Below are 57345 nucleotides of genomic sequence, written 5' to 3' on the forward strand. Positions count from 1 at the left end.
ACCATCGAGACCGGCGAGCTGACCCCGACGCTCAAGCTCAAGCGCAACGTCATCCACGAGGCGCACGGCACGGCGATCGAGGCCATCTACTCGTAGGGCCACGCCCATGGTGAGCGAATGTATCCTTCATCTCCTCTGATCGAGTGAGGGATACATTCGCTCACTGTTGTTGGGGGGCCGGCACTTCGGTCACGGTCCGGACGAACTCGGCGACGTCGCGCGTCACCGTGCGGTGCACCGGTTCGTGCAGCAGGTCGTGGCCCGCGTCGGGGTACTCGCGCAGGTCCAGGGCCGGGATCGTCCGGGCCCAGGCCCGCACGGGGTCGATCGGGGCCAGTCGGTCGTCGGCGCCGTGCACCGCGAGCAGCGGTATGCGCGCCGCCGCGAGGATCTCGGCCGTCGCGGGCACGGCCGCCGAGCGCGGCGTCCCGCACAGCACGGCGCCACGGAAGCGGCCGGCGTCGGTGCGCAGCAGCGTGAGGGTGGTCGCCGCGCCGAGCGAATGCCCCATCACCACCATCGGCATTCCCGGCTCGGCACGCTCCGCCACCTCGGCGACGCGCAGCAGGTCCGCAGCCAGGTCGTCGAGGACGCCCGGTTCACCGGGGCTGCCCTCGGACAGGCCGTGCCCGGCTAGATCGATGCCCCACAACGCGATGCCGTGCGTCGCCAGGCCCGCCGCGAAGCGGTGGTAGTGGCCGGTGTGCTGACGCATCCCGTGGGCGAAGACGACGGCGGCCGCCGCGCCGTCGACGGGCCAGTGTCGGTAGTGGATACGGCCGGTGCTGCCGTCGAAAAAGGGCATGCGGTCATTGTGCGCCGGTGCACAATCGCTGGATGACACCCACCACCGCCGCCGAGCGGGCGCGGGCCGAGGGACGCGCCGCCCGCGCCCGTGTGCCCCGCGGTGCGCACGGCGAATTCCGTTGCCCCGAACGCGACCCCGTGGCGATCTTCGAGCAGCAGAACCGCACCCGGCTGCCGGAACTGGTGCCGATCCGGTACGAGCGGATGACGGAGTCCCCGTTCGCCTACTACCGCGGCAGCGCCGCCGCGATGGCGGCGGACCTGTCCACCGAGCCGGTGACGGGACCGCACGTGGTGGCCTCGGGCGACGCCCATCTGGCGAATTTCGGCCTGTACGCCTCGCCGGAGCGCCAGGTCCTGTTCGATCTCAACGACTTCGACGAAGCGTATCCGGCGCCGTGGGAATGGGACGTCAAGCGGCTGGCCGCCTCGGTATGGCTGGCCGGCCGTCACACCGGCTGCACCGAGCAGCAGTGCCGGGACGCGACCCTCGCGACGGTGCGCTCGTACCGCGAGACCATCCGGTTCCTGTCCGGACTGACGGCCACCGAGCGGTTCTACTTCCAGGTCGACGCGGAAGAGATCGAGCAGGCGTCGCGGAATCCGGAGGGGATACGAGCCGTCGTGCAGAAGGCCCGCAGCCGCACATCGGAACAGGTCCTGAGGAAACTGACGGTCACCACGGCCGACGGCGTTCCGCGCATCGTCGACCAGCCCCCGATCGTCCGCCACCTCGACATCGGGTCACTCGACGCCATCGAGCGGATCGTCGCGTCCTACCGCGCGACGGTACGGGCGGATGCCCAGCTGCTGCTTTCCCAGTACCGCGTCGTGGATTTCGCGATGCGGATCGTGGGGGTGGGCAGCGTGGGCACCCGGTGCTTCCTCGCCCTGCTGCTCGGCCCGGCCGACGAGCCGCTGTTTCTCCAGGTCAAGGAGGCCGGACGGTCGGTGCTGGAGACGCACGGCGGGATCCGGGAGACCCCGCACCGGGTCGAGGCCGACCTCATCGCGCACGGCCAGGGCGCCCGCGTCGTGGGGGCGCAGCGGATCCTGCAGGCCCACTCGGATCCGCTCCTCGGCTGGATCACCGGCGTCCCCGGCCCCGACGGCGTGCGCCGGGACTTCTATGTGCGTCAGTTCCGGGACATGAAGGGATCGGTGCAGTGGGAACGGCTCAGTCCCGCACAGTCGGAGCGGTACGGCCGGCTGTGCGGAGCGCTGCTCGCCCGCGCCCACAGCCAGAGCCCGGACGGCGCGTTCGTCGCCGGGTACCTCGGCCGCGGGACGGTGTTCGACGAGGCGGTGGCGCGGTGGTCCGCCGCCTACGCCGATCGCACGGAGCAGGACTGGAAGGCGTTGTGCAACAGCGCGGCACCGGCGTAGTTCACCAGCAGTGCCCCTCGCCGCGATAGGTGGGGACGGTGGTGCGGGTGCCGCCGGCGTCGACGAGATGCAGTTGCGCGAACCGCTCGCACAGCTCCCCCGCCTTGGCATGCCGCAGCCACACGCGGCCGCCGACGGGCAGGTCTGCGGCGGCGCGGCCGGTGACCGGGGTCTGCACCTCGCCGGCACCCTCGGCGCGCAGCAGCCGCAGTCCGGCGGGCCGCACCGGCCGCGGTACCCGGGACGGACCCGTCGGGCCGGAGGCGATGTAACCGCCGCCGAAGAGCGTGGCGATGGTGGGGCTGGGCCTGCGCACCGTGGGCAGCGCGAAGTACAGCGCGGGCCGCGGCGTGAAGGCCCGGTATCGGTCGAACAACGTGGGCACGTACAGGCCGGAGCCGGCGGTGACCTCGGTGACGACCGGGTCCGCGGAACTGATCTCGAGCGAGCCCGTGCCGCCGCTGTTGACGATCTCGAGGTCGCCGACGACGGCACGGACGGCCCCGACGACGGCGCTGCGACGGGTGGCCAGCTCGGCGGCCGACCGGCGCTTGATCAGGCGGACCGCGAGCGAAGTGTCGGGCAGGCCGGCGATCTGCGCCTCGTAGAACATCACTCCGACGACGGCGAAGCCGGCGGTCGTGGCGCAGCGGGCGAGCTGCGCCACCTCGTCGGGCGTGCGCAGCGGCGAGCGCCGCACGCCGAGGTGCACCGGCCCGAGCCGCAGCGACGCATCCACGTCGAGGCACACGCGGGGCCGCACGCGGGCGGTGCCGAGGGCGTCGCGGACAATGCCGAGCTGGGCGGCGGAGTCGACCATGAGGGTGACGGCGTCGAGGGCGTGCGGCCGGCCGGCGAGTGCGGCGAGCGCGGCACGGTCGACGGTCGGGTATCCGAGAAGCACGTCGCGGGCGCCGCGCTCGACCAGCCAGAGCGCTTCGCGCAGCGAGTACGCCATGATCCCGCGGAAACCGCCCGTGGCGGTGAGGCCGGTGCCGAGCACCTCCTCGAGGACCGCGCGGCACCGGACGGACTTGCTCGCCACCCGCACGGGTGTGCCCCCGGCGCGACGGACGAGGTCGGCGGCGTTGCGTCGGAGTGTGGGGAGGTCGACGGCCGCGAGGGGCGGGTCCAGGTCGGCCGTCGCGTCGTGGAGCCGGTCGAGGGGGTGGGTCACGGCGGGGGTCCAATCCACGGCAGGTCGGGTCGTCGCGGCCAGTCAAGCACCGAGTTGGACCTGTGTCCAGGTTCAGGTCGTTTCCACGGCCCGGCCGGCGACGATCGCGGCGATGTCGTCGAGTTCGGTGACGATGGCGTCGCTGTCACGATCCACCAGCCACCGCAGGACCAGGCCGTCGAGCATGGCCAGCGCCAGGCGGGCGACGGTCGAGACCGGCTCGACCCATTCGGTGCCGGTGCGGGCGGCGCATTCCTCGAGGAAGGCCCGGGCCTCGACATCCATGATGCGGTACTGCTCGGTGGCGATGTTGCCGCCGAGCGGCTCGCCGGCAGCGCGGTGGCGCAGCGAATAGGTGGTGATCTCGTAGGTGAGCAGCTGACGGTCGGCGGTCGCCTCGATCGTCGGCCACATCCCGTTGATCCCGACGTAGAGCAGCTGCCGCAGCCCGCGCGGGCCCTGCGGGTCGGGCCCGTCCTGCGGGAGGGTGAAGGCGGTGCGCAACGCCTGGCTGAGCTGGAGCACCAGCGTCTCCCCCATCGCGGCGACGAGGGCTTCCTTGCTCTCGAAGCAGTAGTGCACCACCCCGAGCGATACGCCGGCGTGCTCGGCGACGGCCCGCACGGTGACGGCCCCGAGACCGCCGCCCTCGGCCAGCGCGAGGGCGGATTCGACGAGTTGGGCTCGACGTTGGTCCGCCGGCAACCGGTTCAGCATGCCTCCGATCGTAGAACCCGGTCCGGATCCGTCGGCGCCTATTGACCTGGACGGCCGTCCAAGTCGATGATTGCGCCATGGCCACCGACCGTCCCGCAGCCACCTGGCGCAACTGGGCACGCACCGAATCCGCGACGCCGCGCGCGTACGAGACTCCGGAATCCCTGGACGAGATCGCCGCCGTCGTCGCACGCGCATCCGAGCGGGGCCTGCGCGTCAAGGCGGTCGGGGCGGGACACTCGTTCAGCGGCGTCGCCGTCACCGACGGCGTGCTCGTCTCCCTCGACCGGTTCACCGGCATCGAGGACGTCCGGCCCACCTCCGCCGGTGCGCTCGTCACCGTGCGGGCCGGCACCCGGCTGCGGGACCTCAACCGGCTCCTGTGGGATCACGGTCTGGCCGTGCCCAACCTCGGGGACATCGACGTGCAGTCGCTCGCCGGCGCGATGTCCACCGGCACCCACGGCACCGGCGCGCGATTCGGGGGCCTCGCCACCGTCGCCCGCGCCGCCACCGTGGTGCTCGCGGACGGTTCCGTCGTGCACTGCTCCCCCGACGACCACGCGGAACTCTTCGAGGCCGCCCGGCTCGGCCTCGGCGCCGTCGGCGTCCTCGCCACGATCACCCTCGAGTGCGTGCCCGCCTTCGCGCTGCACGCCGCGGAGGCGCCCGGCACGCTGGACGACACCCTCGCCGTGCTCGAGCGCGACCGGCTCGCCGTCGACCACTTCGAGTTCTACTGGTTCCCGCACACCGACCGGGTGCTCACCAAGCGCAACACCCGGCTGCCCGCCGACGCGCCCGGCGCCCCGGTGGGCCGGGTGCGCGGTTTCGTCGACGACGAGGTGCTCGCCAACGGCATGTTCGAGGTCGTCCAGCGCGTCGCGACCCGTGCCCCCGCGATCATCCCGCGGCTCAACGAGTTCGCCGCCCGGACGCTGTCGCCGCGGGAGTTCGTCGACCGCAGCTATCGCGTCTTCGCCTCCCCGCGCCGGGTCCGGTTCCGGGAGATGGAGTACGCCGTACCCGCCGACTCGGTGACCGACGTGCTCACCGAGATCGATGCGTGGCTCTCCCGCAACGACTTCCGTGTCGCTTTTCCCGTCGAGGTACGCTTCGCCGCCGCCGACGACGTGTGGCTGTCGACGGCCCACGGCCGCGACAGCGCGTACCTCGCCGTGCACCAGTACCACCGGCGCGAGCACCGGGCGTACTTCGATGCGGTCGAGGCGATCGCCCGCGCCGTGGACGGACGGCCGCACTGGGGCAAGATGCACGGCCGCACCGCGGCCGACCTGCGCGCGACGTATCCGCGATTCGACGACTTCCTCGCCGTCCGCGACCGCGTCGACCCGCAGCGCACCTTCGCCAACCCGTACCTGGACCGCGTGCTCGGCCCGTAGACCGCGGGCTCGGCCCGTAGACCGCGGGCTAGCCGAAGGACGCCGCGATCGAATTGCGCGCCAACGTCTCCCGCTGATCGGACGTGAGCCCGAGCCGATCGCGCAGCGCCGCGAACGTGTCGTCGACGTACCCGCCGAAGTACGCCGGATCGTCGGAGTTGACGGTCACCAGCAGACCCGCCTCGAGCATGCGCGGCAGCGGATGCCGCTCGAGCGAATCCACCACGCGCAAACGGACGTTGGACAGCGGACAGACCGTGAGCGGAATCTGCTCGTCCACCAGGCGCGTGACGAGGAGGGGGTCCTCGAGGGAGCGGATGCCGTGGTCGATGCGTTCGGCCCCGAGCAGATCCAGTGCCTGCCACACATATTCGGGCGGGCCTTCCTCACCCGCGTGGGCGACCGTGTGCAGGCCCTCGGCGCGGGCGCGGGCGAACACGTCCTCGAACAGCGACGGCGGATAGCCCACCTCCGCAGAGTCCAGGCCCAGCCCGATGATCGGAGCCGACAGGCGCAGCAGTTCCCCGAACACCTCCTCGGCCTCGTGCACGGGCCGGTCCCGCACGACTGAGGCGATCATCGCCGCATCGACGCCGAATTCTCGCCGGCCCGCCGCGACGGCGTCCGCGAGGCCCTCGACCACCTCCGTCAGCGGCACGCCGCGGCTCGTGTGCGCCTGGGGGTCGAAGAAGAACTCGGCCCGCGTCACGCCGGCCTGCGCCGCCCGGCGCAGGTACGCCCGCGCGAGATCGGCGAAGTCCTCGGCCGTCCGCAGCACCTGCATGTTCGCGTAGTACAGGTCGAGGAAGGACTGCAGATCGGTGAACTCGTACCGGCTGCGCAGTTCGGCGAGGTCGGCGTGCGGGAGCGCGACGCGGTTGCGCTCGGCGAGAGCGAAGATCAGTTCCGGTTCGAGGGTGCCCTCGATGTGGACGTGCAGTTCGGCGAGCACGATCCTCCTTCGTCGACGCGTCCCTTCCGCGGCCGCGCGGAAGGGACGCGGGTCGTCAACGGCCCTTCCAGACCGGGGAACGCTTCTCCGCGAACGCCGTCGCGCCCTCGCGGGCGTCCTCGGACACGAACACCGGGCCGACGATCTCGCGCTGCCTGTCGAAGGCCTCGTCCGCCGGCCAGTCGGCGGCCTTGGCGATGACCTCCTTGGTGGCCGCCACGGCGAGCGGGCCGTTGGCCGTGATCCGTTCGGCGAGGGCCAGGGCGCCCTCCAGCGCGCCGCCCGGCTCGGTGAGAACGTTGACGAAGCCGTAGCCGTGGGCCTCCTCCGCGGTGAACGCGTCGCCGGTGAGCGCCAGTTCCATCGCCTTCTGGTACGGAATCCGGGTGGGCAGGCGCAGCAGGCCGCCGCCCGCGGCGACGAGTCCGCGCTTGACCTCCGGGATGCCGAACCTGGCGTCCGCGGCGGCGACCACGAGATCCGTGGCGAGGACGAGTTCGGTGCCGCCGGCCAGCGCGAAGCCCTCGACGGCGGCGATGATCGGTTTGCGCGGCGGCGCCTCGGTGAAGCCGAGGCCCTTGCCCGGCACCGCGACGTTCTCCCCGGCGACGAACGCCTTGAGATCCATGCCGGCACAGAAGTTGCCACCCGCACCGGTGAGCACGCCCACGGACAGGTCGGGATCGGCGTCGAGTTCGTCGACGGCGGCGGCGAGGGCGTGGCTGACGGCCGCGTTGACGGCATTGCGGGCCTCGGGCCGGTTGATGGTGATCACCAGGATTCGACCGCGACGCTCGAGCAGGACCTCGTCGGACATGCGCGCACACCTTTCACAGGATTCGGTTGCCGACCGCGCGGGCCGCGGTCCATTCGCTTATACCGCAACCGAACCCGACGGCGGCGGACCGGCCCCACCGCCGTGTCACGACACGCGGACGGCGACGGGCGTGACGAAGCCGTCCCCGTCGATGTGCACCTGGTCGCCGGTGTGGAACCAGCCGTCGTCGAAGGTCTCGGCGGTCGATTCCGGGTCGTTCCAGTAGCGGCGCGCGACGCTGGGACCGCGGCACAGCAGTTCGCCGACGCCTTGATCGGCGGCCGGGCCGAGGAGCGCGACCTCCATGCCGCCGAACGGAACTCCGACGCTGCGCGGGTGCGCGGCCCGCTGGTCGGTGGGCAGCAGCAGCCCGATGCCGCCGGTCTCGGCCACCCCCCAGCCGCGTACGCACCTCGCCGCGGGGAACGACGCGCGCAGGTGCCGCCACGGCACCCGCACCCCCCGGGCCCCGGCGGCGACGACGGTGCCGCCGGCCGCCAGGGTGGGCAACAGCTGCACGGCGCTGCCCGCCGCCGTGGACAGCGGTGCGGTGAGCACCGTGCGCGCCCCCTCCGCGGTCAGGTCCATCGCGTGCACCACGGCCTCGATCGTGGAGAGAATGTTCTCGTTGGTCAGCTCCACCCCGTGCAGTCCCCCGCCGCGTTTGCGCACGTAGTACAGCACCGCGAGCTCGTCCGGCGCGGCGCCCTCGTCCAGGAACGCCACTCCGTCGGGCAGCTCTCCGTCGAGGGTCAGGACGGCGCCGCTGTCCTCGGCGATCCACCCGAGTTCCGGATCGCTGCACGTCGGATCCGGCAGCACCGGCACCCCACCGGCGAGGACCACCCCGAGAAACGCGTACAGCCAGCGGAATCCGTTCGGGTAGTGGACGACCACCCGGTCGGCCGGGCCCACGCCCTGATCGAGCAGGCCGCCGGCCACGCGGGCCGCCGACGACCACATCTGCCCGTAGGTGAGGGCGTTGCCGGCCCGGTCGACGGCGGCGACGCGGGCGGAGTGCCGCAGCGCGCTGCGGTCGAGCAGCTCGGCCAGGCACGGCTCGAGGTCCTCGTACCGCAGGACACCGTCCAGTCGGCGACTGACACGCTCGTCGCGGAACCACCCCGCTGCGCACGAAACCCGGACCACCGCCACCGACATCGTCACCTCCGCCTCGTCGTGTGCCTGCACTATATGGCGCGGGTCACAGTTGGGGGCGGGATCGGCTCACCTTCCGGTGTACGACGCCTTCCCCGGGCCGACGGTGAGGAAACTGCGCACGGCACCCTTCAGGTCGTCGGTGCCGAACAGCGCGCCGGAGACGTCCGGGGTCTCCGAGTCGGCGTGCGCGACGCCACCGGACCGCCACGCGCCGATGATCTGCTTGGTGGCGTCGTGGGCGCGGGTGGGGCCGTCGGCGAGCCGGTCCGCCAGGGCGCGTGCGGCGGAGTCCACGTCCTCGTGAACCGCGTTGACCACGCCCCACGACCGCAGCGTCTCGGCGTCGTAGAGGTCGCCGGTCATCACCAGCTCGCGGGCGCGGCCGGAGCCGGCACGCTCGGCCAGCCGCTGCGGCCCGCCCATCGACGGGGTCAGACCGACGACGGTTTCCACCAGCCCGAACTTCGCGCCCGGCGCCGCGAGGACGATGTCGCAGGCGAGGGAGATCTCGAACGCCGCGGTGAGGGTGAGCCCGTGCGCGGCGAACACCACGGGACACGGCAGGGCCTCGAGCGGGTGGATGATCTGCGCGAACAGGTCCTGCCACAGCTGCGCGCCCTGCCCGGCGTCGAGGCCGTCGAACAGGTGGACGTCCACCCCGCCGGAGACGACCTTGCCTTCCGCGCGGATCAGTACCGCGCGCGGCGGCGCGGCCACGAGCGCGGTGATGTCGGCGATCACGGCGTCGAACAGGGCCCGGTCGAACAGGTTCAGCGTGCCGTGCGCGACGGTGAGCACGGCGACCTCGGCACCGGCCGCGGTGGTGTGGCGCTCGAGGCGGGTGGGATGTGTGGTCTGCGTCATGCGCGCCACACTAGGCGAGCGTGCGGCGCTCCTCGAGGGGTGGTCTCGGCGCCGGCTCGGTGCGCACGGGCCGCGCGAAGAACAGCGCCGCGGCGAAGCCGACGAGCAGGACCGCGGCAGGCAGCAGCGTCGACTCGGCCATGGCGGCGGCGAACGGCGCGCGCACCGGCTCGGGCAGGGCCGTCGTCCCGCCCTCGCCGGCACCGCCGCCGGCCAACCCGTGCACGGCGAGGCGGGACGTGATGAGCGCACCCACGGCGGCGCTGCCCAGGACGGCACCGACCTGCCGGGTGGTGTTGTAGACACCCGACCCGGCCCCCGCCTGATGCGGCGGCAGGTCGTGCGTCGCGGTGGCGGCCAGCGGCGACCAGATGCCGGCCATCGCGGCGCCCATTAGGGCGATCGGCAGCAGCAGCTGCCACACCGGGGAGTCGGGCGTCATCACCGCGGCCAGCCACGCCAGCGACACGGCGAGCAGCGCGAATCCGGTGCCGGCGATGTAGCGCGGATGGGTCCGGTCCACGAGCCGCCCGACCATCGGGGCGAGCACGCCGGTGAGGACCGCCATCGGGGCCATCAGCAACGCCGACTCCGTGGGTGTCCAGCCGCGCACGCCCTGGGCGTAGAACATCAGCGGCAGCACCATCGCGGTGACCGAGAAGCCCATCGTGGCGATGCCGATGTTGGCCAGCGAGAAGTTGCGGTCGCGGAACAGGCCGAGCGGAACGAGCGGCTCCCCGCGCCCCCGGGACTGGTACCACACGAACACCGCCAGCAGCGCCACCCCGGCGGCGATCAGCACCCACACGGGAGTGGACCAGTCGTAGGAGTTGCCCTCCTGGATACCGAACACGAGACAGAACATGCCCGCGCCGCTGAGCAGCACTCCGAGGAGGTCGAACCGGTGCGGATGGGTGGGCAGCGCCGGGACCAGCCGCGCCGCGAGGACGAAACCGACGATCCCGACCGGCACGTTCACGAAGAAGATCCATTCCCAGCCGAGGCTGTCGACGAGGACACCGCCGGCCAGCGGGCCCACGAGGGTCGCAACCCCCGCCACCGCGCCCCACAGGCCCATCGCGGTGCCTCGCCGGTCGGGCGGGAAGGTGCGGGTGATGATCGCCATCGTCTGCGGGGTCATCAGGGCCGCGCCGAGGCCCTGGAAGACCCGGGCGACGACGAGGGCGGCGACGGTGCCGGACAACCCGCACCACAGCGACGCGGCGGTGAACAGCACCAGGCCCGCGAGGTAGACGCGCTTCGGGCCGAACCGGTCGCCGAGGCGGCCGGTGACCAGCAGCGGCACCGCGTACGCCAGCAGGTAGGCGCTGGTGACCCACACGACGTTGTTGATGTCGGTGTCCAGCGCCCGCATGATCGCCGGGTTGGCGACCGCCACGATGGTGCTGTCCACCAGGATCATGAAGAACCCGAGGCACAGCGCCCACAGCGCCGGCCACGGATTTGTCTCGGTCTCCACCCGCACGTCCTCCGCTCGTAGGCGTCTACGGTAGCGCCGTGGACGGACATCTCCTGGACATCGTGCGGCTGGCCTGGTGCCGCGAACTCGGGCTCGACGACGGAGCACTCGCCGCCCCGGGACGGGTGACGCGGGTGGACGACGCGTCCGCGCTGGTCCGGGTGCTGCGCCTCGGTGAGGCCACCGCGGTGGTGGGTCCGGGCTGGGCGGTCGAGGCCGTCGCGGCGGTGCCCGATGCGGAGCTGGACGCGTCGGCGTTGCTCGACCTGACCCGCGGCCGCGCGGTGCGCAGCCACGCGCTGAGCTACTGCCCCGACTGGGTCGACGCGACGCGGGTCCGCGATCCGCTGATCTCCCACGAGGTCGACGATCTCGCGGAGCTGTTGCGGCGCTGCCCACCCGACGACGCGACCGAGGCGGGACTCGAGAATGTGAACGGGGAGGCCTCGTCGTTCGTGCTGCTCGACGACGACCACCGGCCGCTGTCGGGGGCGGTGTACCGGGAGGTGCAGTCGATCCTGGCGGACGTGACGGCACTGACCGTGCCGGAGCACCGCCGGATCGGTCTGGCGGCGACGGTCGCGACGCTCGCGACACACGACGCGCTCGACGCCGGGCTGATCCCGCAGTGGCGGGCCCGGCGCGACAACACCGCGGGCCGTGGCCTGGCCGCGGTGCTGGGATATACCGAACTGGGTACCCACACCTCGGTGGCCGTACCGGCTAGCGTCTGAACGGGCCGCACCGAGCGAAGGGAGCCCTGTGAACGAGCACTCCGGAGGCGACAGTGACGGGTATGTCACGCCCGGCGCCGAGTACAGCCGCGACACGCACTACATCACCACGCGCATCACCGCCGACGGGCGCGACGGGTATCCGGTGGAGGCGGGCCGGTACCGGCTGATCGCCGCTCGCGCCTGCCCGTGGGCGAATCGCACGCTCATCGTGCGCCGGCTGCTGGGGCTCGAGGACGCGCTGTCGCTGGGGTTGTGCGGGCCCACGCACGACGAGCGCAGCTGGACCTTCGATCTCGACCCGGGCGGGATGGATCCGGTGCTGCAGATCCCGCGGTTGCAGGACGCGTACTTCGCCCGGGACCCCGAGTACCCACGGGGCATCACGGTCCCGGCCGTCGTGGACGTGCCCACCGGCCGGGTGGTCACCAACGATTACGCGCAGATCACCCTGGACTTCTCCACGGAGTGGACGGCGCTGCACCGCGACGGCGCCCCCGACCTCTACCCGGAGCCGTTGCGCGACGAGATCGACGAGGTGGCCCAGCTCGTCTACCAGGACGTCAACAACGGCGTGTACCGGTGCGGGTTCGCCGGGTCGCAGCGCGCGTACGACCGCGCGTTCGACCGGCTGTTCGCGCGGCTGGACTGGCTCGAGGAACGGCTGAGCTCCCGCCGGTACCTGGTGGGCGAGACGATCACCGAGGCGGATGTGCGGCTGTTCACCACGCTGGCCCGCTTCGACGCCGTCTACCACGGGCACTTCAAGTGCAACCGGGGTCTGCTCTCGTCGATGCCCGCGCTGTGGGGGTACGCCCGGGACCTGTTCCAGACGCCGGGCTTCGGCGACACGATCGACTTCGTGCAGATCAAGGAGCACTACTACATCGTGCACGCCGACATCAATCCGACGCAGATCGTGCCGAAGGGCCCCGACCCGAGGGGATGGCTGACGCCGCACGGCCGGGAAGAGCTGGGCGGCAAGCCGTTCGGTGACGGCACACCACCGCCCCCGCCGCGGGCGCAGGAGGCGGTGCCGGCCGCTCACGGCGCGTGACTCACGCGCCCGGATAGGTTCCGAAGCTCCAGTACACCCCCTGCGGGTCCCGGCACGTGAAGTCGTGCGAGCCGTAGTCGGTGTCGTGCAGGGCGACGACGACCGTGGCGCCGGCGGCCACGGCGCGTTCGTGCAGCGCGTCGACGGCGGTGGCATCGGGGGCGACGAGGTAGATGCAGCCGGCGTCGGCGGGCGTCTCGATCGGGCCGCCCCGACCGGCCGAGCCGAGCATGACGCCGCCGCCGTGCGGCCATCTCAGCTCGGCGTGGTCGACGCGCTCGCCGTCGCCGTAGACGGCGTTCTCGGTGAAACCGAACGCGTCGACGAGGAAGCGGATCGCCGCCCGGGCATCGGTGTAGGAGAGGCAGGGCCACACGGTTGTGGTGAGTGCTGTCGTGGTCATGTCTGCCAGTGTTCGTCGACGGCCGGGTCGCCGTCTTGGACGATTGGGAACTGCTCGTCGCGCAGCCAGCGCGACGGCGGGACCCCGGCGATCTCGCGCCATTCCCGCGCGAGGTGGGCCTGGTCGTAGAACCCGCACCGGGCGGCCACGTCGGCGAGCACGTGCGGCCCGGGGCTGCGCAGCAGCCGACGGGACCGGTCGAACCGGATCACCCGTGCCGCCTCCTTGGGCCCGACCCCGAACTCGGCGGTGAATAGCGACGTCAGATGCCTTCGGCTCCAGCCGATCTCGTCGGCCAGATCGGTGATCCGCGGCCCGGGCGAACGCGGGTCCTGCAGCCTGCGCCACGCGTGGCGCAGGTGTGGGTCGATCTCGCCGCGCTCGGCGGCGAGCCGCCGGCCGAGCACCTCGTCGAGGACCCGGAACCGGCTCTCCCACCCCGCGGTGGCGGCGATCCGTTCGCCGAGCTCGCGGGCGGCGGCGCCGAGCACCTCCTCGAGGTCGACGACCCAGGCGCCGAGCGCACCGGCGGGCACGCCCAGCAGCTCCCGGGCTCCCGCCGGGGTGAGTGCGAGCTGGATGCCGTGCTGGTTGCCGTCGTGGGCGATGGTGACGGCGGTCGTGGCCAGCCCGCTCGCGAGCGCACCGAACCGGCCGGGCCCCTGGCCCGGTGCGGCGGCCCGCGCGAGTTCGAGCGGAGCGCCGATCGTGAGCACGACGGTCAGGTCCGGGGACGGCAGGCCGAGGTGGGTGCCGGGTGCGAATCCCGTCAGCCGGTACCCGTCGTAACCGCGCACGTAGGGACGCAGCGACGGGGCGGGCCGCCGCCGAGCACCGTCCGAGATGCCGGTCACGGTCCCAGGGTAAACAGGGATAGAGGACACGCCCATGGGGTACACGGGGTGAGCAGCCGTGGACTCACGGCGGCGCATGCAGGCCCGGGAGGGCCGGGAGGATCGAGGACGGAACGATGACCGACAGGGTGGGACGCGTGGAGAAGTATCTCGTCACGCTCCTGGACAACGGCAGCAGGCTGCAGGCGCCCGCGGTGGCGCGCTACGTCGAACTGACGCGGCGCGCCCATCCCGGCGAGACTCCGGAGCAGATCATCGGGCGGCTGGAGAAGATCTTCCTCAACGGAGTCACCGGCAGCGGCACGGCGGCGGGCGCCGCCGCGACCGTTCCCGGCCTCGGCACGCTCGCATCGATCGCCGCGGTCGGCGCCGAAACCGCGTTCTTCCTCGAGGCCGCCGCGCTGCTGACGCTTGCGGTGGCGTCGGTGCACGGGATCGAACCGCACGAGCACGAGCAGCGCCGCGCCCTCGTGCTCGCCGTGGCGCTGGGCGAGGCAGGCATGGAGATCGTCGAGCGGGCCACGGGCACGACCGCGAAGACGTGGACGTCGGCGATCACCGGCAAGATCCCCGGCGCCCAGCTGAGGTCCGTGAACAAGTCGCTCGCGCGGACGTTCGTCCGCAAGTACCTCGCCAAGCGCAGCGCCCTCGTGTTCGGCAAGCTGGTGCCGGCCGGGATCGGTGCCGCGATCGGCGGCGTGGGCAACCGCGCGCTGGGCAAGCGCGTCATCGCGAACGCGCGCGATGCGTTCGGCCCGCCGCCGGCGCAGTGGCCGGCGAAGCGTCCGCCGCTCGCCGGACCGGCCACCGGGCCGGACGGCGATCCGAACTGGCAGGCGCTGTCCTCTCCCCTGACCGGCTGGTGAGATGTCCGCGGGCAAGGTGTTCGTGCGCGAGAGCGGATCCGGCCCGCGCACCCTGGTCCTCCTGCACGGATACTCCGACCACGGGGGCACCTGGTGCAAGGTGGCCCCGGCCCTGGCCGAGCGCCACCGGGTCCTGACCGTCGACCTGCCGGGGTTCGGCCGGAGCGCCGGGCACTGGCGGGCGCCGGTACTGGACCACTACGTCGACACCGTCGCCGACGTGATCGCCGACTGCCGGGATCCGGTTGCGCTGATCGGCAATTCGCTGGGAGCGGTGACGTCGCTGGCGTTCGCGTCGACGTACCCGCGCCGGGTGGACGGCGTCGTACTCGCCGACATGCCGGGGATGGCCGGCATACCGCGTAGCTGGCTGGGCGGAGCGCGGCTGCCGTTGGACATGGTGTCGCGCGCGCTGTCCCGGCCCGTGCCGCCGGCGCTCGTGCAGTTCGCCGTCGCCGCCCTCTACACCCGCGCGGCGCTGCACCGCCCGGACCGCCTGGGCGTCGACACGCGCACCGCGTTCGCGGCGAACTACGCGACGCGGCGCAGCATCGAGACCATGCTGGCCGTCGGCCGGGCCGTGATCCCCGAACTGGGCCGGCTGCCGATTCCCGAGATGGTGAACTCCCTGACCGTGCCGGCGCTGCTCGTGTGGGGCGAGCGGGATCTGATCACCCCGGCGCGCGCCGCGGGCCGGGTGAACACCGGGGCCCGGCGACGGGTCGCGATCATTCCGGACGCCGGGCACTGCCCGCAGCTCGACGCCCCGAGCGAATTCCTCGAAGTGGTGCTTCCGTTCCTCGACCGGTCCTTCTCCCGGTCCGCCGCGCCGGGCACGTAGGCTCGCGGGGTCCGAGCAGGGGCCCACACCAGGGAGGGTATCGATGACAGCGCCGTTCCCGACGGGGCCGGTCGCCGGCGCCGGGTACGCGAACGCGGCCGCGCCGCCGCCGGGCATCGCCGTGCAGGGGCTGAGCAAGACCTTTCGCAACGTGCCGGCGGTGTCGGACCTGTCGTTCTCCGTCCCGCCGGGATCGATCACGGGATTCCTCGGACCGAACGGCTCCGGGAAGACGACGACCCTGCGGATGCTGCTCGGCCTGGTGCGCCCGACGGCCGGTGTCGCGCTCGTCGACGGGATGCCCTTCACCTCGCTGCCGCAGCCGGCGCGAGTGGTCGGTGCGGTGCTGGACGCGCAGAGCTTCCATCCCAAGCACACCGCCAGAACCCATCTCGAGGTGTACGCCGCCGCGATCGGCGTGCCGGCGACCCGGGTGCGGCGCGTTCTCGATCTGGTCGGGCTCGGCGCGGCCGCCCGACGGCGGATCGGCGAGTTCTCCCTCGGCATGCGGCAGCGGCTGGCCCTGGCCACCGCGCTGCTCGGCGAACCGCGCTACCTCGTGCTCGACGAACCGGCGAACGGCCTGGACCCCGAAGGCATGGCCTGGCTGCGCGACTTCCTGCTCGGCTACGCGCGTTCCGGGGGCACCGTGCTGATCTCGAGCCACATCCTGCGGGAGGTCGAGCAGACGGCCGACCATCTGGTGATCATCAGCCGCGGCATGCTCGTGCACCAGGGCACGACGGCGGACCTGCGGCACGCGCACCGCGCGCGGGTCCTCGTCGCCGCCTCCGACCCGGCCCGCCTGGCGACGGCGCTGGCCGCGGCGGGCCACACCGACGCGCAGGTGCAGCCGGACGGCCGGCTCGCGATCGTCGGGGTGGAGCCCGAGCGCGTCGCGGCGCTCGCCGCCGGGCACGGCGTGACCGTGTTCGGGACGAGCGTCGAGCACGCCGACCTCGAACAGGTGTTCCTGGCGATGACGGCCGGGCAGTACGTGGGGGCCGCGCCGGGGTGGGGCATGCAGGGGCCGACGCCCCCGCAGCAGCCGCCGTACCCGGGACAGTTCCCGCCGCCCGGGCCGTTCCCGCCCGGGCAACCGCATCCGCCGACCGGCTGGGAAGGACCCCGATGACCGCATTGCTGACGGCCGAGTTCCGCAAGGTCCTGGGCCTGCGCTACTGGTGGATCCTCGGCATCGCCCCGGTGGTGGTGGGCCTGTTCTCCGGTGCTCTGACCCTGCCGATCCTCGGCACGCTCGAGAGCCTCGTCGGCGAGAGCTTCGCCGAGACCGCCGCCGCCGCGATCGGGGTGACCGTCGCGCTCGCGCTGGTGTTCCTGTTCGCAGCGCTGTTCGGGGTGGTCAACACGGGCAGCGAGTTCCAGCACCGCACCATCGTCACCAGTTTCCTGACCACCCGCGGCCGCGACGGGGTGATCGCCGCCAAGCTGACGACGGCGGTCGCGTTCGGGCTGCTGTACTGCGTGGTGGTCGAGGCCGTGTCGATGCTGACCATCCTGATGTTCGGCGGCGGTCTCGCCGGCGACGGCTCGGGTGCGGGCAGTGTCGCCGCGGTCCTCGGCGCCGGTCTGTTCGCCGCGATGCTGTGGGCCCTCATGGGCGCCGGGCTCGGCCTGCTCACCGGGTCGACGGCCGGCAGCGTCCTGGCGATCACCGCCTGGATCCCGTTCGGGGAGCTGATCGTCTCGCTGATCCTCGACGGCCTCGGGGCGGGCGCACTCGCCCGGCTGCTGCCCGGGCAGCTCACCTGGTACACGGTCTTCACCGTCATCGACCTGCCCGAGGAGGTCGACCCGGCCGTGACGTGGCCGGCGGCGCCGCTGGGGCTGCTCGGCTGGACCGCGCTCATCTGCGGCCTCGGCTGGTGGCGCACCCGGACCCGCGACATCGTCTGAGTCCGACGGCGGTTCTCGCAGAATCCTCCCGTGTCCCCGGCCGGCGCTAATGTCGGAAGACGATGGCACACGACGCGCGTTCCCCCGGTTGGATCCGTCGGCTGGGCGCGGAGGCCTGGCAGCATCGCCGCGTCGCGCTCGGCGCGCTGACCGTCACCGTCGTCGCCGCACTGATCGACATCACGTTCCCGTTGCTGACCAAGCTGGCGCTTGACAGCGCCACCCACCCCGACGGCCATGACCTGCAGCTGATCGGGCTGGCGGCGGCGGCGATCGCGGTGGGCGCGCTGGTGCGGTTCGGGTGTCAGTACGGCCGGCGGATGCTCGCCGGCCGGCTCTCGCTGGACGTGCAGCACGACCTGCGGCTCGGGTTGCTCGCCTCGCTGCAACGGCTCGACGGGCGCGGCCAGGACCAGATCCGCACCGGGCAGGTGGTGTCGCGGTCGATCACCGACCTGCAACTCGTCCAGGGCCTGCTCGCGATGGTCCCCATGTCGGCCGGGGCGCTGTTGCAGTTCGCGCTGGCGCTGGTGATCATGGCGGTGCTCTCGCCGCTGCTGACGCTCGTCGCCCTCGTCACCGTCCCGGTGATCGCCGGGGTGGTCGCCGTCGTCCGGCCCAAGCTGTTCGCGGCGACGTGGTCGGCGCAGCAACGCGCGGCCGACCTGGCCCAGCACGTGGAGGAGACCGTCACCGGGGTGCGGGTGGTCAAGGGGTTCGGGCAGGAGGCCCGCGCCGTGGACCAGCTCGAACAGCACGGCCGTGCCCTCTATGCCGAGCGCATGCGCGCCGCCCGGATCAACGCCACGTTCGCCGCCCCGATGGGGGCCATCCCGCAACTCGGGCTCGTCGCCGTGATCGCGCTCGGCGGCTGGCTGGCCCTGCAGGGCACCGTCACCGTCGGCACGTTCCTCGCGTTCGCCGCCTACCTGGCGACGATGACCGCGACGACGCGCACGCTGTTCTCGGTGGTGATCATGGCGCAGCTCTCCCGCGCCGCGGTCGAGCGGGTGTACGAGGTGATCGACACCGAGCCCGACGTCGCCGACCCGCCGCATCCGGTGCCGCTGCCGGACGGGCCGCTGGGGCTGGTCCTCGACGCGGTGACGTTCGGTTTCGAGCCCGGCCGGCCCGTGCTCGACGGTCTCGACCTCGAACTGGCGCCGGGCGAGACCGTCGCAGTGGTCGGCTCCGCCGGCTCCGGCAAGACGGCGATGTCGCTGCTGCTGCCCCGGTTCTACGCCCCCGAATCCGGCGCCGTGTACGTCACCACCGCCGACGGCGACAGGATCGACGTCGCCGCCCTGCGCGCCGAGCACCTGCGCGAGGCGGTGAGCCTGGTGTTCGACGAACCGTTCCTGTTCTCGGACACGATCGCGGCGAACATCGCGCTGGGCCGGCCCGAGGCGAGCGCCGAGGAGATCCGCGCCGCCGCGCGGGCGGCGTGCGCCGACGAGTTCGTCGAGGCGCTCCCCGACGGGTACGACACCGTCGTCGGGGAGCGCGGTCTGACGCTGTCGGGTGGGCAGCGGCAGCGCGTCGCGCTCGCCCGGGCGCTGCTGCTCGACCCCCGGGTGCTGATCCTCGACGACGCGACCTCCGCGGTGGACGCGGAGACGGAAGCCGCGATCTTCGCGGCGCTGCGGGCGCGCCCGAAGCGCACCACGCTGATCCTCGCGCACCGGCGGTCCACGCTGTCGCTCGCCGACCGGGTCGCGGTGCTCGACGGCGGTCGCGTGGTCGACTCCGGAACCGTCCACGAGCTCGAGGCGCGCAACGCCCTGTTCCGGGCCCTGCTCAGTGGCGCCGAGGATGAGACGCCGGAGCCGGAGCGCACCGACGGGCACGGCGTCGAAGCGTTGTGGCCGGAGGCGGCGCCCGACTCCGATCCGGCCGTGGTCCGCGCGGCCGCGCCGCAGGCGGGGGCGGGCGGGGGCGGCCGCGGCGGCGGTCCGATGAGCGGCGCCCTCGGGTCGATCGCACCCACGCCGGCGCTGCGCCGGGCGGTCGAGGCGTTGCCTCCGGCCACCGAGCAACCGGGGCTGGACACTGCCCAGCTGCGGCGACCCGACCCTGAGTTCCGCCTCTCCCGGACGCTGCGGCCAGTGCGGTGGCTGCTTGCGGCGGTGGTGCTGTGCCTGGCGGTCGAGTCGCTGACGTCGATCGCGTTCCCGTCGATCGTGCGTTACGCCGTCGACCGCGGCGTCACTCCGGGCGAACCCGCGCGGCTGTGGGCGGCCACCGCCGTGGGCGCCGCGCTGGCGATCCTGGCCTTGCTGGTGGTCGCGGTGCTCACCGTGCTCACCGCCCGCGCCGGCGAGCGGGTGCTGTTCGGGTTGCGGGTGCGCAGCTACGCGCACCTGCAGCGGCTGGGTCTGGACTACTACGAGCGGGAGCTGTCCGGCCGCATCATGACCCGGATGACCACGGACGTCGACGCGCTCTCGTCGTTCATCCAGACCGGATTGTCCACCGCGGTGGTGAGCGTGCTGACGCTGGTCGGGATCTCGGTCGCCCTGCTCGCCACCGACCTCACCCTGGGGCTGGTGGCCCTGGCGGTGGTGCCGCCGCTGCTCGCGGCGACGCTGTGGTTCCGGCGGGTCTCGTCCACGGCGTACTCGGTCTCCCGCGAACGCATCTCCCTGGTCAACGCGGACTTCCAGGAGAACGTCACCGGGCTGCGGGCGGCCCAGGCGTACCGCCGGGAGGAGTTCGCGGCGCGCCGGTTCGCCGAGCGCGCCGATGCGTACCGGCGCAGCCGGATGCGCTCCCAGCGGGCCATCTCGCTGTACTTCCCGTTCATTGCGCTGCTGTCCGACCTCGCGCTGGCCGCGGTGGTGTTCGTCGGAGCCCGGGAGGTGGCCTCCGGGGCGACGACCGCGGGCGTGCTCGTCGCATTCGTGCTGTACCTCGGCCTGCTGTTCGGTCCCATCCAGCAGTTGTCACAGGTGTTCGACGGCTACCAGCAGGCCCGGGTGGGGCTGCGCCGGATCGGCGACCTGCTGCGCACCGAGAGTTCCCTCGAGACGGGCGGCACCGGCACGGTGCCCGTCCCGGGACACCTGCGCGGCGACGTGCGCCTCGACGACGTCGGGTTCCGCTACGCGGGGGCCGACACCGACGCGCTCACCGGCGTGGACCTGCACTTCCCCGCCGGCTCCACGGTGTCGCTCGTCGGCCGCACCGGCGCCGGCAAGTCCACGATCGTCAAGCTGCTGGCCCGGTTCTACGATCCGACGTCCGGCTCGGTGCGGGTCGACGACGTCGACCTGCGCGGGTATCGCCTGCCCGAGTACCGGGCCCGGCTCGGCGTCGTCCCGCAGGAGGCGCACCTGTTCACCGGCACCGTCGCGAGCAACATCGCCTACGGGCGGCCCGACGCGGACCGCGCGGACATCGAGGCTGCCGCACGCGCGGTGGGGGCCCTCGACATGATCGCCGGTCTGCCCGGCGGCATGCTGCATCCCGTCGGCGAGCGCGGGCAGGGCCTGTCCGCCGGGCAGCGTCAGCTCGTGGCGCTGGCCCGGGCCGAACTCGTCGATCCGGACCTGCTGCTGCTCGACGAGGCCACCGCGACGCTCGACCCGGGCACGGAACGCGCGGTGCTCGCGGCGGGTGAGTCGGTGACCCGCAGCCGCACCGCCGTGGTGGTCGCCCACCGGCTGGCCACCGCGGCACGCTCCGACCTGGTCGTCGTGGTCGACGGCGGGCGCATCGTGGAGACCGGATCGCACGACGCACTGCGGCACGCCGGAGGCGTGTACACGACCCTCTGTGATGCGGCCCAAATGCGGGCAGGGAATAATCGGCTGTCGAGAACCGTCGTCGATGGGGATCCCATCGAATCAGAGATTGTGAGGTAGGTCTCGACCGTGGCAGAGCTTTTTTGTTCGTCACAGCCGCGGGCTAGCCTCATATACATAGGCACTCCGATCGGGTACCGAAGAAAGAAACGAGGCGAACAACTGCCGTGAGCAGCAGCTCTACTTCCCAGTTCGGACAGAACCAGTGGTTGGTTGACGAGATGTACCAGCGGTTCCAGGACGATCCGTCGTCCGTGGACGCCAGCTGGCACGAATTCCTGACGGACTACTCCCCGGAGGCAGCGGTCGCGGGTGGCGCGAACGGTGCCACGCAGACCCAGCGTCCGGCGCAGAGTTCCGCCCCGACCTCCACCGAATCCGCCCCCGCCTCGAAGGCCGCCCCGGCCCAGGCTCCGCCGAAGGCCGCTACTGCCCCGGCGAAGCCCGCTCCGGCACCCAAGGCGGCTCCCGCTCCGGCACCGGCCAAGCCGGCCCCCGCCAAGCCGGCCCCCGCCAAGCCGGCCCCCGCGAAGCCCGCCGCGCCGGCCACCCAGGAAGAGTCCAAGGTTCTCCGTGGCGCTGCCGCTGCCGTCGCGAAGAACATGAATGCCTCGCTCTCGATCCCGACCGCCACCAGTGTGCGCGCCATCCCTGCGAAGCTGATGGTCGACAACCGGATCGTCATCAACAACCACCTCGCCCGTACCCGCGGCGGCAAGGTGTCGTTCACCCACCTGCTCGGCTACGCCCTCGTGCAGGCGGTGAAGGCGTTCCCGAACATGAACCGCCACTTCGCCGAGATCGACGGCAAGCCGAACGCGGTCACCCCCGCGCACACCAACCTCGGCCTGGCCATCGACCTGGCCGGCAAGGACGGCAACCGTTCGCTCGTCGTCGCCGCGATCAAGAACTGCGAGTCGATGAACTTCGCGCAGTTCTACTCCGCGTACGAGGACATCGTCCGTCGTGCGCGCGACGGCAAGCTCACCGCCGAGGACTTCTCCGGCGTCACCATCTCGCTGACCAACCCGGGCGGCATCGGCACCGTGCACTCGGTACCGCGGCTCATGCCGGGTCAGGGCACCATCATCGGTGCCGGTGCGATGGAGTACCCCGCCGAGTTCCAGGGCGCCTCGGACGAGCGCATCGCCGAGCTCGGCGTCGGCAAGCTGATGACGCTGACCTCGACGTACGATCACCGCATCATCCAGGGCGCGGAGTCCGGCGACTTCCTGCGGACCGTCCACAACCTGCTGATCAGCGACGATTTCTACGACGAGATCTTCCACACGCTGCACATCCCCTACGAGCCGGTCCGCTGGCGCAAGGACGTGCCGGAAGGCGCGGTCGACAAGAGCACCCGCGTCCTCGAGCTGATCGCCGCCTACCGCAGCCGCGGCCACCTGATGGCCGACACGGACCCGCTGCAGTTCGTCAAGGACAAGTTCCGATCGCACCCGGACCTCGACGTCACCACGCACGACCTGACCCTGTGGGACCTCGACCGCGAGTTCAACGTCGGCGGCTTCCACGGTCAGCAGCGCATGAAGCTGCGCGACGTGCTGTCGGTGCTGCGGGACGCCTACTGCCGCCACGTCGGCGTGGAGTACACCCACATCCTCGACCCCGAGCAGCACCAGTGGCTGCAGGAGCGCGTCGAGGCGCACCACGTCAAGCCGACCGTGGCGCAGCAGAAGTACATCCTCAGCCGCCTCAACGCCGCCGAGGCGTTCGAGACCTTCCTGCAGACCAAGTACGTCGGCCAGAAGCGGTTCTCCCTCGAGGGCGCCGAATCGGTCATCCCGATGATGGACGCGATCATCGACCAGGCCGCCGAGCACGAGCTCGACGAGGTCGCCATCGCGATGCCGCACCGCGGCCGCCTGAACGTGCTCGCCAACATCGTCGGCAAGCCGTACTCGAAGATCTTCACCGAGTTCGAGGGCAACCTGAACCCGGCCGCGGCCCACGGCTCCGGCGACGTCAAGTACCACCTCGGCGCCGAGGGCAACTACATCCAGATGTTCGGTGACAACGACATCAAGGTGTCGCTCACGGCGAACCCGTCGCACCTCGAGGCCGTCAACCCGGTCCTCGAAGGCCTCGTGCGCGCCAAGCAGGACATCCTCGACAAGGGCGAGGGCGGCTTCACCGTCATGCCGCTGCTGCTGCACGGCGACGCCGCGTTCGCCGGCCAGGGCGTCGTGGCCGAGACCCTCAACCTCGCGCTGCTGCGCGGCTACCGCACCGGCGGCACCGTGCACATCGTCGTCAACAACCAGGTCGGCTTCACCACGGCCCCCGAGCACTCGCGGTCGTCGGAGTACTGCACCGACGTCGCGAAGATGATCGGCGCGCCGATCTTCCACGTCAACGGGGACGACCCGGAGGCGTGCGTGTGGGTGGCCCGGCTGGCCGTGGACTTCCGGGAGAAGTTCAACAAGGACGTCGTCATCGACATGATCTGCTACCGCCGTCGCGGCCACAACGAGGGCGACGACCCGTCGATGACGCAGCCGGCGATGTACGACGTGATCGACACCAAGCGCAGCGTCCGCAAGAGCTACACCGAGTCCCTCATCGGTCGTGGCGACATCTCGCTCAAAGAGGCCGAGGACGCACTGCGCGACTACCAGGGCCAGCTCGAACGGGTCTTCAACGAGGTCCGCGAACTCGAGAAGTACAAGCCGGAACCGTCGGAGTCGGTCGAGCTCGACCAGACGCCCCCGGCGAAGCTGACCACCGCGGTCGACAAGTCGGTGCTCGAGCGGATCGGCGACGCGTTCGTGAACGTCCCCGAGGGCTTCTCCGTGCATCCGCGCGTCAAGCCGGTCATCGAGAAGCGCCGGGAGATGTCCCGTGAGGGCCACATCGACTGGGCGTACGCCGAGCTGCTGGCGTTCGGTTCGCTGGTCGAGCAGGGTGCCCTGGTGCGCCTGGCCGGTCAGGACTCGCGCCGCGGCACCTTCACCCAGCGCCACTCGGTGCTCATCGACCGCAAGTCCGGTGCCGAGTACACCCCGCTGCAGCAGGTGGCGGCCGAGGGCGGCAAGGGCGGCAAGTTCATGGTCTACGACTCGGCGCTGACCGAGTTCGCGGGCCTGGGCTTCGAGTACGGCTACTCCGTGGGCAACCCGGAGGCGCTGGTGCTGTGGGAGGCGCAGTTCGGTGACTTCGTCAACGGCGCGCAGTCCATCATCGACGAGTTCATCTCCTCCGGCGAGGCCAAGTGGGGTCAGCTCTCCGACGTGGTGCTGCTGCTGCCGCACGGCCACGAGGGCCAGGGCCCGGACCACACCTCGGGCCGCATCGAGCGGTTCCTGCAGCTGTGCGCCGAGGGTTCGATGACGGTGGCCATGCCGTCGACACCGGCGAGCTACTTCCACCTGTTGCGCCGCCACCACCTCGACGGCATCCGCCGCCCGCTGGTGGTGTTCACGCCGAAGTCGATGCTGCGCAACAAGGCCGCGGTCAGCGACCTCGAGGACTTCACCACCGGCAAGTTCCGCTCGGTCTTCGAGGAGCCGCTGTACGAGCACGAGGGCGGCGACCGCGACAAGGTCACCCGCGTCCTGCTGACCTCCGGCAAGCTCTATTGGGAGCTGAAGGCGAAGAAGGACAAGGAGAAGCGGGACGACATCGCGATCCTGCGGATCGAGCAGCTGTACCCGGTGCCGCGTCGCCGCATCGCCGAGGCGCTCGACCGGTACCCGAACGCGCACGAGTTCTTCTGGGTGCAGGAAGAGCCGGCCAACCAGGGAGCGTGGCCGTTCCTGGGTCTGGCGCTGCCGGAGATGCTGCCCGAGAAGCTGTCGGGCATCAAGCGGGCGTCGCGGCGCGCGATGTCGGCTCCGTCCTCCGGCTCGAGCAAGGTTCACGCGGTCGAGCAGCAGGAGATCATGGAGAAGGCGTTCGGCCGGTAGTCACCGGCGGTAGCCCCGCGGTTCTCACGCGAGCCGGGTCGTGCCTGCCCTTCGGGGCGGCCGGCCCGGCTCGCGCCGTTTCCGGCCCCCCGGGACGTGACCGAATGTCACACGCGTTCAATCAGATCGAACCGCTGTGACATTCGGTGCGCCCGCGGCGAGGGCGAGCGCGGGCAGGGCGGCGACGGCGAGGTCGACGAACTCCTCGCGGGTGAGCTGCGGGTCCCGTAGCCAGGCGATCGTCGTGTCCTCGACGAACGCGATCCAGCCGCGCACGGCCAGGGCGACGGCGGGCCCGGCGTCGATGCCGATGCGGGGCAGGTACGCGACGGTGCGGTCGACCATGGCGGTGCGTGTGTCCTCGAAGACCTGCCGCATGTCCGGGTCCCCGCTCGCGGTGCCGCGCAGCATCGACAGGTAGGTGTCGCGGTGGTCGGTGACGTAGTCGACGTACGCGACGATCGTGCCGCGCAGCATGTCCATCGGTTCGAGGCTGTCGTCGGGTGCGGTGCGCTCGAGCATGTCCCGGCTGGTGTGCCGGACGAGTTCGACGTGGAAGTCGTGCTTGGACGCGAAGTAGTGGAACAGCAGCCCGCGCGACACCCCCGCCTGGTCGGCGATGTCCTCGACGGAGATCTGCTCGAGCGGCCGTTCGGCGAGCAGCTGCACGCCGAGGTCGACGAGCTGGGCCCGCCGCTCGGCGGGACTCAGCCTGGTGCGCTTGACGCCGTTGCCCTTCACAGGTGCCATGCAAACACTCTTGTTGAATCGCAGTCAACAGGCTATTGACCGGCACTCAATATGGCCCTACGCTTATTTACATGAGTCTTCCGGTTACAGACACCATCGCCACCGATGCGCACCCGCGTCAGGTCGACACGCTGATCATCGGCAGCGGGTTCGCCGGACTCGGCGCCGCCGTCCGACTGACCCGGGCCGGCAAGGACTTCGTGGTCCTCGAGCGCGGATCGGAGGTCGGCGGCACCTGGCGCGACAACACGTACCCCGGCGCCGCGTGCGACGTCCCGTCCAACCTGTACTCCTACTCGTTCGCCCTCAACCCCGGCTGGACGCGGTCCTTCTCCCCCCAGCCCGAGATCCAGGCCTACATCGCCTCGGTCGCCGACAGGTACGACGTACGCCGGCGCACCGTGTTCGGGTGCGACGTGCAGACCGTCCGCTGGAACACCGCCACCCACCGCTGGGACGTGCAGACCACCAAGGGTGCGTTCGACGCCCGGATCGTCGTCTCCGCCGTCGGGGCGCTGTGCGAGCCGTCGCTGCCCGACATCGCGGGCATCGAAGGGTTCCGGGGCGAGATCTTCCATTCCGCCCGGTGGAACCACGACGCGGACCTGACCGGCAAGCGCGTCGCCGTGATCGGCACCGGAGCCTCCGCAATCCAGATCGTGCCCGCCATCGCCGGCAAGGTCGCCCACCTCGACGTCTACCAGCGCACCGCGCCCTGGGTGCTGCCTCGCGCCGACCGCGAGTACACCCCCGTCGAGCGGCTCGCGTTCCGCCGCGTACCCGGGTTCCAGCGCCTGTCCCGCGCCCTGCAGTACCTCACCCGCGAGACGCAGGTCGTCGGCCTGGCCAAGGCACCGGTCTTCATGAAGCCGCTCGAGTTCGCCGCCCGCACGCACATCCGCCGCCAGATCACCGACCCCGAGCTGCGCCGCAAGGTCACCCCGAACTTCCGGATCGGCTGCAAGCGGATGCTCATCTCGAACAACTACTACCCCGCGGTGGCCCGGCCGAACGTCGACCTGATCACCGACGGCATCGCCGAGGTCACCGCGGACGGCATCGTCACCCGCGACGGCACCACCCGCCGGGTCGACGCCATCGTCGTCGCCACCGGCTTCCACGTCACCGACTCGCCCACCTTCGCCGGCATCTTCGGCAAGGACGGCCGCAGCCTGGCGGACGTCTTCGACGCCACCGGCATGCAGGGCTACAAGGGTGCCGCCGTCGCCGGTTTCCCCAACATGTTCTTCCTCGTGGGACCGAACACCGGCCTCGGCCACACCTCGATGGTGTACATGATCGAATCCCAGCTGAACTACCTGGTGGACGCGATCGAGACGATCGACCGCCACCGGATCGGCACCGTCGAGGTGCGCCCGGAGGTGCAGGGCGACTACAACCGCAACCTGCAGGACGCCCTGAAGCGCAGCGTGTGGAGCAACGGCGGCTGCGCCAGCTGGTACCTCGACAAGCACGGCAACAACACCACCCTGTGGCCGAGCTTCACGTTCGAATTCCGCCGCATCACCAAGCATTTCGACCTGGACGCCTACCGCAGCGTCGCCGCGGCGGACCTCCCCCCGGTCCCGGCGCCGACGCCGGCGACCGTCCGTGACTCCGATGAGACCGACGCCCGGAAGGTGGCAGCGCAGTGAGCGAGTTCGCAGGAAAGGTCGCCGTGATCACCGGCGCCGGATCGGGCATCGGCCGTGCCCTGGCACTCGAGCTCGCCCGGCGCGGCGCCCGGCTGGCCCTGTCCGACGTCGACACCGTCGGGCTGGACGAAACTGTGCGCCGGGCTCGCGACCTCGGCGCCGAGGTCAAGGCCGATCACCTCGATGTCACGCAGCGCGAGGCGGTGCTCGACTACGCCGCCGCCGTCGCCGTCCACTTCGGCCAGGTCAACCAGATCTACAACAACGCCGGCATCGCCTACCACGGCGAGTTCGAACGCTCGGAGTTCAAGGACATCGAGCGGATCATGGACGTCGACTTCTGGGGCGTGGTCAACGGCACCAAGGCGTTCCTGCCCCACGTCGTCGCGTCCGGGGACGGCCACATCGTCAACGTCTCGAGCCTGTTCGGGCTGCTGGCCATCCCCGGTCAGAGCGCCTACAACTCCGCGAAGTTCGCCGTCCGCGGCTTCACCGAGGCGCTGCGCCAGGAGATGCTGATCGCCCGGCACCCCGTCAAGGTCACCTGCGTGCACCCCGGCGGCATCAAGACGGCGATCGCTCGCAACGCCGCCGTCCCGGCCGGCGACGACCAGGAGTCCTTCGCCCAGTTCTTCGACCGCAAGCTGGCCCGCACCAGCCCGGAGGACGCGGCCCGCACCATCGTCGAGGGCGTGCGCAGGGGCAGGGCCCGGGTACTCATCGGCGCCGACGCGAAGTTCCTCGACGCCTGGGTGCGCGTGGTGGGCCCGTCCTATCAGCGTGTCGTCGCATTCGTCAGTGGCCGCTTCGTGCCGAAGGGCTAGGGTCGCGGTCATGCCCCAGCTCCCCCTGCCCGTCGTGCGGGCCGCGGTGCGGCCGGCCTACCGGCTCGCCCTCAACGCGCGGCTGCCGTACCCCGTCCAGCGCCGGCTGCTCGAGCTCGTCGCGCCGATCCAGACCCTGCCCGAGGGCACGGTGGTGCAGCAGGTCACGCTCGCGGGCCGGCCGGCCGAACGCGTCACCGTCGGCGCCACCGAACGCCCCACCGCGGTGCTGTACCTGCACGGGGGCGGGTACACGGTGGCCTCGCCCGCCACGCACCGGTCCCTGGCCGCGCACCTGGCCGCGGCCTCGGGTTCGGCGGTGTACGTGCTCGACTACCGGCTGGCCCCGGAGCACCCCTACCCCGCCGCACTGGACGACGCGGTCGGTGCGTACCTCGAGCTGGTGACCGAGCACGGCGTGACCCCGCAAACCGCCCCGATCGCCGGCGACTCGGCCGGGGGCGGCCTGACGGTCGCGACGGCGCGCCGGCTGATCGACCGGCACGGGGTGCGGCCCGCCGCCCTGGGGCTGATCGCGCCTTGGGTCGATCCCGCCTCGCGGGACTTCCCCTTCGACCGGGACACGGTCCTCAACGCCGCCTGGATCTCGGCGTCGGCGCGGGCGTATCTCGGCGACCGCGACGCCTCCGACCCCGGCTACGCGCCGCTGCGCGGAGACCTGACCGGCCTGCCGCCGACGCTGATCCACGTCGGCACCAGCGAGATGCTGTACCCGCAGGTCACCGAGTTCGCCCGGAAGCTGCGTGCGGCGGGGGTGGAGGTGACGGTCACCGAGCAGCGCGAACTGTGGCACGTGGCCCATCTGCAGGCCGCTCTGGTGGGCGAGGCCGCCGACGCGGTGGCGCAGCTCGGCGCCTTCCTGCGCTCACACGTGCTCGGTGAGCCACGCCTGCGCGACGACGGCTGAGTCCTCGCCGCCGCCGATCCGGTCGAGCATCTCGGCCAGGTCGGCGGTGGTCAGCTCCCCCGCGACGAGGCTCAGGGCCTCGAGCTGACGTTCCTCGAGGACGTGCTTGCGGAACACCGGGACGACGTTCTGTGCGGTGAACACCGGTGGCTCCGTGCCGGTTCCGGCCTCCGGATCGGATCCGGGCGAGCGGTCCGGCGCATCCTTCAGCGCGACGCCCGTCGCGTCGCGCGCGGCGGCCGAGGCGGTCGTCAGCGCGGCCACGCCCCCGCCGTCCGCGGCCGCGCGCCGCGCCGCGCCGCCGTCGCCGGTTTCGACACGGCCCGGGACGCAGCCCCTTTCGGCCATGTCCCGCAGGCCGTCGTTCTCCTCGAATCCGCCCGTGACCGTCACGGTCAGTTCGCCGCACCGGCCGACGATTCCGCCCAACTCGGTGGTACCGAGCCGGGCGGCGGTGGCGTCGGAGACGAACAACACCGAACGATCCTGTGCGGCAGCGTAGTCCGTGACCGCCATGTCTTCGGGCAGGGATCGGGCGAGCGCCTCGTACACGTCCTCGGCGTCCGTGTCCGTCGCGGCCGGGGCGAAGTACCGCAACAGCCGTCCGGTGTAGTCCGGCACGAGGGTCACCTCGGCCGCGTCCAGTGCCGCGAGGTAGTCGTCGCGACCGCCGAGCCCGGTGCGCAGTTCGGTCCGGGTCCCGCTACCGGCCAGGGCGCCCGCGTAGATCCGGGCGAGCAGTTCGCTCGCGGCGTCGTCTCCGGCGCCGACGACCACGGTGGCGACGCCCGTCGGCTCGTCGAGGACCGACGGCCCGCACCCGGTCAGCACCGCGACGGCGACCACCGGCCCGGCCACCGCCCGAATGAATCCCTCGCCCCGCAGTCCCCGGCTCCTCGCGCTCCACACGATGCCCATCCTCGCGCATCCCCGGAAAGCCGCACGCCCCGGTCCGGAACCTGGGTGCGGGCTCCGGCCGGGGCGTGCGGTCGATCGCGTCAGTCGGTGACGCCCTCGGCCCGTGCCGCGGCCGCGACGGCCTCGGCGACGGCGGGCGCCACCCGCGGATCGAGAGGGCTCGGGACGATCTTGTCCACGGCCAACTCGTCACCGACGACCGAGAGGATGGCCTCGGCGGCGGCGAGCTTCATGCCCTCGGTGATGCGCCGGGCACCCGCGTCGAGCGCGCCCTTGAACACACCGGGGAAGGCCAGCACGTTGTTGATCTGGTTCGGGAAGTCGCTGCGGCCGGTCGCGACGATCGCGGCGTGCTTGGCGGCGACCTCGGGGCGGATCTCCGGGTCCGGGTTCGACAGCGCGAACACGATCGCGCCCTCGGCCATCTCCGCGACGATCTCCTCGGGCACCGTGCCGGCCGAGACGCCGATGAACACGTCCGCGCCGTCGAGGGCCTCGATCAGCCCGCCGTGCCGGCCGGCCGGGTTGGTCCGCGCGGCCAGGTCGACCTTGACCTCGTTCAGGTCGGTGCGCTCGCGCGAGACGATGCCCTTCGAGTCCAGCACGGTCACATCGGCCGCGCCGGCGGCGAGCAGGATGTTCGCGACGGCGACGCCGGCGGCACCGGCGCCGGAGATGACGATGCGCAGGCCGGTCAGCTCGCGGCCCTGCACCTTGGCGGCGCCCTTGAGCGCGGCGAGCGCCACGATGGCGGTGCCGTGCTGGTCGTCGTGCATGACCGGGCAGTCCAGCGCCTCGATGACGCGCCGTTCGATCTCGAAGCAGCGCGGGGCGGAGATGTCCTCGAGGTTGACCGCACCGAAGCTCGGGCGCAGCCGGATCAGCGTCTCGACGATCTCGTCGGGATCCTTGGTGTCGAGGACCAGCGGGATCGAGTTCAGGCCCGCGAACTTCTTGAACAGGGCGGACTTGCCCTCCATCACCGGCAGCGACGCGCGCGGGCCGATGTCACCGAGGCCGAGCACCGCCGAACCGTCGGAGACGACCACCACGAGGCGGTTGGTCCAGGTGTAGCGGTCGGCGAGGGTCTCGTCGGCCGCGATCGCGCGGGAAACCTGCGCGACGCCGGGCGTGTAGGCGATCGACAGATCGCGCTGCGTCTCCAGGGGTGCGGTGAGCTCGACGGACAGCTTGCCGTCGATATGGCTGCTGAAGATTTCCTCGTCGGTCAATTCGACCTTCCGGGGGGTAGGTGCATCAGACACGATTGACACGATGACACTCCTGCTCGAGCCGGAACCACTCGGGTGCCGGTTACTGCGAAGTAGCTGCGCGACGGACATCCGGCGCAACGCTTCGCCAAGGACATTTCGGTGAAGCTTCCGGGCGCGATCACGGTTACCGCTGTACAACGCTGTACGACTTCCGGAGCGTGATGGCGCCGAGGCGGGTGAGCCCTGGCGACGAGCCCTCTACAGGGTCTGCCATCTTCGTCCGGCTTCGGGGCGGTGGCACCGACGCCGGATTGAGGAAAAGTTTGCCACCTTCACAACCCAACAATCAAATCGGTATTTCTTGCGAATGTCTCACGTTTTTCCCCGCTCACCTGTGAGTTTGGACAGCCGAGCCGGAATGTCGACCCCGCGATCGGAGCCGTTCCGAGGCAAAAGCCCGAGATGCCGGCCGGTTACCTACCGGTAACGGACGGGGCGCGAAACGTCAGCCCCACCACTGGGTGAACATCAGGACCGCCCCCGTGAGATAGACCACACCGGCGCCCACGGCGGCGGCGAGCCCGCGCCGGCGATCCGCGAACACCTGCGCGGCCGACACGACGACCACCGCGACGACGTGCGCGGACAGCGACGCCGAGCCCGGTCCCGGGAAATCCCGCTTGTCGCCCAGGTACTGCGCCGCCCAGACCACCACCGTCAGGACGATCACCGCGCCGCACACCACGCCCGACAGCGCCCGCAGTCCCCGCACGACGAGCCCGTCCCGCCGCGGCGTCCCGCGACCCGGGCGGGACGGCGCCGCCATGGGAGCGCCGTAGGGGTCGCGGCCGGAGTCGTCCGCGTAGTAGTCGTCGTACTCGTCGGCGCGGTCGTGACGTCGCGCAGGGCGGCCCCAGGTGGTCATCCCGCAAGCACCTCGATCCCGGTGGCACGGGCCGTCAGGGCCTCGAGCGCCCCGGGGTCCGTCGTGTACCGGCCGAGGGGGACAGCCTTGTTGCCGCCGTGGTAGTCGGACGACCCCGTCACGAACAGGTCGAGCTTCGCCGCCATGTCCCGCATGAGCCGCGCGTCGGCCGGATCGTGGTCCGGATGGTCGGCCTCGAGGCCCCCGAGGCCCAGTTCGGCGAGCTCCTCGATGTGGTCGAGCGCAAGCAGCCGCCCGCGCGAACGGGCACGGGCATGCGCCATGACGGTGACGCCGCCGGCCTCGGCGACCATGCGCACGGCGTCCGACAGCGGCGTGTCCGCCTTGGTGACGTAGTAGCGGCCCCGCGACGAGAGCAGGTCTGCGAAGGCGGCGTCGATGCTCGGGACGACACCTGCCTCCACCAGCGCACGCGCCAGGTGGGGTCGGCCGGCCACCGGGCCGGCGGCGGTGACGATCCGTTCGGGGTCGACGGGCAGCCCGTCGTCGGCCATCCGCTCGGCCATCGCCCGGATGCGGGCCACCCGCTCCGCCCGCAGCCGCTCCCGCTCGACTGCGAACGCCTCGTCCCGCGGGTCGAACAGGTACGCGAGCAGGTGCACCGCCACGGGCCGGCCGTCCTCGCCGCGTCCGGTGCACGACATCTCCATGCCGCGGATCAGCCGCAGTCCCCCGGGCAGGGCGTCGGCCGCAGCGTCCCAGCCGGCGGTGGTGTCGTGGTCGGTCAGGGCGACGACGTCGAGCCCGGCCTCGGCGGCGGCGCGGACGAGCCCCGCCGGGGTGTCGGTCCCGTCGGAGGCGAGCGAGTGGGCATGCAGGTCGATACGCACCCCACCAGTGTGTCAGGTGCCGTCGCGCAGCCCCGGCGGACGGCCCGGGGCGGGTTAGCATGACGCTGTGACCGCCCGGACGGCCCGGTGCGGGCCGGAGCGTGCCGCGCGGAAGGGAACCGATGCCGAACCTGCCCTCGCACTCGTCGCGACGGACCGGCGCCGCGGCGCCCGCCCTGCGGATCCCCGCCGAGCGGGCCGTCGTGGACTGCGCCGTCTACGTCGACGGCATGCGGCTGCCGGGCCGTTACGCCCACGGCGCGGCGCTCGCGGAGGTGCGGCGGCGCGGCGCCGGCTTCGTGTGGCTCGGCCTGCACGAGCCCGACGAACAGCAGATGACGAGCGTGGGCCGCACGTTCGGCCTGCACGAGCTGACTGTCGAGGACGCGGTGCACGCGCATCAGCGGCCCAAGCTCGAGCGCTACGACGACGTGACGTTCCTGGTGCTGCGGACCGTGAACTACGTCGAGCACGAGTCGGTGACCACGACCAAGGAGATCGTCGAGACCGGCGAGATCATGCTCTTCTGCGGCCGGGACTTCGTGGTGAGCGTCCGCCACGGCGACCACTCGGCGCTGGCGGACGTGCGGCATCGGCTCGAGGCAGCCCCGGAGCGGCTGGCACTGGGTCCGTCGTCGGTGCTGCACGCGGTCGCCGACCATGTCGTGGACTCGTACCTCGCCGTGGTCGACGCCGTGCAGCCGGACATGGACGACCTCGAGGAACTGGTGTTCACGCCCGACACCCGCATCGCGGTGGAGCAGATCTATCTGCTCAAGCGGGAGATCGTGGAGTTGCGGCGGGCGGTGCTCCCCCTCGCGGCGCCGCTGCGCCAGCTGACCCGCGGCGCGGGCAATCCGGTGCCCAAGGAGGTGCGGCGCTACTTCCGGGACGTCGCCGACCATCACACCAAGGTGGCCGAGCGCATCGCGGACTACGACGAGACGCTGAGCACTCTCGTCGATGCCGCGATCGCGAAGGTGACGGTGCAGCAGAACACCGACATGCGCCGGATCTCGGCATGGGTGGCGATCGCGGCCGTACCCACGATGATCGCCGGGATCTACGGGATGAACTTCGACAACATGCCCGAACTGCACTGGGAGCACGGATACTTCGTGGTCATCGGGGCCATCGTCGCGATCACCGTCGGCCTGTTCGTCACGTTCCGCCGCAACAAATGGCTCTGATCACCGCGGCCCGGGAGCGCCTCGCGCCGGTCTCCCCCGACGGGCGCACACCCGGCCCGGCGGTGCTCGCGGCGGCACTCGTCCTGGTCGCCCTGCAGCTGACGGTGCGCTCGCTGCTCGCCTTCCGCGGGGAGTTCTATTGGGACGACCTGATTCTGGTCGGACGCTCGGGCATGCACCCGCTGTTGTCGTTCGAACTCCTCGGCTACGACCACGACGGCCATCTCATGCCGGGCGGGTTCCTGGTGGCCGGCGTCGTCACGGCCCTCGCGCCGCTGCAGTGGTGGCCCGCAGCGCTGACGCTCGTGGCCGGCCAGGCGCTGGCGTCGCTGGCCGTGCTGCGCGTGCTGTGGTTGCTGCTGGGGCCGCGGCCGGCGCTGCTCGGCCCACTGCTGTTCTACCTGTTCACTCCCCTGACGCTGCCGTCGTTCGCGTGGTGGGCGGCGGGGCTGAATTCGCTGCCGCTGCAGGCGGCCCTGGCGTGGGTGGCCGGCGACGCGATCCGGCTGGTGCGCACCGGCCGGATCCGCTACGCGCTGAGCGGGACGGCGGTCACCGTCGTCGCGCTGCTGTTCTTCGAGAAGTCGGTGCTGGTGCCGGCGGTGGCCTTCGCGACCGTCGCCCTGATGTACCGGCTGGACGGCCGCCGCCGGCCGGTGCGCACCGCGGCGGTGCGCGGGGCGCCGCTGTGGCTCGGCTCGGCGCTCGCCCTCGCCGGGTGGGCGGCCGCCTACCTGTCTCTGGTGGAGCCCCGGTTCGGGGCGCCCACGGCCGACATGGTGCGCGGGCTGACGCACCACGGCGTCTCGTTCGGGGTGCTGCCGACCCTGCTGGGCGGGCCGTGGCGATGGGACCGCTGGAATCCGGGCCCGCCGTGGGCGGATCCGCCGGCCGGGCTGGTCGTGGCGGCCTGGGCGGCGGTGCTCGCCGTCCTGGTGTGGTCACTGCGGCGGCACCGGCGCACGGGCTGGGTGTGGGTCGCGACGGCCGCCTATGTGGCGGCCTCGACGGCCGCGATGATCAGCACCCGCTTCGGCCCGGACACGACGTACGAACTGGCGCAGACCCTGCGCTACCACACCGACACGGCCGTCGTCGTCGCGATCGCCGCGGCACTGATCCTGCGCGCTCCGTCGCGCGGCGACGCGCCACCCGCACAACCGGCCCGGCGGATCGTCGCGGCCGGGTGCGCGGTCACCTTCGCGGCGAGCAGCCTGTGGTCGACGGCGACGTTCGCCCGCACCTGGGCCGACAACCCCACCGGCGCGTACCTGGCCGCCGCGAAGTCCGCGCTCACCGCGCGGCCGGACGTGCCGATCCTCGATCACCCCGTCTCGGTGTGGGTGCTCCTGCCGGTCACCCACCCCCACAATCTGCTCAGCCGCGTGTTCTCGCCGCTGCCGGGACGCGCCGAGATCGGCGCCGTCACCACCGAACTACAGGTGCTCGACGACGACGGACGGCTGGTGCCGGCGGGGCTCGTCCCGGTGCGGCACGTGCTGCCCGGGCCGGTGCCCGACTGCGGGCATCTGCTCACCGCGTCGACGACGACCGTGCTCCCCGCCGACACCGCGCTGGTGGGCGGGGAATGGACGGTGCAGCTGAACTACCGTGCGTCCGCGGACGGCGAGATCGAGGTGGGCTTCCCCGCCGCGCCGCGGGTGCGGGTGCCGGTCACCGCGGGACTGGGCACGGTGTACGCGCGGGTCCCGGGCGCGGGCACCGGGCTGCAGGCCCGCTCCACGTCGGCCGGGCTCGACGTCTGCCTCGCCGGCGGCCCGATCGGGGTCGTCGTGCCCCGCTGACGGCGCGATTCACATGCGGGCCGGGGCGCGGTTCGGGTCCCGCACGTCGATGCCGGCCTCCGACCACGCCTCGCGCAACGCATCGCCGCCGCGCAACCGCTTCCACGCGGCCTCGGTGCCGGTCAGCGGTATCACCTCGAAGAACCGCACCGGGTCGGCGGGCTCGGGCAGCACCAGGTCGGGGACGTCGCTCGGCTCGAGCATCACCGCGGTGAAGGTGGCGCCCTGCCACAGCGGCTCCCCCAGGTCGAGCAGGGCGTCGTCGGTGAGGACGACGCCCTCCACCGCGGGCAGGGCCGCGAGTGTCGCGAGCGTGCGGACCAGTCCCGGGAGACTGCCGCTGAGGCCGCGCACGCTGAGGATCAGCTCGGCGCGCGGCCCGCGGGTCGGGTCGGCGACCGTCGCGGTGGGGTCGCCCATCGGGTGCCGCGAACACCCCAGGGTCGCGAACCGCACCAGGTCCGGCTGTTCCACGCGGAAGCGCAGCACCTCGATGGGTTCGAGGCCGAGGAACGTCACGGACGCCGTCTCCGGCTCACCGCCCCCGAGGCGGGCGCTGAGATGGGCACGGACGGCGGGCAGCACGGCGTCGATCACCCCTGCAATGTAGACCCGAGGCGGGTCCCGCGCCGCCGGTGCGGCCTGCGCCGATCCGGCCGACCGGAACCCCGCCCGCCGGTACCGTCGTGTAATGGTGCGAGACACCGGCTTCCCCGGCGCCGACGCCGGCGACGACTTCTCCCGGCAGCGGCGGCGCGCCGAGTACGCGCGGCTGATCACGTGGCTGCGCCGCGAACCCGAGGACGTCAACGCCGTGCTGCCGTTCGACGCCGTGGTGCGGGCCCTCGGCCGGGTCGGGGAACGGCGCCTGGGCCTGCAGAGCATCGACGTGGCCTCGATCGTCGGCAGCGTGGACCGCACCGAGGACTTCGACCGGCGGTTCCGGCCCACGTCGGCGCGGCTGCGCCAGCGGTGGGAGAAGCTGGCCACGGCCCGCCGCCGGGGCGAGGCGGTGCCACCGATCACGGTGTACCGCATCGGGACGATGCATTTCGTGGTGGACGGGCACCACCGCGTCTCCATCGCCTACGCCCGCGGTGACGCGACCATCGACGCCTACGTGACCGAGATCGTCACCCGGATCTCGCCGGAGGGCGTGACCCAGCACTCGGACCTGATGCGCAAGGACCATTACCGGATGTTCCTCAGCCGGGTGCCGCTCACCGGCAGCCGGCGTGATGCGGTGACCGTCCGGGACCCGTGGGACTACGCGGAACTGGCCGAGTGCATCGAGGCGTGGGGCTTCCGGCTCATGCAGGAGCGCGGCGAGTTCCTCACCCGCGACGTGGTGGCGCAGCGGTGGTTCGACGAGGAGTTCGTACCGGTGGTCGACATGGTGCGGGCGGCGGGGATGCTGCGCACCCGCACCGACGCCGAGGCGTATCTGTGGCTGGCCGGCGAACGGTACCGGCTGGTGCGGCGGCACGTGTGGAACGAGGAGATCATCGAGCGGCTGCGTCGGCGGGCCCCGCGGTGAGCGCACGCCGGCCGGTTTGATCCCGGGGCGCCGGAGGTATCCCCGGGCAGCCACCGAGGGCGCCCACCGAACGCCCGGGTGCCTCGGGCCGGTCGAGAAGCGTGCCGGCGCCGGTCCGCGCTGGGGTTGGGGACCCCATGCGCTCCGTACCCTGGTCGGGAGGACCGGGCCCACGACAGGAGGACACGCTTGACGGCGACCGTGCAGGACGCAGCCGACACGACCGGACCGCATGACATCCGCGCCGAGCTACGGGCGGCCGCGCGCCGCGTGTTCGGCTGGGAGGAACTGCGTCCCGGCCAGCTCGACGCGATGGAACCGCTGGTGCGGGGCCGGGACGTGCTCGCGGTGATGGCCACCGGATCGGGCAAGTCGGCGATCTACCAGGTGCCGGCGTTGCTGATCGAGGGCACGACCCTGGTGATCTCCCCGCTCATCGCGCTGCAGAACGATCAGATCGCAGGTCTCGACGCCACCTCGGCGCCGGACGCGGTCGCGATCAATTCCCGGCAGCGGGTCTCGGAGACCGCGGCCGCGTGGGAAACGATCCGTGAGCGCACCGTGGAGTACGTCTTCCTGGCGCCGGAGCAGCTCGCCAACGACGAGGTGGTGGCCCGTCTCGCCGACGCGCACGTCTCCCTCGTGGTGGTCGACGAGGCGCACTGTGTGTCCGCGTGGGGCCACGACTTCCGGCCCGACTACCTGCGCCTGGGCGACGCGCTCGACCGGCTCGGCCGGCCCCCGGTGGTGGCGCTCACGGCCACCGCGTCGCCGCCGGTGCGGCAGGAGATCGTCGAGGAGCTGCGCCTGCGCGACCCGGTGGTGATCGCCAGCGGATTCGATCGGCCCAACATCGACCTGGCCGTCGAGCGGTACACGACCGACGCCGAGAAACGCCGGGCGGTGATCGAGACGGTCTCCGGACTCGAGACGCCCGGGCTGCTGTACACCGCGACGCGCAAGGACGCCGAGCTCTATGCGGCCGAACTGGCCGAACGGGGGCTGCGGGCGGCCGCGTACCACGCCGGCCTGCCGTCGGCCACGCGCGAGCGGGTTCACCACGGGTTCCTCGACGGCGAGTACGAGGTGGTGGTGGCGACCTCCGCGTTCGGCATGGGCATCGACAAGCCCGACGTGCGGTTCGTCGCGCACGCCTCCGCGCCGGATTCCGTGGACAGCTACTACCAGCAGATCGGCCGGGCCGGGCGCGACGGACTGGAGGCGAAGGCGCTGCTGTTCTACCGGCCCGAGGACCTCTCGCTCGCGAAGTTCTTCACGACCCACCGCCCGGACGAGGAACTGCTCGGCCGGGCGTTCACCGCGCTGCGGCGCGCGAAGGCCCCGACCCGACTGAAAGACCTACGCGCCGAACTGGATACCCGCGGCCGGACCCTGACCAACGCGGTCAATCTGCTCGAACGGGCCGGGGTGGTCTCGTCGGGACGCAAGGGGTTCACCGCACGCACCGTCGAGGTGGAGATCGCCGTCCGGCGCGCGGCGGAGGTGGCCGCGACGGGCGAACGGATGGACCGCTCCCGCGTGGAGATGATGCGCGGCTACGCCGAAACCCGCGGCTGCCGAAGGCAGTTCCTGCTCGGGTACTTCGGCGAGTCGCTGCCCGAACCGTGCGGCCACTGCGACTGCTGCCGCGAGGGGATCCCCGAGATCCGGCCCGAGCCGGCGAATCATGCTCGTCACGAATCGATTCCGCTGCACACCCGGGTCGTGCACGCGCAGTGGGGCGCCGGCGAGGTGATGAGCGCGGAGGTGGACCGGATCACCGTGCTGTTCGACGGGTACGGCTACCGCACCCTCTCGCTCGAGGCGGTCGAGGAGCACGATCTGCTGCGCTCCGAGAACTCGGAGCCCGAGCCGGAGCCCGACATCGCCTGACGTCCCCCAGGCGGGCCGGGCGGATGCGCCCGGTAAATCCGCCCGCGACTTCGGAATCCGCCCACGCCGCAGCGCGGGCGGATTCCGAACCGGCGCGTGGATCCTGCACGGCCCGTCCTGCCCGAGACGGCAACAGGGCAGCGGCGGGCGGCGGCACTCACCCGACGCTCTGCTGCGCCTTCGCGTAGGCGAACTGCAGGAAGTCCGCGCCGGCCAGGGCGGCGAACAGCCCGGCGACGAGCCGCGTCGGGCGCGGCGCGAAGACCATCCCGATCGTGAAGAAGGTCGCCACCCAGACGTCGAAGCAGAACGGGCAGGTGAGCAGCTCCCCGAGGCTGTGCCGCAGGGTGTTCGTTCCGCGCACCTCCTCCGTCACCTCGGCGGGGCCGCCCCGTCCCGTGTACCGGGTGAAGGGCGCCCGCAGGGGGCTGGTCACCGCGTCCTTCGTGACCGTCCGCGACAGCTTGTGCGTGCCCAGGGCGAGCACGATCAGGTCCTCACCGCTCAACCGGTCGGGCAGCCGCCGGCCGGTCACCAGCGCGCCGATCACGGCGACGGTGACGAGCGTGCTGTACCCGGCAAGGACCGTCGCGTACCCACGCATCGGGAGGTCCTCCCCCGCCGTGTATTCGCGGGCGTGCCTGCGGGCGGTCTCCGCGAGGTCGAGGGACGTGTCGGTCTGATTGCTCATCTGCTGCTCCTGCGGGTAGTTCGGTCCGCCCGCCGGATACCCCGTCCCCGGGCAGGCCACGCCTGCCGTCGCGCGCCTACTGTTCGACGAACCGCACCTCGTGCGTTTCGGCGGTCGCGGCAGCGAATCTCGTCAGTCGCAGGCCTTCCTTCTCGACGGCCGCGCGCCGGGTGGCGGTCAGGCGCTGCCACGGGGTCACCTCGAGCACGGCCGAGGTCTTCGTGACGGTGAGGTTCGCGGCCCCGGCGACCGTCCCGTCGACGAGGAGGGTCGAGCGCACGATGCCGTTCTGCGTCATGATCCGGCGACGGTGCTCGTCGGGGACGATCCGGGTCCGGTCGGCGTGCGAGAGCAGCACGTTGTCGTAGGGCGCGAGGATCCGCGCCGGCGCCGGCGTCGCCGGATCGGGTCGCGGGGCGTCGGGCAGGTCGAACACCTCGACGCCGTTCTCGTCACGGAACACCTCGAGCGACGGACGCAACCGCTCGAAGACCTCCCCGAGCCGCGTCAACCCCGACCAGGTCTGCGCGTCGCGCACGCTCGCCGGCCCGAACGCGGCGAGGTATCGCCGGAGGACGACGGCCGGGTCCGCCCGTGCCGGACCGCGACCGATCCACTCGTCGAGCGGCGTGAGTCTCGGCTGCCCGGAGCGCCCCCACAGTCCCCGCGGCGGCACCTGCACCAGCGGAAGCAGGTTCCGCAGCCCGTAGGCGAGCGCGGCCGGGTCGCGGCCGGGGAACCGCTCGGCGAGCAGCGGGCGCAGCTCCTGCAGGCTGCGCGGGCCGTCGCGGAGCAGGTCGCGCCCCGCGGCGGTGAGCTCGCGCAGATCCAGCCCCGCCAGCCCGGCGGCGTACTGGGTGTTGGTGGTCAGGTCCCGGTCCAGCAGCGGCTGGATCCAGTCCCGCAGGGCCACCGCGTCGGCCGCCGAGACGGCGAACACCGTGCCGCGCATGAGCACGATGCGCACCACGGTGCGTGATTCGAGCAGGTCGGCGAGGGCCGTCGGCCGGAACCGCCGCAACCGGGCCCACAGCGCGAAGTAGGGCGGGGTCGGCGCCTGGGCCTGCACGCCCAGCAGATGTTCGACCAGGTCGATCGCGGGCAGGTCGCCGCGGCGCAGCAGGTGCTGCCGGGCGAGGGTGGCGCGGCCGAGCGCGCGAGCGGTGAGGGTGCGCGGCGTCACGGGGACACCCTGCCACGGCGGTCCGACGGCGGCCTGGGTTTCGCATGCGCCTGGACGGCGAGACCGAGCGTCCGGTAGATGTTTAGTTGAATTTAGTTTCATGTTGCAGCGTCGAGGAGAGCCGATGTCCGATCCGAGAGGTGCGCGGCTGCTGGTTCCCGTGCTGTGCTTCATCATCACCACGATCGCCGTGATGCAGACGTCCGTGGTGCCGATCGTCGGCACCATCCGCGACCAACTGGGCGTGAGCACGACCGCCGCCGGCTGGGTGCTGACCGCGAACCTGCTCGCCGCCGCCGTCACCACGCCGCTGCTGGGCCGCCTGGCCGACCTGCGCGGCAAACGCCCGATTCTGCTCACCGTCCTCGTCGTGGTGCTCGTCGGCTCGCTGCTGTGCGCCGCCACGGACTCGTTCGCGCTCCTGCTGATCGGCCGGGTACTGCAGGGCGTGTCGTTCGCGTTGTTCCCCGTCGGCATCGCCGTGCTGCGCGCCGAACTGCCGCCGCAGCGGCTGATCGGCGCGATGGGCCTGTTCTCGGGCACGCTCGGCGTGGGCGGTGCGATCGGCATGGTGCTCACCGGCCTGATGGTCTCGGGCGGCGACTACCGCCGGGTGTTCTGGCTGGTGGCGGCGTTCAACGTCGTCGCGTTGCTGAGCGCCTTCCTCGTCGTGCCGAAGCGACGGCGGGCCGAGGGAGGCCGGATCGACTGGCTCGGCGCGGCCCTGCTCGCCGTCGGTCTGGCGCTGGTGCTGCTGGCCCTGTCCGAGGGCGGAACGTGGGGGTGGGCGGCGCCGCCCACCGTCGCGAGCGCCGCCCTCGGCCTGGCCGTGCTCGCCGGGTGGTTCCTCTTCGAACGGCACATCGACGAGCCGCTCGTGCCGCCGCGGATGCTCACCCACCGGCCGGTGTTCGTGGTGCACGGCGCCGCGTTCCTCGTCGGCATGGCCATGTTCGTCAGCTTCCTCGCCACCGCGTACTTCGTGCAGACACCGCCCGCCGTCGCCGGATACGGGTTCGGCGCCACCGTGCTCGAGGCGACCGCGGTGTACATGCTCCCGGGCGCGCTCGTCGGTGTGGTCGCCGCGGCACTGGCGGGCCGGCTCATCCACCGGTTCGACGCCCGCTGGGTGCTGATCGGAGCGTGCGTTCTCGGGATCGCCGGCTTCGCCCTGGTGGCGGTCGTGCACGACCGGAGCTGGCAGCTGATCGTCTCCGGCATCCTCGTCACCACCTTCGTCAGTCTCGCCTATGCGGCGCTGCCGGCGCTCCTCGTCGCCGAGGTGCGCCCCGATCAGACCGGGGTCGCGAACAGCATCAATTCCATCGCCCGCACGGCGGGCAGCTCGCTCAGCAGCGCGGTGGTGACGACATTGCTGGCCACGCTGACCGTCGCCGGGACCGGCGGCGTTGTCCGCGAGAGCGCGTTCGTCGCGGCGTTCGTGCTGGGCGCCGCGGCCGCGGCCGCCGCGGCGGTGCTCGTTCTCGTCGGCGGGCAACCGGCGACGCGTCCGCTCAGCGACCGCGAGGAGGACGAGGTGGAGGCGACGGCCCTCGCCGCCGAATGGGGATCGGTGTCCGGTCTCGCCGCCACGCCCGTCGTCGCGGACGAACAGGCCGACGCCGCCGCGGCACGTCGGGGCTGATCGGGCGACGTCAGTCCTGCTCCCGCAGCGCGCGCACCGCCTCCTCCGCCTGCCGCGCCGCGTCCTCGGCCTTCGCGGCGTCCTCGTCGGCCGACCGGGCGGTGCGTCGCGCGAACTCGCGCCGCTGTTCCACCCGGCTCAGCTCCTCGCGCAACCGCGCGACGTGCTCGTCGAGTTCCTCGACCGCCGCGAGTGCCCGTGCCGCCACCGACTGCGCCTCGTCGGCGGTGTTCTGCGCCGCCTCCGCCTCGGCGACGGCGGTCTCCAGGGCGGCGGCGCGCCGGGTGCGCTCGGCCTCTTCCGCCTCGGTGTCCGTCCGTGCCGGCGGGGGCGGGACGACCGACAACCCCACCGGGCCGAAGCCGCTGTAGTCCAGGGGCGCCTCGAGCCGGCCCCCGCGCACCTGCTCGGCCAGATCGGCGTCGGCGAGGGCGGCGTGCAGGGTCTGGCCGACCTCGCGCAGGGCCGCCTCCGACGCCCGCCGGCCGTGCTCGGCGGCGAGGCGGGCCGCGGCCTTCTCGAGCGCACCGATCACCCGCCGTCGCTGCGTGGACAGCCGCCGCAGCTCGGGCCCGGAGAGCTGACGCTGCGCGGAGCGCAGGGCTTCGCCGAGCCCGAGCAGGGCCGTGACCTCCGCGGACTTCTCGCGGACGAGCATGTTCACCAGCCAGGCCGACACGGTCGGCTTGCGCAGCCGGCCGACGGCCGCCGCGAGCTCGCGGTCTCCGGCCTCACGGGCGCGGGCGACGTGCTCGCTGCGGGCCGCGGTGAACTCGCCCGGATCGAGCCCGTACAGCTCGTCGGCGATGTCGTCGAGGTCCACCGGCCTACTATGCACCGCTCGGTCAGAGGGTGATGTTCTCCCCCGTCGCCTGGTCGAAGAGGGCGATCTTCGCCGGATCGAACCACAGCTGGACGGGCCGGCCCTTCGCGACGCCGGACTCGGCGGGCAGCCGCGCGACCATCGACCCGCCGGCGAGGTCTGCGACGCCGACGTCGGCCGCCAGGTCGTCGAGGTCGCTCGAATGCAGGTCCGGGGACTCGACGGTGAAGTACGCGTACTTGTCCGACCCCATCGATTCGAGCACGTCGACGTCCACGGTGAAGGTCGTGCCCTGCTCACGCTGGGCCGGGTCCAGGAGCGTGGCGTCCTCGAAGTGTTCGGGCCGGACGCCGACGACGACGTCACGTCCCGGATTGTGCTTCTGCACGGCCGCCCACCGCTCGGCCGGCAGCGTGAAGTCGCCGATCACGGTGCGCACGCCGTCCGACTCGAGCTGGCCGGCCAGGAAGTTCATCGACGGAGAGCCGATGAATCCGGCCACGAACAGGTTCTTCGGCCGGTCGTAGAGCTCCTGGGGCGCGCCGATCTGCTGCACCAGCCCGCCGCGGAGGACGACCACCCGGTCCCCGAGGGTCATCGCCTCGGTCTGATCGTGGGTGACGTACACCGTGGTGGTGCCCAGCCGCTTCTGGAGGCGGGCGATCTCGGTGCGCATCTGCACCCGCAGCTTGGCATCGAGGTTGGACAGCGGCTCGTCCATGAGGAACGCCTTGGGGTTGCGCACGATCGCGCGGCCCATCGCCACCCGCTGACGCTGCCCGCCGGACAGATTCGACGGTTTGCGGTCGAGATGGTCCGTCAGGTCGAGGATCTTGGCGGCCTCGGTGACCTTCCGCTCGATCTCGTCCTTGGGCGTCTTGGCGAGGGTGAGCGGGAAGGCGATGTTCTCCCGCACCGTCATGTGCGGGTACAGCGCGTACGACTGGAACACCATCGCGATGTCCCGGTCCTTGGGCGCCTTCTCGTTGACCCGCTCGCCGCCGATGCGCAACTCGCCGGAGGAGATGTCCTCGAGCCCGGCGATCATGTTCAGCGTCGTCGACTTCCCGCAGCCCGAGGGACCGACCAGGATGATGAACTCGCCGTCGGCGATCGTCACGTCCACGTCGCTGACCGCCTTCGCCCCGTCGGGGTAGAGCTTGGTCACCTTGTCCAGCACGATTTCAGCCATCTGGGTCATCCCTTCACTGCGCCGGACGTCAGGCCGGCCACGATGCGACGTTGGAAGATCAGCACGAACACGATGATCGGGATGGTGATGATCACCGCGGCCGCCGCGATCGAGCCGGTCGGCTCCTCGAACTGCGAGGCCCCGGTGAAGTTGGCGATCGCCGCGGGCGCGGTGATGGACCGCTCGGTGGAGGTCAGCGAGATCGCGAACAACAGGTCGTTCCAGCAGAAGATGAACACCAGGATCGCGGCGGTGACGATGCCCGGCGCCGCCAGCGGCGCCACCACCTTCCGGAACGCCTGCCCGGGTGTGGCGCCGTCCATCTTGGCGGCCTTCTCGAGCTCCCACGGGATCTCCTTGAAGAACGCCGAGAGCGTGTAGATCGCCAGGGGCAGGGAGAAGGTGATGTACGGGATGATCAGGCCGGCCCACGTGTCGAACAGCCCGAGTTTGCGGATGATGTCGAAGAGCGGGCTGACGAGGGAGATCTGCGGGAACATCGCGATCAGCAGCGCCACGCCGACGAGGATCTTCTTGCCCGGGAAGTCGAGCCGCGCGATGGCGTAGGCCGCCATGGTGCCGATGACCACCGCGACCACCGTCGCGATCAGCCCGATACCGATGGAATTGATCAGGGCGCTGGTGAACGCGTCGGTGCGGAAGATCCCGCGGTAGTTGTCGAGCGTCCACTCCCGGGGAATGAACCGGCCGTCCTTGATGGTGCCGGCCGGCTTGAACGACAGGCTGGCGATCCACACGACGGGGATCAGCGCGTACAGCAGGACGAGCAGGTTCACCACCGACCAGCTCAGCTTGCGGCGCGGGGTCTCGGTCGTCGTCATGTCACCGTTTCCCTTCCGGATCGGAGCCCGGTGCGGACGCCCCGAACAGCTTGATGAACACGAACGCGATGATGGCCACGCACAGGAAGATCAGGACGCTGATCGCGGACCCGATCCCGAGGTTGAACGCCTTGAACAGGTTGTCGTATCCGAGGATCGACACCGAGCCCGTGCCGTTGGATCCGCGCGTGAGGACGTAGATGTTGTCGAAGATGCGGAAGGCGTCGAGAGTGCGGAACAGCAGGGCCACCAGGATCGCCGGCTTCATCAGCGGCACGATGATCCTGGTCAGCCGCGTCCATGCGCCGGCGCCGTCGACCTGGGCGGCACGCAGCAGGTCGTCCGGGACGAGCGCCAGCCCGGCGAGCAGCAGCAGCGCCATGAACGGGGTGGTCTTCCACACCTCGGCGAGCACGATGATCGCCAGCGACGGAAGCTGCTGCGTCAGCGGGGCACTGCCCTCGGGCAGGAGGTTCGCGAGGTAACCGGTGCCCGGCGTCCACGCGTAGTACCAGCTGTAGGCCGCGGCGACGGTGACGATGCCGTACGGGATCAGCACCACGGTGCGGACGGTGCCCTTGCCGACGATGGTGCGGTGCATGATCAGCGCCAGTGTCAGGCCGAGGACGAACTCGATCGCCACCGACACGACGGTGATCCCGGCGGTCACGGCGAACGCCTGCCACCAGAACGTGTCGGTGAGGACCGACACATAGTTGGCCAGCCCGACGAACTCACGTTCGTCGGGGAACCGCAGGTCGTACCGTTGCAAACTCAGCCAGACCGCGTACCCCACCGGGTAGGCCGTGACGGCGAGCATCAGCAGCGCCGCGGGTGCGACGAGCCACAGCCCGAGCCGGCGTTCGGCCTTCTTCCCTTCGGAGAGAAGGGGTTTCTCGCGCCGGGACGGTGCGGTCCGGGCGCCCTCGGCCGGCGGGACGGGTCTGGTTGCGGGCGTGGTGGTCACGGGATCAGCCCTTCCGAATTGACCGCCTTGCGAACCTGTTCCGCGAGTTCGTCGACCGTGCGCGGCGGATCGATGCGGTCGACCGGGTTGAGCGTGGCGGTGATGAGCGTCGAAATACTCTGGTAGGCGGGCGAGACCGGGCGCACCGCCGCGTTCTCGAGGCTCGCGCGCACCTCCCGCCACACGGGATACGCCTGCTGGAACTCCGGGTCGTCGTAGAGCGAGGCGAGGGTGGGCGGAACGCCGCCGTCGACGGCGTTGTTGCGCTGGTTCTCCTCGTTGCGCAGGCACTGCATCGCCTCGAACGCCAGGTCGGGGTTCCGGGAGGTGCGGGCGACGGCGATGTTGAACCCGCCGATGGTGACCCGTGCGGGCGTGCCGGCGATCACCGCCGGGTAGGGCGCGGGGAGGAAGTTCTGCTCGCCGTTCACCGTCAGCACCGTGTTGCCGGTGTTCTCGTCGGTCACGTTGCCGTTGTCGTCGATGGAGGGCAGGAATCCCTTCTCGGCGTTCTCGAGGATGCCGGGGTAGACGAACGGCCAGTTCACCTGGAAGGCGGCCTTGCCGCTCTCCATGCCCAGGCGGGCGGCGGCCTCGTCGGACTGGTTCAGCGACGGGTCCGCACCGGGCGCCGTCGCCACACGCTTCATGATGTCGAGGGCCGTCACGGCAGCGTCACCGTCGGCCACGGTGACGGTGGTGCCGTCCTCGGCGACGACGGATCCGCCCGCGCTGGCGAGCAGGGTGTTGAACCACACCATCAGGCCCTCGTACTGGCGGGCCTGCACCCCGATCCAGCTGGGCCGGCCCTCGTCCGCGAGCCCGCTCGCGATGTCGATCATCTCGTCCCACGTCTGCGGCGGGCGGCCGCCGGGCATCAGGTCCTTGCGGTACCAGAGCAACTGGGTGTTCGTGTTCAGCGGAGCCGCGTACAGGGTGTCCTGCCACGTCGCCGAGGCCAGCGGCCCGGCGAGGGTGCCCTCGGACACCGAGGCCGCGACGTCCGGCGGCAGCGGCAGCGCCCATCCCGCCTCGGCGAACTCGGCGGTCCACACGACGTCGAGGGTCATCAGGTCCAGCGTGTCGTCCTCGCCGGTGAGCCGCCGCGCGAGCTGCAGCCGCTGGTCGTCGGCGCCCTTCGGCAGGGTGCGCTGCTCGATCGTGTACCTGCCGCCGGCGGCGGCGGTGCAGTTCGCCGCCGCGGCGGCGTACTGCTCCGCGCCGTCGGCGGCGGTGTAGAAACTCAGTACCGTCCCGCTGGACTCGCTGCCGCACGCCGCGACCGACGACAGCGCGAGCACCGCCGCGGCGCCCACCAGTCCGACCCTCACCGCCCGTCTCCGCACCGCAGCCTCCGCCCGTCGTCCAGCGCGACGGTGACTTCCGTCACACTTGGTGCGAACGTAACGCACCGGGCGCCGACGCGCGACCCAACTGCCGCCCGGATCGGAACTGTGATCGAACGGTTTACAACGCGAGCTTGGCGAGCAGGTCCCGGGCCCGTTCGGCGTTGCGCGGCGCGCACAGCACGTCGTAGCGGCCGGCCACCAACTGCATCGTCGACGAGAAATCACGCTGGCCGCGCGTCGCGGCGTACGGGATCGTCGTGGAGATCAGGCCGAAGACGATGCCGCCGACCATGCCGACGAGCAGGGGGCCGAGGAAGTCGGTCGAGAAGATCCCGAGCAGCAGGCCGAAGAACAGACCGAGCCAGGCGCCGGAGGCGATGCCGCCCCCGATCACCTTCGCCCACGTCAACCGGCCGGTGACCCGCTCGACCTGCATGAGGTCGACGCCCACGATGGTCACGTCCTCGACCGGGAAGGACTGGTCCGAGAGGTGATCGACGGCCCGCTGCGCCTCGGCGTAGGTGGTGTACGAACCGACCGGCCAGCCGCTCGGCGGAGTCGGCAGGCCCGGCGTGGCGCGTCCCGGCTGCCCGAGGGGGTTGGTCATCTTCGGCTCCTTCTCGTGACTGCGCGCCCCGATCCGGCGCACCTGTCCATTCTGCCCGTGTGCGCCTTCGGCGCCGGTGCGTCCTTTGGGTTGTTCCCGCCGCCCGAAGGACGCACCGGCGGCGCAGCCGCCTACTGCGGCGGCTCGAACTTCGTGGTGCGGGTCATCCCGGCCGCCCGGCCCTTCGCGGAGATCACCAGCGCCATCTTGCGGCTGGCCTCGTCGATCATCTCGTCCCCGAGCATCGCGGCGCCGCGCGCGCCGCCGGCCGCGGAGGTGTGCCACTCGTAGGCGTCGAGGATCATCTCGGCCTTGTCGTAGTCCTCCTGCCGCGGACTGAAGACCTCGTTCGCGGCGTCGATCTGGCTGGGGTGCAGCACCCACTTGCCGTCGAAGCCGAGGGCCGCGGTCCGCTGCGCCGAGCGCCGGAACGCCTCGACGTCGCGGATCTGCAGGTACGGCCCGTCGATCGCCTGCAGGCCGTGGGCCCGGGCCGCCATGAGGATGGTCATGAGGATGTGGTGGTAGGCGTCGCCGCGGTCGTAGCCGTCGGGCTGCTCACCGACGACGAGGGTGCGCATGTTGATGCTCGCCATGAAGTCGGCCGGGCCGAACACCAGGGTCCGGACGCGCGGGCTCGCCGTGGCGATCGCGTTGATGTTGGTCAACCCGAGTGCGTCCTCGATCTGCGGTTCGATGCCGATGCGGCCCACCTCGAGCCCGTGGGCCTTCTCCACCTGGGTCAGCAGCAGATCGAGCGCCTGCACGTGGCTCGCGTCGGGGACCTTCGGCAGCAGGATCGCGTCGAGGTGCGCGCCGGCGCCGCCCACCACGGTGGCGACGTCGAGGTAGGTGGCGTCGGTCGTCCAGTCGTTGACCCGCACCACCTTCAGCTGCTCGCCCCATCCGTCCTCGTTCAGGGCCTCGACGATCGTCGTGCGGGCCTGCTCCTTCGCCAGCGGGGAGACGGCGTCCTCGAGGTCGAGGAAGACCTCGTCGGCGGCGAGGCCCTTGGCCTTGTCGATCATCTTGCGGCTGCTGCCGGGAACGGCGAGCACGGACCTCCGGGGCCTGAAGTCGAACGACATGGGCTGGGCAGACCTCCGTGTTCCGAAATCGACGACCGCACGTTCTAGCCTGACCATCATGGCAGCAGTGAGCAAGGTATTCGCGGCGAGGCTCGCCGGTCTGGTGGTCCTGGGGCCCGACGGCGAGTCGATCGGCCGGGTGCGCGACGTCGTGCTCACCATCCGGATCGGCCGGCAGCAGCCCCGGGTGCTCGGCCTGGTCGTCGAACTGCCAACGCGCAAGCGAATATTCGTGCCGATGCTGCGGGTGACGGCGATCGAGCCGGGCGCCGTCACCCTGAACACCGGCAACGTGAGCCTGCGCCGGTTCACGCAGCGGCCGACCGAGGTGCTGGCGCTCGCGCAGGTGCTCGATTCGAAGGTCCGGGTCGACGATCCCGAGCTGGGCGAGCTCGCGGGCGTGGACGTGGTCGTCGTCGACCTCGGCATCGAACTGACCCGCACCCGGGACTGGCTGGTCTCGCGGGTGGCCGTGCGCGCGCACCGCGGCCGGCTGGGCCGGCGGTCCGCGATCCACGTCGTGGACTGGCAGCACGTGCACGGTCTGACCTACACCAACCTCGGGATGCCCGGCCAGGGCGTCTCGCAGCTGCTGCTGCAGTTCGAGGACATGCGCGCCGCCGACGTCGCGAACGCGCTCCGCGAGCTGCCGGAGAAGCGCCGGCACGAGGTGGCGGTCGCGCTGGACGACGAGCGGCTCGCCGACGTCGTGCAGGAGCTGCCCACCGACGACCAGACCGATCTGCTGATGCACCTCGAGGTGGAACGCGCCGCGGACCTGCTCGAGGCGATGGATCCCGACGACGCCGCGGATCTGCTCGGTGAGCTGCCCGACTCGGAGGCCGAGTCGCTGCTCCGCCTGATGGATCCGGAGGATTCGGAGCCGGTGCGGCGGTTGCTTGAGCACTCCCCCGACACCGCCGGCGGCCTGATGACCCCCGAGCCGGTGGTGCTCACCCCGGCGACGACGGTGGCCGAGGCGCTGGCCCGGGTCCGCGACCCGGACCTCACGCCGGCGCTCGCGTCGATGGTGTTCGTCGTGCGGCCGCCCACCGCGACCCCGACGGGCAAGTATCTGGGCTGCGTGCACCTGCAGCAGCTGCTCCGGGAGCCGCCGGCCGGCCTGGTGGGCGGGATCGTCGACAACGACCTGCCGCGACTGGACCCGGACGACTCGCTCACCGCGGTCACCCGGTACTTCGCAACTTACAACCTGGTGTGCGGGCCCGTGCTGGACGACGAGGGGCACCTGCTCGGTGCCGTGACGGTCGACGACGTGCTCGACCACCTGCTGCCCGAGGACTGGCGCGAGGAGGAGGCCGACGATGAGTGACCGTTCCGCCGTGGCCCGGCAGCGCCTCGACACCCCCCGCACCGGCCGCTTCCGGGTCAACTTCGACGTCGAGGCCGTCGGGCGCGTCAGCGAGTCGATCGCCCGGTTCCTCGGCACCGGACGCTATCTGGCCATCCAGACCGTCGTGGTGATCGTGTGGATCCTGCTCAACGTCTTCGCCGTCGCGCTGCAGTGGGACCCGTACCCGTTCATCCTGCTGAACCTCGCGTTCTCCACGCAGGCCGCGTACGCCGCGCCGCTGATCCTGCTCGCCCAGAACCGGCAGGAGAACCGGGACCGGGTCTCCCTCGAGGTGGACCGGGCCCGCGCCGCCCAGACCAAGGCGGACACCGAGTTCCTCGCGCGTGAGCTGGCGGCGCTGCGGCTGGCCGTCGGCGAGGTGGCCACCCGCGACTATCTGCGCCGCGAACTCGACGATCTGCGCGCACTGCTGATCGAGCCGGAGGAGGAGGACACGGCAACGACGACGGCCGGTAAACCGCGCCCTCCCCGCCGCTGAGACGTGACTCGCTGTAACGTTCATCACAGCCGGTCGATGGTGTCGGTGGGGTAACGGTCCGCGACGAGTAGGTCTGTGGGGTGATGGCGTGCGCTGGCAGGGTCTGATCGCGGTGCCGGTGGTGCTCGGCGCGGGGTTCGCGGCGGTCGCGTCGTCGCCGGCGACGGTGGCCGCGACGGAGAACACGGAGCCGGTCGCCGTGACGGCGGCGGACGGCAGCACCGGGATCGGGGTGCTGCCGGCGGATCCGGCGACGACGCGGCCCGTGCGCGGAGCCGCGAGCACGGCTCCCGATCCCGCCGCGGACCTACCGCCCGCGGTCACGGTCGCTCCCGGACAGCCGTCACCCGTGATGGCCGGTGAGGGCCCCCTGGCGATCCCCGAACTGGTGCTCTACGCGTACCGGGCGGCCGAGATGCAGCTAGCGATCAGCGAGCCCGGGTGCGCGCTGCCGTGGCATCTGCTCGCGGCGATCGGGCGGATCACCTCGCAGCACGCCGATTCGGGACGCACCGACGTGCTCGGCACGCTCACCACCGCGCGCGTGGCCCCGGGGACCGGCAGGCTCGGGCCGATGCAGCTGCCCCCGGCGGTGTGGTCGCAGTTCTCGGCGGACGGCAACGCGGATGGCGCCGCCGACCCGCAGAACGTTTTCGACGCCACCCTGGCGGCCGGCACCTGGTTGTGCTCGGACGACGCTCGCCTCGCCGAGCCCGACGCCCGCGCCCGGGCAGCGGCCAGGTTCGACCCGTCGCCCGAGTTCGTCTCCAATGTGCAGGCCTGGTCGGCCGCCTACGAGAAGGGCGCCGCGGTCTCGCCGGGGATCGTCGTCCCACCCCCCATGCCGTCGGTCGCGCCGGCCGTTCCGGCCCCGCCGAACACCGTCGACGTCGCCGAGACCGTCCCGGCTCCCGTCGCCGGGACCACCGGTGCGCCCCCGCCGGGACCGAACCCCGATCCCGCGGTCGAGCCGGACCCCGCCCCCGCGCCGGCTGTCGGGGCACCGCCGGCCGCGCCGGCTGTCGAGACACCGCCGGCCGCGCCGGTGCTGCCGCCGCTGCCGTGTCTCGTCCCGGCGCTGTGCCCGGCGCCGCCCGTGCCCTGATCCGGTCACGACTCGATCTCCCCGTAACCCCTCGCTGCCACCGTATGCCCAGCTCAGCGCGTTACATCACGTTAGGGTAACGGAAAGGCATCGCTTCATGTATGGTCGATACCGCCATGTAACGAAAGCGTCTCGGGGTAGGCGCCCAGGAGGTATCGAGTGGGCCGGCACAGAAAGCCTTCGGAGTCCAAGCTTCGCCGCAATTCGGTCATCGCCCTCACCGGACTGGTTCCGGTCGGCGTGGTCGCCGCCGCCACCAGCGCCGGTGCGAGCCCGAAGACCCTGTTCGGCGTCCAGGACACCGAAGCGGTGGCCGAGCCCGTGACCGCCGCGGCCGAGACCACCTACGTCGCCGACGGGGTCTCCCGCGACGTCGCCGCCGCAGCCGCCCTCATGACCGCCCCGGAGCCTACCGCGGAACCCGCGGCGGCCCCCGCGCCCGCCCCGGAGCCCACCCCCGCCGCCCCGGCCCCGCTGCAGCCCGGCCCCCTCGGGATCCCCGGCATCAACTTCGCCGCCTACCAGAACGCCGAGCGGATCCTCGCCGCCGAGAAGCCCGGCTGCAACATGTACTGGACGCTGCTCGCCGGCATCGGCCAGGTCGAGTCCGGCCACGCCAAGGGCGGCAAGGCCGACGACAAGGGCAACCTCCTCGAACCCGTGATCGGCCTGCCCCTCGACGGTAGCCTGCGCGGCCAGGCCGTCATCCGTGACACCGACGGCGGCGCCCTGGACGGCGACACCGTCTACGACCGGGCGGTCGGCCCCATGCAGTTCATCCCGTCTACGTGGAAGCTCTACGCCGGCGACGGCGACGGCGACGGCGACGCCGACCCGCAGAACCTGTACGACTCCACCCTCACCACCGCCAAGTACCTGTGCGACGGCGGAAACAACATGCACGACATCGCGCAGGCCACCAAGGCCATCCATCGCTACAACAACTCCATGGCATACGTTGCCAACGTGCTCGCCTGGTCGGCCGCCTATTCGACCGGTGTCACCCCCAGCGCGGCGGACCTGCCGCGCATCCACTGATCGGGCGCCACCTACGATTGATGCCATGGCAGTCAGCGAGTCCGACGTTCGCAGCGCCCTGGCGCGGGTCCAGGATCCCGAGATCCGCAAACCCATCACCGAGCTCGGCATGGTCAAGAGCATCGAGATCGGCGGCGACGGCAGCGTCGACGTCGGCATCTACCTGACCACCGCCGGCTGTCCGCTGCGCACCGAGATCACAGACCGCGTCACCAAGGCCGTCGCCGACGTCGCCGGGGTCTCCGCCGTGCGCGTCGAGCTCGACGTCATGACCGACGAGCAGCGCACCGAGCTGCGCAAGTCGCTGCGCGGCGACTCCACCGAGCCGGTCATCCCCTTCGCCCAGCCCGGCTCGCTCACCCGCGTCTACGCGGTGGCCTCCGGCAAGGGCGGGGTCGGCAAGTCCTCCGTCACGGTCAACCTCGCCGCCGCGATGGCCGCGCGGGGCCTGTCCGTCGGCGTGCTCGACGCCGACATCTACGGCCATTCCATCCCGCGGATGCTCGGCACCGATGCCAAGCCCACCCAGGTGGAGCGGATGATCATGCCGCCCATCGCGCACGACGTGAAGATGATCTCCATCGCCCAGTTCACCCAGGGCAACACGCCCGTGGTCTGGCGCGGACCGATGCTGCACCGTGCGCTGCAGCAGTTCCTCGCCGACGTGTTCTGGGGCGATCTGGACGTGCTGCTGCTCGACCTGCCGCCCGGCACCGGCGACGTGGCGATCTCCGTCGCGCAGCTGATCCCGGGCGCCGAGATCCTCGTCGTCACCACGCCGCAGCAGGCGGCCGCGGAGGTCGCCGAACGGGCCGGCTCCATCGCGCTGCAGACCCGCCAGCGCATCGTCGGCGTCGTGGAGAACATGTCGTGGCTCGAACTGCCCGACGGTACCCGGATGGACGTGTTCGGCACGGGCGGCGGTCAGGCCGTCTCCGAGCGGCTCACCCGCGCCGTCGGCGCGACCGTCCCGCTGCTGGGCCAGATCCCGCTCGATCCGGCGGTGCGCGAGGCCGGCGACGCCGGCACCCCGATCGTTCTCAGTGCCCCCGACTCGCCTGCGGGTACGGCGCTGCGCGAGATCGCCGAGAAGCTCGCCGTGCGTCGCCGCGGCCTGGCCGGCATGTCGCTGGGGATCGACACCACCCGCCACCTGTAGGCGCCTGCGGCGCCGGTGTGCCCTTTGGGTTGCTCCCACCGCCCGAAGGACACACCGGCCGCGCAGCGGCCTACGTCGCGTCGGAGTCGATGGGGGGCTTCTCCCCGGCTGCCAGCGGCGGCGGGACGGGCTTGCTCACCGGCTTGGTGCCGGGCTTGTCGAAGTTGCCGGTGAGCAGCGAGTCGTCGCCGTCCAGCAGGTGCTTGGTGATGACCGCCTTGGGCGTCATGCCACGCAGCTCGTTGAGCTCGGACAGGGGTTGACGCAGGTCGTCGAACTCGGGGCCCAGCTCCTCCTTCAGCTGCTCCTTCGCGCCGGACGCGTAGTCGCGGACCTGCCGCAGCGACTTGGTCACCCACGACACCGCGCCGGGCAGCCGCTCGGGGCCGAGGACCACGAGCGCCGCGACGAGGAGGACCATGAATTCGCCCCAACCGATGTTGCCGAACACCGCTCCAGGGTACGTGGTGCCGCGCCGTTCGCAGCCCGGAGGACCCAGGTCACAGCGAATTCCCAGCGAACAGGAAGCCGACGGTCAGTCGGACTGCGGGGTCACCTGCACGTCCACGAGACGGCCCGAGCGGACCAGCTGCACCGTCACCGGGTCGCCGATCTTCTGGGCGTGGACCGCGACGACCAGCTCGTCCGCGCTGGTGACCTCGCGGTCCCCGACCTTGACGATCACGTCGCCCTCGACGATTCCGGCCTGCTGCGCGGGGCTGCCCTCCTGCACGTTGGCCACCTCGGCGCCGCTGGCGACGTCGTTGACGACGCTGCGGGCGTTGACGCCGATCTCCGGGTGACGCATCGCGCCGGTGCGGATCAGTTCCTGGGTGACGGCGGTGACGTCGTCGATGGGAATGGCGAACCCGAGACCGACGGAACCGCCGGTCTCGGTCTTGATCGCCGAGTTGATGCCGATGACGCGGCCCTCGGCGTCGACGAGCGGGCCGCCGGAGTTGCCGGGGTTGATGGAGGCGTCGGTTTGCACCGCGTCGATCACGGCGTCGGTGTCGGTGCCCTGACCGCCCAGGCGCATCGGCCGGTTGAGGGCGCTGACGATGCCGCGGGTGACGGTCTTGCTCAACCCGAGCGGCGACCCCACGGCGATGACGTCCTCACCGACCTGCACGTCCCCGGAACGGCCCAGTTCGGCGACCGTGAGGTTGTCCACGTCGACGGAGAGCACGGCCAGGTCGGTCTTGATGTCGCGCCCGACGATCTGTGCGGGCACCTTGGTGCCGTCGTTGAAGGTGACCTGGATCTTCGCGTCCGAACCGGTCGCGGCCATCGAGATCACGTGGTTGTTGGTGACGATGTATCCGGCGCCGTCGATCACGACACCCGACCCGGTGCCGGACTCGTCGCCGACGGTGACCTGGATGGAGACGACGGCGGGCAGCACCGCGTCGGCCACGCGGGCCACCTGCCCGGTCGGCAGGTCGCCGTCCTGCTCCACCTGGGCCAGCGTCACGCTGCGGCTGGTGAGGGAGCCGGTGTCGGACGTGATCAGCGCGACGACGAGACCGCCGATCATGCCGATGGTCAGCGCGACCGCCGCCAGCGTCGCGAGGGCGCGGGTCTCGATCCGACCGCCGAAGAGGACTTCCCGCAGCGTGAGCTTCGGGGCGGGCGGCAGCGGGCGCTCGTCGCGGGCCTGCGCGGGCGCGCCCAGGCGCACGTTCGTCGTGGGGTCGCGCCACGGGTCGGGCTCGGGGCCGTCCGCATCGGTCTCGGCGTCCGGATCGGCGGGAGGCCGCTGCAGGATCTCGGAGGTGCCCATGGGTCGGCCGAACGCCTCGGCCAGCACCGGATCCGCGGGCGCACCGTGGCCGACCCGCGGCTCCGCGGCCCGTTCCTCGGCGGACCGGCCGAACGAGCCGGCCGTACCGGCCGGCCGGCCGAATACGCTGCTGGCGGCGGCGTCGACGTCCGGGCGATAGACCGGGCGGGGCTGCAGGCGCGGGGCGTCGGCGCGGTGCGACACGCCCGGCTCGGGAGCGCCGTCCGTGTCCGACGTCGAGGCGGCCCGACGCTCGGACTCCACTGATTCCGCTGTCACGCGTGCCCGTCTCCCCCGTGTCCGTCAGTCACGGTGCCCAGTATCACCGATGGCACCGGTGTCACCGCCACCGACCGTCGCGGGCCGAT

At 71.8% G+C, this 57345-nt stretch carries 51 protein-coding genes (1 of these 51 cut by a window edge); 24 read left to right on the top strand and 27 right to left on the bottom strand.

The genetic code is table 11. The annotated features are described in order from the left end of the window. On the top strand, positions 1 to 96 hold the 3' end of the coding sequence (locus tag ACWPOB_RS06140; protein WP_455400239.1) for an AMP-dependent synthetase/ligase. Its footprint begins 1707 nt before the window's first position; only the last 96 of its 1803 coding nucleotides appear in the window; its start codon lies beyond the left edge, outside the window; it ends in the stop codon at positions 94 to 96. A 64-nt stretch (positions 97 to 160) separates the two neighbouring features. Here ACWPOB_RS06140 and ACWPOB_RS06145 read toward each other — a convergent pair whose 3' ends face one another. Next, positions 161 to 805: an alpha/beta hydrolase gene (locus ACWPOB_RS06145; RefSeq protein ID WP_455400240.1), complete on the bottom strand. Its 645-nt coding sequence runs from the start codon at positions 803 to 805 to the stop codon at positions 161 to 163. A gap of 32 nt (positions 806 to 837) precedes the next feature. On the opposite strand from ACWPOB_RS06145, the gene ACWPOB_RS06150 reads away from it, so the two are divergent. Then, positions 838 to 2193: a DUF2252 domain-containing protein gene (locus tag ACWPOB_RS06150; protein WP_455400241.1), complete on the top strand. Its 1356-nt coding sequence runs from the start codon at positions 838 to 840 to the stop codon at positions 2191 to 2193. A 1-nt stretch (position 2194) separates the two neighbouring features. Here the strand turns inward: ACWPOB_RS06150 and ACWPOB_RS06155 are convergent, their stop codons facing one another. Together ACWPOB_RS06155 and ACWPOB_RS06160 are read right to left on the bottom strand one after the other, a co-directional pair. Further along, positions 2195 to 3370, bottom strand: coding sequence for an amino acid deaminase/aldolase (locus tag ACWPOB_RS06155; protein WP_455400242.1), 1176 nt, complete (start codon positions 3368 to 3370; stop codon positions 2195 to 2197). Between the two features lie 72 nt (positions 3371 to 3442). After that, a complete protein-coding gene (locus ACWPOB_RS06160) occupies positions 3443 to 4087 on the bottom strand; it encodes a TetR/AcrR family transcriptional regulator (RefSeq protein ID WP_100058334.1) in 645 nt (214 codons plus the stop codon). 77 nt (positions 4088 to 4164) lie between these two features. On the opposite strand from ACWPOB_RS06160, the gene ACWPOB_RS06165 reads away from it, so the two are divergent. Beyond that, positions 4165 to 5490, top strand: coding sequence for a D-arabinono-1,4-lactone oxidase (locus ACWPOB_RS06165; protein ID WP_455400243.1), 1326 nt, complete (start codon positions 4165 to 4167; stop codon positions 5488 to 5490). A gap of 28 nt (positions 5491 to 5518) precedes the next feature. Here ACWPOB_RS06165 and ACWPOB_RS06170 read toward each other — a convergent pair whose 3' ends face one another. The 5 genes from ACWPOB_RS06170 to ACWPOB_RS06190 all read right to left on the bottom strand — a co-directional run bounded on the left by ACWPOB_RS06170 (position 5519) and on the right by ACWPOB_RS06190 (position 10764). Beyond that, entirely contained in the window at positions 5519 to 6442 is a 924-nt protein-coding gene (locus ACWPOB_RS06170; protein ID WP_455400244.1) for an adenosine deaminase, read from the bottom strand. Between the two features lie 55 nt (positions 6443 to 6497). Further along, positions 6498 to 7259, bottom strand: a complete 762-nt coding sequence (locus ACWPOB_RS06175) for a crotonase/enoyl-CoA hydratase family protein (protein WP_006938704.1) — start codon at positions 7257 to 7259, stop codon at positions 6498 to 6500. A 105-nt stretch (positions 7260 to 7364) separates the two neighbouring features. After that, the gene (locus ACWPOB_RS06180; RefSeq protein WP_455400335.1) at positions 7365 to 8420 is read right to left on the bottom strand and encodes a class I adenylate-forming enzyme family protein; all 1056 of its coding nucleotides are present in this window, start codon (positions 8418 to 8420) and stop codon (positions 7365 to 7367) included. A gap of 66 nt (positions 8421 to 8486) precedes the next feature. Next, a complete protein-coding gene (locus tag ACWPOB_RS06185; protein WP_006938708.1) occupies positions 8487 to 9284 on the bottom strand; it encodes an enoyl-CoA hydratase/isomerase family protein in 798 nt (265 codons plus the stop codon). A gap of 10 nt (positions 9285 to 9294) precedes the next feature. Further along, positions 9295 to 10764 carry an MFS transporter gene (locus tag ACWPOB_RS06190; protein ID WP_455400245.1) on the bottom strand — a complete coding sequence of 490 codons (1470 nt, stop codon included), beginning with the start codon at positions 10762 to 10764 and terminating at the stop codon, positions 9295 to 9297. A gap of 38 nt (positions 10765 to 10802) precedes the next feature. Here ACWPOB_RS06190 and ACWPOB_RS06195 point away from each other — a divergent pair, with 38 nt between their 5' ends. Further along, positions 10803 to 11498, top strand: coding sequence for a GNAT family N-acetyltransferase (locus tag ACWPOB_RS06195; protein WP_100057786.1), 696 nt, complete (start codon positions 10803 to 10805; stop codon positions 11496 to 11498). Between the two features lie 28 nt (positions 11499 to 11526). Then, on the top strand, positions 11527 to 12555 hold the full coding sequence (locus tag ACWPOB_RS06200) for a glutathione S-transferase family protein (protein WP_455400246.1): 1029 nt from the start codon (positions 11527 to 11529) through the stop codon (positions 12553 to 12555). A gap of 1 nt (position 12556) precedes the next feature. Here ACWPOB_RS06200 and ACWPOB_RS06205 read toward each other — a convergent pair whose 3' ends face one another. Both ACWPOB_RS06205 and ACWPOB_RS06210 read right to left on the bottom strand, forming a co-directional pair. Beyond that, a complete protein-coding gene (locus ACWPOB_RS06205) occupies positions 12557 to 12958 on the bottom strand; it encodes a VOC family protein (protein ID WP_455400247.1) in 402 nt (133 codons plus the stop codon). After that, positions 12955 to 13812 (bottom strand): helix-turn-helix domain-containing protein, encoded by an 858-nt coding sequence (locus tag ACWPOB_RS06210; protein ID WP_455400248.1) that lies wholly within the window; start codon positions 13810 to 13812, stop codon positions 12955 to 12957. The genes ACWPOB_RS06205 and ACWPOB_RS06210 overlap by 4 nt, the downstream gene beginning before the upstream one ends. A 116-nt stretch (positions 13813 to 13928) precedes the next feature. Between ACWPOB_RS06210 and ACWPOB_RS06215 the strand changes: the two genes are divergently transcribed. From ACWPOB_RS06215 to ACWPOB_RS06240, 6 genes are all read left to right on the top strand, one after another. Then, positions 13929 to 14678 (top strand): hypothetical protein, encoded by a 750-nt coding sequence (locus ACWPOB_RS06215; protein WP_455400249.1) that lies wholly within the window; start codon positions 13929 to 13931, stop codon positions 14676 to 14678. A gap of 1 nt (position 14679) precedes the next feature. Further along, positions 14680 to 15519, top strand: a complete 840-nt coding sequence (locus ACWPOB_RS06220) for an alpha/beta fold hydrolase (protein ID WP_455400250.1) — start codon at positions 14680 to 14682, stop codon at positions 15517 to 15519. 43 nt (positions 15520 to 15562) lie between these two features. Continuing rightward, positions 15563 to 16654 (top strand): ABC transporter ATP-binding protein, encoded by a 1092-nt coding sequence (locus ACWPOB_RS06225; protein ID WP_455400251.1) that lies wholly within the window; start codon positions 15563 to 15565, stop codon positions 16652 to 16654. Next, a complete protein-coding gene (locus ACWPOB_RS06230) occupies positions 16651 to 17436 on the top strand; it encodes an ABC transporter permease (protein WP_455400252.1) in 786 nt (261 codons plus the stop codon). The genes ACWPOB_RS06225 and ACWPOB_RS06230 overlap by 4 nt, the downstream gene beginning before the upstream one ends. 62 nt (positions 17437 to 17498) lie before the next feature. Beyond that, positions 17499 to 21299, top strand: a complete 3801-nt coding sequence (locus ACWPOB_RS06235; RefSeq protein WP_455400253.1) for an ABC transporter ATP-binding protein — start codon at positions 17499 to 17501, stop codon at positions 21297 to 21299. A 107-nt stretch (positions 21300 to 21406) separates the two neighbouring features. Then, positions 21407 to 25162 carry a multifunctional oxoglutarate decarboxylase/oxoglutarate dehydrogenase thiamine pyrophosphate-binding subunit/dihydrolipoyllysine-residue succinyltransferase subunit gene (locus tag ACWPOB_RS06240; RefSeq protein ID WP_455400254.1) on the top strand — a complete coding sequence of 1252 codons (3756 nt, stop codon included), beginning with the start codon at positions 21407 to 21409 and terminating at the stop codon, positions 25160 to 25162. 117 nt (positions 25163 to 25279) lie between these two features. Here ACWPOB_RS06240 and ACWPOB_RS06245 read toward each other — a convergent pair whose 3' ends face one another. After that, positions 25280 to 25912: a TetR/AcrR family transcriptional regulator gene (locus ACWPOB_RS06245; RefSeq protein WP_455400255.1), complete on the bottom strand. Its 633-nt coding sequence runs from the start codon at positions 25910 to 25912 to the stop codon at positions 25280 to 25282. A 71-nt stretch (positions 25913 to 25983) separates the two neighbouring features. Here ACWPOB_RS06245 and ACWPOB_RS06250 point away from each other — a divergent pair, with 71 nt between their 5' ends. Genes ACWPOB_RS06250 through ACWPOB_RS06260 form a run of 3 tightly spaced genes read left to right on the top strand, consistent with a single transcriptional unit; the run spans position 25984 to position 29319 of the window. Continuing rightward, positions 25984 to 27567: a flavin-containing monooxygenase gene (locus ACWPOB_RS06250; protein WP_455400256.1), complete on the top strand. Its 1584-nt coding sequence runs from the start codon at positions 25984 to 25986 to the stop codon at positions 27565 to 27567. Then, on the top strand, positions 27564 to 28391 hold the full coding sequence (locus tag ACWPOB_RS06255) for an SDR family NAD(P)-dependent oxidoreductase (RefSeq protein WP_100058587.1): 828 nt from the start codon (positions 27564 to 27566) through the stop codon (positions 28389 to 28391). Before ACWPOB_RS06250 ends, ACWPOB_RS06255 begins: the two co-directional genes overlap by 4 nt. A 10-nt stretch (positions 28392 to 28401) precedes the next feature. Next, complete coding sequence (locus ACWPOB_RS06260) at positions 28402 to 29319, top strand: alpha/beta hydrolase (protein WP_455400257.1); 918 nt, start codon at positions 28402 to 28404, stop codon at positions 29317 to 29319. Here the strand turns inward: ACWPOB_RS06260 and ACWPOB_RS06265 are convergent. The 4 genes from ACWPOB_RS06265 to ACWPOB_RS06280 all read right to left on the bottom strand — a co-directional run bounded on the left by ACWPOB_RS06265 (position 29278) and on the right by ACWPOB_RS06280 (position 33227). Beyond that, positions 29278 to 30237, bottom strand: coding sequence for a glycine betaine ABC transporter substrate-binding protein (locus tag ACWPOB_RS06265; protein ID WP_455400258.1), 960 nt, complete (start codon positions 30235 to 30237; stop codon positions 29278 to 29280). The two genes, ACWPOB_RS06260 and ACWPOB_RS06265, sit on opposite strands and share 42 nt — an antisense overlap. A gap of 80 nt (positions 30238 to 30317) precedes the next feature. Further along, complete coding sequence (locus ACWPOB_RS06270; RefSeq protein ID WP_455400259.1) at positions 30318 to 31511, bottom strand: NAD(P)-dependent malic enzyme; 1194 nt, start codon at positions 31509 to 31511, stop codon at positions 30318 to 30320. Positions 31512 to 31956: 445 nt separating this feature from the next. Continuing rightward, complete coding sequence (locus tag ACWPOB_RS06275) at positions 31957 to 32376, bottom strand: hypothetical protein (protein ID WP_455400260.1); 420 nt, start codon at positions 32374 to 32376, stop codon at positions 31957 to 31959. After that, entirely contained in the window at positions 32373 to 33227 is an 855-nt protein-coding gene (locus ACWPOB_RS06280; protein ID WP_100058546.1) for a PHP domain-containing protein, read from the bottom strand. The genes ACWPOB_RS06275 and ACWPOB_RS06280 overlap by 4 nt, the downstream gene beginning before the upstream one ends. 122 nt (positions 33228 to 33349) lie before the next feature. Here ACWPOB_RS06280 and corA point away from each other — a divergent pair, with 122 nt between their 5' ends. After that, a complete protein-coding gene (corA, locus tag ACWPOB_RS06285) occupies positions 33350 to 34417 on the top strand; it encodes a magnesium/cobalt transporter CorA (RefSeq protein WP_455400261.1) in 1068 nt (355 codons plus the stop codon). After that, positions 34408 to 36222, top strand: a complete 1815-nt coding sequence (locus tag ACWPOB_RS06290; RefSeq protein ID WP_455400262.1) for a hypothetical protein — start codon at positions 34408 to 34410, stop codon at positions 36220 to 36222. The genes corA and ACWPOB_RS06290 overlap by 10 nt, the downstream gene beginning before the upstream one ends. Positions 36223 to 36231: 9 nt before the next feature. Here ACWPOB_RS06290 and ACWPOB_RS06295 read toward each other — a convergent pair whose 3' ends face one another. Beyond that, the gene (locus ACWPOB_RS06295) at positions 36232 to 36819 is read right to left on the bottom strand and encodes a suppressor of fused domain protein (protein ID WP_100057756.1); all 588 of its coding nucleotides are present in this window, start codon (positions 36817 to 36819) and stop codon (positions 36232 to 36234) included. 94 nt (positions 36820 to 36913) lie between these two features. Here ACWPOB_RS06295 and ACWPOB_RS06300 point away from each other — a divergent pair, with 94 nt between their 5' ends. Next, a complete protein-coding gene (locus tag ACWPOB_RS06300; RefSeq protein ID WP_100057755.1) occupies positions 36914 to 37759 on the top strand; it encodes a ParB N-terminal domain-containing protein in 846 nt (281 codons plus the stop codon). 189 nt (positions 37760 to 37948) lie between these two features. Further along, entirely contained in the window at positions 37949 to 39652 is a 1704-nt protein-coding gene (locus ACWPOB_RS06305; protein WP_455400263.1) for a RecQ family ATP-dependent DNA helicase, read from the top strand. A 157-nt stretch (positions 39653 to 39809) separates the two neighbouring features. On the opposite strand, the gene ACWPOB_RS06310 is transcribed toward ACWPOB_RS06305, so the two are convergent. Then, entirely contained in the window at positions 39810 to 40343 is a 534-nt protein-coding gene (locus tag ACWPOB_RS06310; protein ID WP_006938758.1) for a DUF1360 domain-containing protein, read from the bottom strand. 76 nt (positions 40344 to 40419) lie between these two features. Next, the gene (locus ACWPOB_RS06315) at positions 40420 to 41526 is read right to left on the bottom strand and encodes a winged helix DNA-binding domain-containing protein (protein WP_455400264.1); all 1107 of its coding nucleotides are present in this window, start codon (positions 41524 to 41526) and stop codon (positions 40420 to 40422) included. Positions 41527 to 41650: 124 nt separating this feature from the next. Between ACWPOB_RS06315 and ACWPOB_RS06320 the strand changes: the two genes are divergently transcribed. Continuing rightward, on the top strand, positions 41651 to 43171 hold the full coding sequence (locus ACWPOB_RS06320) for an MFS transporter (RefSeq protein ID WP_455400265.1): 1521 nt from the start codon (positions 41651 to 41653) through the stop codon (positions 43169 to 43171). Positions 43172 to 43181: 10 nt separating this feature from the next. On the opposite strand, the gene ACWPOB_RS06325 is transcribed toward ACWPOB_RS06320, so the two are convergent. The 7 genes from ACWPOB_RS06325 to ACWPOB_RS06355 all read right to left on the bottom strand — a co-directional run bounded on the left by ACWPOB_RS06325 (position 43182) and on the right by ACWPOB_RS06355 (position 50039). Next, complete coding sequence (locus ACWPOB_RS06325) at positions 43182 to 43994, bottom strand: hypothetical protein (RefSeq protein ID WP_455400266.1); 813 nt, start codon at positions 43992 to 43994, stop codon at positions 43182 to 43184. Between the two features lie 22 nt (positions 43995 to 44016). Then, entirely contained in the window at positions 44017 to 45186 is a 1170-nt protein-coding gene (locus ACWPOB_RS06330; RefSeq protein WP_100057329.1) for an ABC transporter ATP-binding protein, read from the bottom strand. Positions 45187 to 45191: 5 nt separating this feature from the next. Next, entirely contained in the window at positions 45192 to 46028 is an 837-nt protein-coding gene (locus ACWPOB_RS06335) for a carbohydrate ABC transporter permease (protein WP_100057325.1), read from the bottom strand. Between the two features lies 1 nt (position 46029). Next, positions 46030 to 46995: a carbohydrate ABC transporter permease gene (locus tag ACWPOB_RS06340; protein WP_100057326.1), complete on the bottom strand. Its 966-nt coding sequence runs from the start codon at positions 46993 to 46995 to the stop codon at positions 46030 to 46032. Then, positions 46992 to 48326 carry an ABC transporter substrate-binding protein gene (locus ACWPOB_RS06345; protein WP_455400267.1) on the bottom strand — a complete coding sequence of 445 codons (1335 nt, stop codon included), beginning with the start codon at positions 48324 to 48326 and terminating at the stop codon, positions 46992 to 46994. The genes ACWPOB_RS06340 and ACWPOB_RS06345 overlap by 4 nt, the downstream gene beginning before the upstream one ends. A 136-nt stretch (positions 48327 to 48462) precedes the next feature. Then, the gene (locus ACWPOB_RS06350) at positions 48463 to 48951 is read right to left on the bottom strand and encodes a general stress protein (RefSeq protein WP_003936099.1); all 489 of its coding nucleotides are present in this window, start codon (positions 48949 to 48951) and stop codon (positions 48463 to 48465) included. Positions 48952 to 49082: 131 nt separating this feature from the next. Beyond that, the gene (locus tag ACWPOB_RS06355) at positions 49083 to 50039 is read right to left on the bottom strand and encodes an HpcH/HpaI aldolase/citrate lyase family protein (RefSeq protein ID WP_029542478.1); all 957 of its coding nucleotides are present in this window, start codon (positions 50037 to 50039) and stop codon (positions 49083 to 49085) included. A 58-nt stretch (positions 50040 to 50097) separates the two neighbouring features. Here ACWPOB_RS06355 and ACWPOB_RS06360 point away from each other — a divergent pair, with 58 nt between their 5' ends. The 5 genes from ACWPOB_RS06360 to ACWPOB_RS06380 all read left to right on the top strand — a co-directional run bounded on the left by ACWPOB_RS06360 (position 50098) and on the right by ACWPOB_RS06380 (position 55194). After that, positions 50098 to 51372 carry a magnesium transporter MgtE N-terminal domain-containing protein gene (locus ACWPOB_RS06360; protein ID WP_029542476.1) on the top strand — a complete coding sequence of 425 codons (1275 nt, stop codon included), beginning with the start codon at positions 50098 to 50100 and terminating at the stop codon, positions 51370 to 51372. Continuing rightward, positions 51365 to 51892 carry a DUF1003 domain-containing protein gene (locus tag ACWPOB_RS06365; protein ID WP_006938782.1) on the top strand — a complete coding sequence of 176 codons (528 nt, stop codon included), beginning with the start codon at positions 51365 to 51367 and terminating at the stop codon, positions 51890 to 51892. The genes ACWPOB_RS06360 and ACWPOB_RS06365 overlap by 8 nt, the downstream gene beginning before the upstream one ends. Positions 51893 to 51980: 88 nt before the next feature. Then, the gene (locus tag ACWPOB_RS06370; protein ID WP_455400268.1) at positions 51981 to 52997 is read left to right on the top strand and encodes a hypothetical protein; all 1017 of its coding nucleotides are present in this window, start codon (positions 51981 to 51983) and stop codon (positions 52995 to 52997) included. Between the two features lie 159 nt (positions 52998 to 53156). Beyond that, entirely contained in the window at positions 53157 to 54035 is an 879-nt protein-coding gene (locus ACWPOB_RS06375) for a lytic murein transglycosylase (protein ID WP_455400269.1), read from the top strand. 25 nt (positions 54036 to 54060) lie between these two features. Then, positions 54061 to 55194 (top strand): Mrp/NBP35 family ATP-binding protein, encoded by a 1134-nt coding sequence (locus tag ACWPOB_RS06380; RefSeq protein ID WP_455400270.1) that lies wholly within the window; start codon positions 54061 to 54063, stop codon positions 55192 to 55194. A gap of 70 nt (positions 55195 to 55264) precedes the next feature. On the opposite strand, the gene tatB is transcribed toward ACWPOB_RS06380, so the two are convergent. Both tatB and ACWPOB_RS06390 read right to left on the bottom strand, forming a co-directional pair. After that, a complete protein-coding gene (gene tatB, locus ACWPOB_RS06385; RefSeq protein ID WP_006938788.1) occupies positions 55265 to 55645 on the bottom strand; it encodes a Sec-independent protein translocase protein TatB in 381 nt (126 codons plus the stop codon). An 84-nt stretch (positions 55646 to 55729) separates the two neighbouring features. Further along, positions 55730 to 57241 (bottom strand): trypsin-like peptidase domain-containing protein, encoded by a 1512-nt coding sequence (locus tag ACWPOB_RS06390; RefSeq protein WP_455400336.1) that lies wholly within the window; start codon positions 57239 to 57241, stop codon positions 55730 to 55732. Positions 57242 to 57345: the final 104 nt, after the last annotated feature.

The organism is Rhodococcus sp. 2H158 (assembly GCF_053764755.1).

Excerpts from the sequence above, each read along its gene's own strand:
- ACWPOB_RS06245 (WP_455400255.1), bottom strand. The coding sequence starts at position 25,912 with ATGGCACCTGTGAAGGGCAACGGCGTCAAGCGCACCAGGCTGAGTCCC.
- corA (WP_455400261.1), top strand. The coding sequence starts at position 33,350 with ATGCCGAACCTGCCCTCGCACTCGTCGCGACGGACCGGCGCCGCGGCG.
- ACWPOB_RS06350 (WP_003936099.1), bottom strand. The coding sequence starts at position 48,951 with ATGACCAACCCCCTCGGGCAGCCGGGACGCGCCACGCCGGGCCTGCCG.
- ACWPOB_RS06235 (WP_455400253.1), top strand. The coding sequence starts at position 17,499 with ATGGCACACGACGCGCGTTCCCCCGGTTGGATCCGTCGGCTGGGCGCG.
- ACWPOB_RS06145 (WP_455400240.1), bottom strand. The coding sequence starts at position 805 with ATGCCCTTTTTCGACGGCAGCACCGGCCGTATCCACTACCGACACTGG.
- ACWPOB_RS06230 (WP_455400252.1), top strand. The coding sequence starts at position 16,651 with ATGACCGCATTGCTGACGGCCGAGTTCCGCAAGGTCCTGGGCCTGCGC.
- ACWPOB_RS06275 (WP_455400260.1), bottom strand. The coding sequence starts at position 32,376 with ATGACCACCTGGGGCCGCCCTGCGCGACGTCACGACCGCGCCGACGAG.
- ACWPOB_RS06320 (WP_455400265.1), top strand. The coding sequence starts at position 41,651 with ATGTCCGATCCGAGAGGTGCGCGGCTGCTGGTTCCCGTGCTGTGCTTC.
- ACWPOB_RS06365 (WP_006938782.1), top strand. The coding sequence starts at position 51,365 with ATGAGTGACCGTTCCGCCGTGGCCCGGCAGCGCCTCGACACCCCCCGC.
- ACWPOB_RS06180 (WP_455400335.1), bottom strand. The coding sequence starts at position 8,420 with ATGTCGGTGGCGGTGGTCCGGGTTTCGTGCGCAGCGGGGTGGTTCCGC.
- ACWPOB_RS06215 (WP_455400249.1), top strand. The coding sequence starts at position 13,929 with ATGACCGACAGGGTGGGACGCGTGGAGAAGTATCTCGTCACGCTCCTG.
- ACWPOB_RS06225 (WP_455400251.1), top strand. The coding sequence starts at position 15,563 with ATGACAGCGCCGTTCCCGACGGGGCCGGTCGCCGGCGCCGGGTACGCG.
- ACWPOB_RS06355 (WP_029542478.1), bottom strand. The coding sequence starts at position 50,039 with ATGTCGTTCGACTTCAGGCCCCGGAGGTCCGTGCTCGCCGTTCCCGGC.
- ACWPOB_RS06185 (WP_006938708.1), bottom strand. The coding sequence starts at position 9,284 with ATGACGCAGACCACACATCCCACCCGCCTCGAGCGCCACACCACCGCG.
- ACWPOB_RS06220 (WP_455400250.1), top strand. The coding sequence starts at position 14,680 with ATGTCCGCGGGCAAGGTGTTCGTGCGCGAGAGCGGATCCGGCCCGCGC.
- ACWPOB_RS06250 (WP_455400256.1), top strand. The coding sequence starts at position 25,984 with ATGAGTCTTCCGGTTACAGACACCATCGCCACCGATGCGCACCCGCGT.
- ACWPOB_RS06360 (WP_029542476.1), top strand. The coding sequence starts at position 50,098 with ATGGCAGCAGTGAGCAAGGTATTCGCGGCGAGGCTCGCCGGTCTGGTG.
- ACWPOB_RS06265 (WP_455400258.1), bottom strand. The coding sequence starts at position 30,237 with ATGGGCATCGTGTGGAGCGCGAGGAGCCGGGGACTGCGGGGCGAGGGA.
- ACWPOB_RS06205 (WP_455400247.1), bottom strand. The coding sequence starts at position 12,958 with ATGACCACGACAGCACTCACCACAACCGTGTGGCCCTGCCTCTCCTAC.
- ACWPOB_RS06380 (WP_455400270.1), top strand. The coding sequence starts at position 54,061 with ATGGCAGTCAGCGAGTCCGACGTTCGCAGCGCCCTGGCGCGGGTCCAG.
- ACWPOB_RS06175 (WP_006938704.1), bottom strand. The coding sequence starts at position 7,259 with ATGTCCGACGAGGTCCTGCTCGAGCGTCGCGGTCGAATCCTGGTGATC.
- ACWPOB_RS06300 (WP_100057755.1), top strand. The coding sequence starts at position 36,914 with ATGGTGCGAGACACCGGCTTCCCCGGCGCCGACGCCGGCGACGACTTC.
- ACWPOB_RS06290 (WP_455400262.1), top strand. The coding sequence starts at position 34,408 with ATGGCTCTGATCACCGCGGCCCGGGAGCGCCTCGCGCCGGTCTCCCCC.
- ACWPOB_RS06330 (WP_100057329.1), bottom strand. The coding sequence starts at position 45,186 with ATGGCTGAAATCGTGCTGGACAAGGTGACCAAGCTCTACCCCGACGGG.
- ACWPOB_RS06160 (WP_100058334.1), bottom strand. The coding sequence starts at position 4,087 with ATGCTGAACCGGTTGCCGGCGGACCAACGTCGAGCCCAACTCGTCGAA.
- ACWPOB_RS06335 (WP_100057325.1), bottom strand. The coding sequence starts at position 46,028 with ATGACGACGACCGAGACCCCGCGCCGCAAGCTGAGCTGGTCGGTGGTG.
- ACWPOB_RS06165 (WP_455400243.1), top strand. The coding sequence starts at position 4,165 with ATGGCCACCGACCGTCCCGCAGCCACCTGGCGCAACTGGGCACGCACC.
- ACWPOB_RS06310 (WP_006938758.1), bottom strand. The coding sequence starts at position 40,343 with ATGAGCAATCAGACCGACACGTCCCTCGACCTCGCGGAGACCGCCCGC.
- ACWPOB_RS06260 (WP_455400257.1), top strand. The coding sequence starts at position 28,402 with ATGCCCCAGCTCCCCCTGCCCGTCGTGCGGGCCGCGGTGCGGCCGGCC.
- ACWPOB_RS06150 (WP_455400241.1), top strand. The coding sequence starts at position 838 with ATGACACCCACCACCGCCGCCGAGCGGGCGCGGGCCGAGGGACGCGCC.